This window comes from Saccharothrix deserti (genome assembly GCF_009769385.1).
Lineage (GTDB): Bacteria > Actinomycetota > Actinomycetes > Mycobacteriales > Pseudonocardiaceae > Actinosynnema > Actinosynnema deserti.
The window spans coordinates 1-56,786 of record NZ_VKAB01000044.1 but is presented as its reverse complement, the minus strand read 5'-3'; the positions used below and the strand labels follow the sequence as shown (position 1 = coordinate 56,786).

The 56,786-nt window shown below is 70.9% G+C and carries 53 protein-coding genes and 2 pseudogenes; 23 read left to right on the top strand and 32 right to left on the bottom strand.

Annotation, left to right across the window (positions count from 1 at the left end; translation table 11 throughout):
• Positions 1-85: 85 nt before the first annotated feature.
• The 3 genes from FM051_RS42050 (at position 86) to FM051_RS42040 (ending at position 2,928) form a co-directional block, all read left to right on the top strand.
• Positions 86-679, top strand: coding sequence for a hypothetical protein (locus FM051_RS42050; RefSeq protein WP_238413035.1), 594 nt, complete (start codon positions 86-88; stop codon positions 677-679).
• Between the two features lie 211 nt (positions 680-890).
• On the top strand, positions 891-1,874 hold the full coding sequence (locus FM051_RS42045) for a DUF6492 family protein (protein ID WP_158852689.1): 984 nt from the start codon (positions 891-893) through the stop codon (positions 1,872-1,874).
• A 442-nt stretch (positions 1,875-2,316) separates the two neighbouring features.
• Positions 2,317-2,928 carry a DedA family protein gene (locus FM051_RS42040; protein ID WP_158852688.1) on the top strand — a complete coding sequence of 204 codons (612 nt, stop codon included), beginning with the start codon at positions 2,317-2,319 and terminating at the stop codon, positions 2,926-2,928.
• A 133-nt stretch (positions 2,929-3,061) separates the two neighbouring features.
• On the opposite strand, the gene FM051_RS52470 is transcribed toward FM051_RS42040, so the two are convergent.
• The 3 genes from FM051_RS52470 to FM051_RS42030 form a co-directional block, all read right to left on the bottom strand.
• Positions 3,062-3,277, bottom strand: coding sequence for a hypothetical protein (locus FM051_RS52470; protein ID WP_274383871.1), 216 nt, complete (start codon positions 3,275-3,277; stop codon positions 3,062-3,064).
• The gene (locus tag FM051_RS42035; protein WP_238413033.1) at positions 3,223-4,506 is read right to left on the bottom strand and encodes a Calx-beta domain-containing protein; all 1,284 of its coding nucleotides are present in this window, start codon (positions 4,504-4,506) and stop codon (positions 3,223-3,225) included. The genes FM051_RS52470 and FM051_RS42035 overlap by 55 nt, the downstream gene beginning before the upstream one ends.
• A gap of 143 nt (positions 4,507-4,649) precedes the next feature.
• Positions 4,650-5,348, bottom strand: a complete 699-nt coding sequence (locus FM051_RS42030) for an alpha/beta fold hydrolase (RefSeq protein ID WP_158852713.1) — start codon at positions 5,346-5,348, stop codon at positions 4,650-4,652.
• Between the two features lie 409 nt (positions 5,349-5,757).
• On the opposite strand from FM051_RS42030, the gene FM051_RS42025 reads away from it, so the two are divergent.
• The 9 genes from FM051_RS42025 to FM051_RS41985 all read left to right on the top strand — a co-directional run bounded on the left by FM051_RS42025 (position 5,758) and on the right by FM051_RS41985 (position 16,590).
• Positions 5,758-6,582 carry a PaaX family transcriptional regulator gene (locus FM051_RS42025; protein WP_158852687.1) on the top strand — a complete coding sequence of 275 codons (825 nt, stop codon included), beginning with the start codon at positions 5,758-5,760 and terminating at the stop codon, positions 6,580-6,582.
• Positions 6,583-6,695: 113 nt separating this feature from the next.
• Positions 6,696-8,051, top strand: a complete 1,356-nt coding sequence (locus FM051_RS42020; protein ID WP_158852686.1) for an MFS transporter — start codon at positions 6,696-6,698, stop codon at positions 8,049-8,051.
• A complete protein-coding gene (locus FM051_RS42015; RefSeq protein ID WP_158852685.1) occupies positions 8,048-9,133 on the top strand; it encodes a cupin domain-containing protein in 1,086 nt (361 codons plus the stop codon). The genes FM051_RS42020 and FM051_RS42015 overlap by 4 nt, the downstream gene beginning before the upstream one ends.
• Positions 9,130-9,951, top strand: coding sequence for a fumarylacetoacetate hydrolase family protein (locus FM051_RS42010; RefSeq protein WP_158852684.1), 822 nt, complete (start codon positions 9,130-9,132; stop codon positions 9,949-9,951). Before FM051_RS42015 ends, FM051_RS42010 begins: the two co-directional genes overlap by 4 nt.
• Before the next feature lie 3 nt (positions 9,952-9,954).
• Complete coding sequence (locus FM051_RS42005; protein ID WP_158852683.1) at positions 9,955-11,556, top strand: FAD-dependent monooxygenase; 1,602 nt, start codon at positions 9,955-9,957, stop codon at positions 11,554-11,556.
• The gene (locus FM051_RS42000; protein WP_238413032.1) at positions 11,553-13,820 is read left to right on the top strand and encodes an acetate--CoA ligase family protein; all 2,268 of its coding nucleotides are present in this window, start codon (positions 11,553-11,555) and stop codon (positions 13,818-13,820) included. The genes FM051_RS42005 and FM051_RS42000 overlap by 4 nt, the downstream gene beginning before the upstream one ends.
• Positions 13,709-15,337 (top strand): (2,3-dihydroxybenzoyl)adenylate synthase, encoded by a 1,629-nt coding sequence (locus FM051_RS41995; protein ID WP_238413031.1) that lies wholly within the window; start codon positions 13,709-13,711, stop codon positions 15,335-15,337. The genes FM051_RS42000 and FM051_RS41995 overlap by 112 nt, the downstream gene beginning before the upstream one ends.
• Positions 15,334-16,050 (top strand): maleylpyruvate isomerase family mycothiol-dependent enzyme, encoded by a 717-nt coding sequence (locus FM051_RS41990; RefSeq protein WP_158852681.1) that lies wholly within the window; start codon positions 15,334-15,336, stop codon positions 16,048-16,050. Before FM051_RS41995 ends, FM051_RS41990 begins: the two co-directional genes overlap by 4 nt.
• Positions 16,051-16,311: 261 nt before the next feature.
• The gene (locus FM051_RS41985) at positions 16,312-16,590 is read left to right on the top strand and encodes a hypothetical protein (RefSeq protein ID WP_158852680.1); all 279 of its coding nucleotides are present in this window, start codon (positions 16,312-16,314) and stop codon (positions 16,588-16,590) included.
• 82 nt (positions 16,591-16,672) lie between these two features.
• Here FM051_RS41985 and FM051_RS41980 read toward each other — a convergent pair whose 3' ends face one another.
• Positions 16,673-17,782, bottom strand: a complete 1,110-nt coding sequence (locus tag FM051_RS41980; RefSeq protein WP_158852679.1) for an aldo/keto reductase — start codon at positions 17,780-17,782, stop codon at positions 16,673-16,675.
• 255 nt (positions 17,783-18,037) lie between these two features.
• On the opposite strand from FM051_RS41980, the gene FM051_RS41975 reads away from it, so the two are divergent.
• Together FM051_RS41975 and FM051_RS41970 are read left to right on the top strand one after the other, a co-directional pair.
• A complete protein-coding gene (locus FM051_RS41975; protein ID WP_158852678.1) occupies positions 18,038-20,764 on the top strand; it encodes an ATP-binding protein in 2,727 nt (908 codons plus the stop codon).
• 125 nt (positions 20,765-20,889) lie between these two features.
• Positions 20,890-21,933, top strand: coding sequence for an alpha/beta fold hydrolase (locus FM051_RS41970; protein ID WP_158852677.1), 1,044 nt, complete (start codon positions 20,890-20,892; stop codon positions 21,931-21,933).
• Between the two features lie 58 nt (positions 21,934-21,991).
• Here FM051_RS41970 and FM051_RS41965 read toward each other — a convergent pair whose 3' ends face one another.
• The 6 genes and pseudogenes from FM051_RS41965 to FM051_RS41945 form a co-directional block, all read right to left on the bottom strand.
• The gene (locus tag FM051_RS41965; RefSeq protein ID WP_158852676.1) at positions 21,992-22,423 is read right to left on the bottom strand and encodes an organic hydroperoxide resistance protein; all 432 of its coding nucleotides are present in this window, start codon (positions 22,421-22,423) and stop codon (positions 21,992-21,994) included.
• 98 nt (positions 22,424-22,521) lie between these two features.
• Positions 22,522-23,253: an ATP-binding cassette domain-containing protein gene (locus tag FM051_RS53780; protein WP_338019525.1), complete on the bottom strand. Its 732-nt coding sequence runs from the start codon at positions 23,251-23,253 to the stop codon at positions 22,522-22,524.
• 187 nt (positions 23,254-23,440) lie between these two features.
• Positions 23,441-23,770: pseudogene (locus FM051_RS53775) on the bottom strand (ATP-binding cassette domain-containing protein); the annotation flags it as partial.
• Between the two features lie 13 nt (positions 23,771-23,783).
• Positions 23,784-25,415, bottom strand: coding sequence for a ribosomal protection-like ABC-F family protein (gene abc-f, locus FM051_RS41955; RefSeq protein WP_158852675.1), 1,632 nt, complete (start codon positions 25,413-25,415; stop codon positions 23,784-23,786).
• A 205-nt stretch (positions 25,416-25,620) separates the two neighbouring features.
• On the bottom strand, positions 25,621-26,283 hold the full coding sequence (locus tag FM051_RS41950; protein ID WP_158852674.1) for a hypothetical protein: 663 nt from the start codon (positions 26,281-26,283) through the stop codon (positions 25,621-25,623).
• A 55-nt stretch (positions 26,284-26,338) separates the two neighbouring features.
• Complete coding sequence (locus tag FM051_RS41945) at positions 26,339-27,847, bottom strand: FAD-dependent monooxygenase (protein ID WP_158852673.1); 1,509 nt, start codon at positions 27,845-27,847, stop codon at positions 26,339-26,341.
• Between the two features lie 215 nt (positions 27,848-28,062).
• Here FM051_RS41945 and FM051_RS41940 point away from each other — a divergent pair, with 215 nt between their 5' ends.
• Positions 28,063-28,587: a LysR family transcriptional regulator gene (locus tag FM051_RS41940; RefSeq protein ID WP_158852672.1), complete on the top strand. Its 525-nt coding sequence runs from the start codon at positions 28,063-28,065 to the stop codon at positions 28,585-28,587.
• A gap of 27 nt (positions 28,588-28,614) precedes the next feature.
• On the opposite strand, the gene FM051_RS41935 is transcribed toward FM051_RS41940, so the two are convergent.
• Complete coding sequence (locus tag FM051_RS41935; protein ID WP_202919315.1) at positions 28,615-29,793, bottom strand: DUF3500 domain-containing protein; 1,179 nt, start codon at positions 29,791-29,793, stop codon at positions 28,615-28,617.
• A gap of 1 nt (position 29,794) precedes the next feature.
• A complete protein-coding gene (locus FM051_RS41930; RefSeq protein WP_158852671.1) occupies positions 29,795-30,910 on the bottom strand; it encodes a zinc-dependent alcohol dehydrogenase in 1,116 nt (371 codons plus the stop codon).
• Between the two features lie 216 nt (positions 30,911-31,126).
• Between FM051_RS41930 and FM051_RS41925 the strand changes: the two genes are divergently transcribed.
• Complete coding sequence (locus tag FM051_RS41925) at positions 31,127-32,056, top strand: SDR family NAD(P)-dependent oxidoreductase (protein WP_158852670.1); 930 nt, start codon at positions 31,127-31,129, stop codon at positions 32,054-32,056.
• Here the strand turns inward: FM051_RS41925 and FM051_RS41920 are convergent.
• Positions 32,019-32,738: a TetR/AcrR family transcriptional regulator gene (locus FM051_RS41920; protein ID WP_202919314.1), complete on the bottom strand. Its 720-nt coding sequence runs from the start codon at positions 32,736-32,738 to the stop codon at positions 32,019-32,021. The genes FM051_RS41925 and FM051_RS41920 overlap by 38 nt on opposite strands.
• A 69-nt stretch (positions 32,739-32,807) precedes the next feature.
• Between FM051_RS41920 and FM051_RS41915 the strand changes: the two genes are divergently transcribed.
• Positions 32,808-34,130 (top strand): amidohydrolase family protein, encoded by a 1,323-nt coding sequence (locus tag FM051_RS41915; RefSeq protein WP_158852668.1) that lies wholly within the window; start codon positions 32,808-32,810, stop codon positions 34,128-34,130.
• A 58-nt stretch (positions 34,131-34,188) separates the two neighbouring features.
• Here FM051_RS41915 and FM051_RS41910 read toward each other — a convergent pair whose 3' ends face one another.
• Positions 34,189-36,177 carry an acyl-CoA synthetase gene (locus tag FM051_RS41910; RefSeq protein WP_238413030.1) on the bottom strand — a complete coding sequence of 663 codons (1,989 nt, stop codon included), beginning with the start codon at positions 36,175-36,177 and terminating at the stop codon, positions 34,189-34,191.
• On the bottom strand, positions 36,174-37,046 hold the full coding sequence (locus FM051_RS41905; RefSeq protein WP_238413029.1) for a fumarylacetoacetate hydrolase family protein: 873 nt from the start codon (positions 37,044-37,046) through the stop codon (positions 36,174-36,176). Before FM051_RS41905 ends, FM051_RS41910 begins: the two co-directional genes overlap by 4 nt.
• Before the next feature lie 177 nt (positions 37,047-37,223).
• Here FM051_RS41905 and FM051_RS41900 point away from each other — a divergent pair, with 177 nt between their 5' ends.
• Positions 37,224-37,886, top strand: coding sequence for a TetR/AcrR family transcriptional regulator (locus FM051_RS41900; protein WP_158852667.1), 663 nt, complete (start codon positions 37,224-37,226; stop codon positions 37,884-37,886).
• A 229-nt stretch (positions 37,887-38,115) separates the two neighbouring features.
• On the opposite strand, the gene FM051_RS41895 is transcribed toward FM051_RS41900, so the two are convergent.
• From FM051_RS41895 to FM051_RS51005, 7 genes are all read right to left on the bottom strand, one after another.
• On the bottom strand, positions 38,116-38,556 hold the full coding sequence (locus FM051_RS41895) for a discoidin domain-containing protein (protein ID WP_158852710.1): 441 nt from the start codon (positions 38,554-38,556) through the stop codon (positions 38,116-38,118).
• A gap of 117 nt (positions 38,557-38,673) precedes the next feature.
• Positions 38,674-38,871, bottom strand: coding sequence for an AMP-binding enzyme (locus FM051_RS51010; protein ID WP_238413028.1), 198 nt, complete (start codon positions 38,869-38,871; stop codon positions 38,674-38,676).
• Positions 38,872-38,906: 35 nt separating this feature from the next.
• A complete protein-coding gene (locus FM051_RS41885; RefSeq protein ID WP_158852666.1) occupies positions 38,907-39,743 on the bottom strand; it encodes a zinc-binding alcohol dehydrogenase family protein in 837 nt (278 codons plus the stop codon).
• 288 nt (positions 39,744-40,031) lie between these two features.
• Positions 40,032-40,907, bottom strand: a complete 876-nt coding sequence (locus FM051_RS41880; RefSeq protein ID WP_158852665.1) for a carbohydrate ABC transporter permease — start codon at positions 40,905-40,907, stop codon at positions 40,032-40,034.
• Entirely contained in the window at positions 40,904-41,938 is a 1,035-nt protein-coding gene (locus FM051_RS41875; RefSeq protein ID WP_238413027.1) for a carbohydrate ABC transporter permease, read from the bottom strand. Before FM051_RS41875 ends, FM051_RS41880 begins: the two co-directional genes overlap by 4 nt.
• Positions 41,939-42,215: 277 nt before the next feature.
• A complete protein-coding gene (locus FM051_RS41870; protein WP_158852663.1) occupies positions 42,216-43,442 on the bottom strand; it encodes a sugar ABC transporter substrate-binding protein in 1,227 nt (408 codons plus the stop codon).
• Between the two features lie 143 nt (positions 43,443-43,585).
• Entirely contained in the window at positions 43,586-44,089 is a 504-nt protein-coding gene (locus tag FM051_RS51005) for a substrate-binding domain-containing protein (RefSeq protein WP_202919313.1), read from the bottom strand.
• Between FM051_RS51005 and FM051_RS51000 the strand changes: the two genes are divergently transcribed.
• Positions 44,063-45,955, top strand: coding sequence for a glycogen debranching N-terminal domain-containing protein (locus FM051_RS51000; protein ID WP_202919312.1), 1,893 nt, complete (start codon positions 44,063-44,065; stop codon positions 45,953-45,955). The two genes, FM051_RS51005 and FM051_RS51000, sit on opposite strands and share 27 nt — an antisense overlap.
• A gap of 80 nt (positions 45,956-46,035) precedes the next feature.
• Complete coding sequence (locus FM051_RS41860) at positions 46,036-46,695, top strand: helix-turn-helix transcriptional regulator (RefSeq protein ID WP_158852662.1); 660 nt, start codon at positions 46,036-46,038, stop codon at positions 46,693-46,695.
• A gap of 370 nt (positions 46,696-47,065) precedes the next feature.
• On the opposite strand, the gene FM051_RS41855 is transcribed toward FM051_RS41860, so the two are convergent.
• The 6 genes and pseudogenes from FM051_RS41855 to FM051_RS41835 form a co-directional block, all read right to left on the bottom strand.
• Positions 47,066-47,800, bottom strand: coding sequence for an NADPH-dependent F420 reductase (locus FM051_RS41855; RefSeq protein WP_158852661.1), 735 nt, complete (start codon positions 47,798-47,800; stop codon positions 47,066-47,068).
• A 106-nt stretch (positions 47,801-47,906) separates the two neighbouring features.
• Positions 47,907-48,833, bottom strand: coding sequence for an NAD(P)H-binding protein (locus tag FM051_RS41850; RefSeq protein ID WP_202919311.1), 927 nt, complete (start codon positions 48,831-48,833; stop codon positions 47,907-47,909).
• Positions 48,834-48,892: 59 nt separating this feature from the next.
• Positions 48,893-50,128 (bottom strand): CocE/NonD family hydrolase, encoded by a 1,236-nt coding sequence (locus FM051_RS41845; RefSeq protein WP_274383870.1) that lies wholly within the window; start codon positions 50,126-50,128, stop codon positions 48,893-48,895.
• Positions 50,095-50,205, bottom strand: a pseudogene (locus FM051_RS53415) (hypothetical protein); the annotation flags it as partial. The gene FM051_RS41845 and the pseudogene FM051_RS53415, both read right to left, overlap by 34 nt.
• 110 nt (positions 50,206-50,315) lie before the next feature.
• Positions 50,316-51,131, bottom strand: a complete 816-nt coding sequence (locus FM051_RS41840; RefSeq protein WP_202919310.1) for an oxidoreductase — start codon at positions 51,129-51,131, stop codon at positions 50,316-50,318.
• 244 nt (positions 51,132-51,375) lie between these two features.
• On the bottom strand, positions 51,376-51,945 hold the full coding sequence (locus tag FM051_RS41835; RefSeq protein ID WP_158852659.1) for a TetR/AcrR family transcriptional regulator: 570 nt from the start codon (positions 51,943-51,945) through the stop codon (positions 51,376-51,378).
• Positions 51,946-52,317: 372 nt separating this feature from the next.
• Between FM051_RS41835 and FM051_RS41830 the strand changes: the two genes are divergently transcribed.
• From FM051_RS41830 to FM051_RS41820, 3 genes are all read left to right on the top strand, one after another.
• Positions 52,318-52,830: a hypothetical protein gene (locus FM051_RS41830; protein WP_158852658.1), complete on the top strand. Its 513-nt coding sequence runs from the start codon at positions 52,318-52,320 to the stop codon at positions 52,828-52,830.
• Positions 52,827-53,735, top strand: a complete 909-nt coding sequence (locus tag FM051_RS41825) for a hypothetical protein (RefSeq protein WP_158852657.1) — start codon at positions 52,827-52,829, stop codon at positions 53,733-53,735. The genes FM051_RS41830 and FM051_RS41825 overlap by 4 nt, the downstream gene beginning before the upstream one ends.
• Before the next feature lie 316 nt (positions 53,736-54,051).
• Entirely contained in the window at positions 54,052-54,237 is a 186-nt protein-coding gene (locus FM051_RS41820) for a hypothetical protein (RefSeq protein WP_158852656.1), read from the top strand.
• Between the two features lie 69 nt (positions 54,238-54,306).
• On the opposite strand, the gene FM051_RS41815 is transcribed toward FM051_RS41820, so the two are convergent.
• The 4 genes from FM051_RS41815 to FM051_RS41800 all read right to left on the bottom strand — a co-directional run.
• Positions 54,307-54,687 (bottom strand): hypothetical protein, encoded by a 381-nt coding sequence (locus FM051_RS41815; RefSeq protein WP_158852655.1) that lies wholly within the window; start codon positions 54,685-54,687, stop codon positions 54,307-54,309.
• Positions 54,688-54,724: 37 nt separating this feature from the next.
• Positions 54,725-55,039: an amidase domain-containing protein gene (locus FM051_RS41810; protein WP_158852654.1), complete on the bottom strand. Its 315-nt coding sequence runs from the start codon at positions 55,037-55,039 to the stop codon at positions 54,725-54,727.
• Between the two features lie 139 nt (positions 55,040-55,178).
• Positions 55,179-56,207 (bottom strand): pectate lyase family protein, encoded by a 1,029-nt coding sequence (locus FM051_RS41805; RefSeq protein WP_158852653.1) that lies wholly within the window; start codon positions 56,205-56,207, stop codon positions 55,179-55,181.
• 115 nt (positions 56,208-56,322) lie between these two features.
• Positions 56,323-56,786 (bottom strand): non-reducing end alpha-L-arabinofuranosidase family hydrolase (locus FM051_RS41800; RefSeq protein ID WP_274383869.1); only part of this gene is annotated, 464 nt, incomplete at its 5' end.

Below are 56,786 nucleotides of genomic sequence, written 5' to 3'. Positions count from 1 at the left end.
CGTGGTGGATCCGGTAGGGGAATCCTCGCCGGCGTGGCGGCGGCCGACGCCTGGCGAGCACCGGTGGCCGGCCGCCGTGACGGTCGTGGCGACCGTGGCACTGCAGGCGAGCCTTCCCGCTCACCTGGTCGGCCCTGCGCGGTGGCCGCTGGTCGGGCTGGCGCTGGTGCTCTTCGCCGTGCTGGTGATCGCCGATCCGGGGCGGATCAGTCGGGAATCGGCGCTGCTGCGGGTGGTCGGCCTCGGTCTGATCGCCGTCATCAGCGCCGCCAACGCCTGGTCGGTCGCCTTGCTGGTCGACTGGTTGATCGGCGGTCACGCGCCGGACGCGACCGAGCTGTTGCGCTCGGGAGCGGCGGTCTGGCTGACCAACGTGCTCGTGTTCGCGCTGTGGTACTGGGAACTCGACCGCGGGGGACCGGCCGCGCGGGCCGCCGGACGCCGGGACCTGCCCGACTTCGAGTTCGCGCAGATGACCGAGACGTCGCTGGCGCCGGCCGACTGGGAACCCCACCTGGTGGACTACCTGTACCTGTCGTTCACCAACGCGACCGCGTTCAGCCCGACCGACGTGTTGCCGCTGTCCCGGTGGGCGAAGCTGATCATGATGCTGCAATCCGCCGTGTCGCTGGTCACCGTCGCCCTGGTCATCGCCCGCGCCGTCAACGTCCTCGACTGAGACGCCGATGACGACAATCCCGGCTTCATGGCCGCGGCTCGCCGGCTGCTCGAACGCCAGGGGATCGTCGAAGTCGACGTGGCCTCCACCGGTGCGGGTTCGCGGGCGTGGTGCAGCAGGGACGGCGCATGACGTGGAGGACCGGCCGGCACATGACGCGGTTCCGCTGATCGGCGGTGCGCGCGCCCCGTGGCCACACGAGGATGACCTCGTGCCGTCAGCCGTCGATGTGAGCCTGCCGGAATTGGACGTGGTCATCCCGATCGCGCCGAAGGACGCGGGTGGGGTGGGGCTGTGCCTGGATTCCGTGCTGCGCCACTGCCGCAACCCCGTTCGCGCGGTGCACGTCGTGTCGCGGTTCCCGGTGACGGCGGCCGATGAGCGCGTGCGGTGGTTGGACGAGACATCGATCGAGCCCGGCATCGGGGACATCGAGGACGCGTTGCGGGCCGCCGGGTCGCGTCACCCCAACGCGTCGTGGTACTTCCAACAGCTGCTCAAACTGCGCTGCTTCGACCTGCTCGACGCCGACGCGCCGGATCACGTGCTGGTCGTCGACGCCGACATCGCCTTCGTCGCCGATGTGTCGTTCGTGGATCACGACGGGCGGGCACGGCTGCCCATGGGATATCCGCTGCGCTGGGTGAACGGCACGCGAGCCGCGGCACCGTCGCGGCACTCGGCGCTGAGCGCCGCAGCCCGCTTGGTGCCGGGGTGGCGTCCGGTGGACCACTTCAGCGGGATGCAGCACCACATGGTGTTCGAACGGGTGGTGTCGGCGGAGTTGACCCGTCGGGTGGAACAGGCGCACGGCGTGCCGTTCTGGCAGGCGTTCCTGGCCACCAGCGAGTCGTCGAAGTGGACCGGCGCGTCGGAGTACGTGCTGTACCGGCACTTCGCGTGTCTGCTGTTCCCCGAGCGGGTCGCCATGCGTCATCTGTCGGCCGTCGACGTCATCCAGTCCACCGCCGCCGCGGGCTTCACCCTGGCCGACGTGCTCGACGCCCCGCGCCCGGTCGAGGTGCGGGCCGTGGGGTGCCACCGGTTCCTCGACTACGCCGAGCGCATCGCCACCATGGACTACATCTCCGACGACCTGCGCCGGGAGCTGCCACCGGATGCCCCGCTGAAGTTGTCCCTGCTGCGTGGCGAGCTGAGCGTCGCGCCGGCCCTCGCGCCGCTGGTCCTACCGTGAGTCCGTTGTGCCGGTGTTCAAAGCCCGATGGCCGGCACTCCTACGGCCGTCGGAGCCGAACTGCTGGAGCATTTGTCTACGCTGCCCGACTCCACGGGGGGCCTGGTCGGGTGGACCGCGTCGGCCGATCGGGGGGTAGGCGGCTGAGCGGACAGTCGACGTGAAGGTGGCTCATGATCTCACCCGGATTCACGGACGCCACGACGATGACGCCCGTGCGGTGGCGGTCGGCGTGGCGTGGTCGGCGTCACCACGGCGGTGCGCCGCGAACCGACCTCCCGCACAATGAGCGCGTTGCGCGCGATGTGATCCACGCCGATCGGTTGCCGAGCGGAGGCCGACCCCGGGGTATCGGCGCCCTCGCCGTGGATTCGCCGAGCCGAAGGCGTGCGGCGGCTGCCAACCAGCCTGTCACGGGTGGTTCGAGGAAGGGGCGTGTGCTTTGCTCGAGTTCCTCCAGCGGATCGGTGGGCAGGTCGGTGCCTGGTTCTACCTCATCGCCGGTGGCCTGGCCTTCGCCGAGGCGGCGGTCATGGTCGGCCTCGTGCTGCCCGGCGAGATCGCATTGCTCGTGGCCGGATTCGCCGCCCACCAGGGCTGGATCGGACTGTGGCCGATGGTCGCGATCGCGGTCGGCTCGGCCATCCTCGGCGACAGCGTGGGCTACGAGGTCGGCCGCCGACTCGGTCCCGGTCTGCGCGCCTCCCGCGTGGGCCGGTGGGTCGGCGAGGACCGCTGGCGGCGAGCCGACGGGTTCCTGCACCGGCACGGCGGCAAGGCGGTGTTGTTCGGTCGGTTCACCGCCGTCTTGCGGGCACTCACCCCGGGCATGGCCGGGGTGGTCCGCATGCCCTACCTGCGCACTTTTCTGCCCTGGAACATCACCGGCGCGGTGATCTGGGGTGCGGGCTGCGTGCTGCTCGGCTACGGTTTCTCCGCCTCGCTGACCGCGGTCGGGCGCTACCTCGCCTACGGGCCGCTCGTGCTGATCGCACTCGTCCTGGCCGGGTACGTGCTGCTTCGACGGTGGCGAGCCCGGCGCTTCACCACGTGACCCGGCGCTTCACCACGTGACCAGGTGATGACCGGGCGCGGAGCCACCTCGATTCGCATTGGATGTGCGAGGTCGGGCCGCAGTGCACGATGGCGGCCCGACCTCGTCCGGTGTGATGCAGGCTGACCGGGTGTCAGCTGGTGCAGGGGTTGCCGTTCGGGTGGACGTCGGTGCCGTGGATGTCGGCGTGCGCCTCACCGATGACCACGTCGGCGAGCAGGGTGTCCAGCACCACGGCCCGCTGGGTCACCGAGGTCGCCGTGGTCTCGGTGCTGTTGAGCCGCAGCGAGCCGATCAGCAGCGGGATGGTGACCGGAGCGGATCCGACCGTCGTCGGCACGCCGTTGATCTTGAGTGAGGCGATCGTCGAGCTGCCCGAGAACTCCGGTGCCAGTCCGCTGCCGGCACGCAGCGGGCCGTGGCCTCGGACTTGATCACACCCAGCTCGATGGTCAGCCCGAGGGTGCTGATCGTGGTCGTGTCGACCTTGGCGGTCGCGGTGGCGTTGTCGCCCGCGACCGGCGGGGTCGAGGTCAGGTCGTCCGGCGTCTGGTCGGTTGTCGCGGACAGCACCTTGGCGTTGACCGACAGCGCCGCGGCGCTCAGGTCGACCCGCGCCACCGTCTCGGCGTCGTCCACGCACGGCACGTTGGCCGGGTTGGCCACTGCCGGCTCGATGCCGACCAGGTTCAGGGCGCTCGCCCGGCAGGAGAACTCCCCGTCGTGATCGTCGTCGACGATCGTGCCGACACCGACCGCGTCGGTGATCGCGGCACCGCCGGCCGCGGACAGCGTCACGGTGAACGTCTCGTTCAGCTCGTCCACCGTGTCGCCGTTGACGGGCACGGTCACCAGCTTGGTGATCTCCCCCGGTGCGAAGGTCACCGTGCCCGCGGTCGGCGCGTAGTCCGCCGGTGCCACCGCGGTCCCGTCGGCGGTGGTGAAGTCGACCGTCACCGGCCTCGGGCTCGGCCGGTCCAGGCTCACGGTGAAGGTGGCCGGCGTGAAGCCGACGGTCAGCTGCGGGTCGCACGCGGTGGTCGTGGGTGTGACGGTGACCTGGACGGACTCGATGCCGTCCAGGATGGCCTGCGCCACCTGGTCGGGCGGCACGTTGTTCAGCAGCACGCCGCCGGTCGCGTTCACGATCGCGGTGGCCTGCCCACCGGCGTCGAGTCCGCCGCCGGCCGGGCCCACGTTGACCGCGATGACCCGGATGTCGGCGGCTTGCAGCGCGGCGATGGCGTCGGCCAGCGCGTGTCCCTGGCTGGGGTCGTGCGAGGGCGCGTCGCCGAACCACGCCACGATCCGGGTGCCGTCGGGCCGGAACGCGATGGCGCCGGTGCCGATCTCGAACAGCGCGTTGATGGCGGCTTCGGGGATGTCGCCGCCGCCTCCCGCGACCCGGGCGTCGATCCCGTTCTGCACGGCCGCTGTGTCGCCGGTGAGGTTCTGGTTGACCCGGAAGACGAACGCGTCCCCGGCGTCGCGGTACTCCGACACCGCGAACTGGGCCGTGGGCCGGGAGTCCAGCACCGCATCGGTCACGGAACCGGCGTTGTTCCGCAATCGTGTCACGACACAGACGGTGCGGGTAGTGGTCTTCCCGGGTGACGGCGTCCGATTTTTACGGTCACATCCGGTCCACGCCTTGCTCATGGCGGGTCGGTCCGGCCGGCGCGGGTGCTGCCCGCGCGGCATCACCACCGGCGTATCGCGCGCTATGCGGTCAGTTTGGATGCGAAGGCGAGGATCGCGCCGGCCATGGCCTTCGGGTCGGTGACGTAGGCGTCGTGCGCCTGGCCGGGCATTTCGACGACGTCGCCGTTCGGCATGACTTGCCGGAGGCGGCGGGAGATGTCGGTCAGCCAGGGCGGGCTGAGCTCTCCGACGACCAGGAGGGTCGGGACCGTGAGGGCGGCGAACCGTTCGAGGTCGTGGCCGAAGCTGTCGATGGCACGGATTTCCCGGGCCCAGGTCGGGGTCATCGACGCACGCACGGGCCACACGGCTTCGCGGCGGAACGCCTCGATCACCGCCTCCGGCAGCCTCACGAAGTTCCGGAGGCCGAGGGTCAGGGCGTGGCCGAGGTCGCCGTCGTGCACGGCCTGTTCGAAAGCCGGGAGGGCGTCGCCGCCGACGGGCCCGTCGATCGGCAGCGGGGGCTCGTAGAGGATGAAACCGACCGGGGGCCGGGTGAGTGCGACGCCCAGGGTCACGAGCGCGCCGTAGGAGTGGCCCAGCAGGATCGCGTCGGGACCCGCGAGGTCGAGCACGGCGGCGATGTCCTCCTGTTCCCGTTCGATGCTGAACGCCGGGCTGTCGCCACTGCCGCCGTGGCCACGGCGGTCGACCGCGTAGGTGGTCAGGTGTGGTGCGAGGACGTCTGCCAGGAGCTGCCAGTCCTGCGCGACGCACAGGGCCCCGGGGACACCACCAAGGGCCGTCCCCGGCCGGTGACGGTCACGGCGATCTCGGTGCCGTCGACGGAGGTGACGTGCGTCAGTCGGGACCTGGCGTCAGACATGTTCTGTGCCCTCCTGGAGGGGTGTGCTGCCCGTGACGGCACGGTGTTCGGCTCCGGTGACCGACTCCGCCCGTAGGAAGAAGTGCAACGTGTGGCAGACGATCGTCGAGCCATTTCGACTGCGTGCCATCATGAAGTCAGGTCGTTCATGTGTCAATCATGTGTCGACCGGTGTGGTTCTGTTACACAAGTGAGGGTTGTTCAGTGCTGTCCACGTGGCGAACGAGGAGCCGAGGGGTGATCGACGCGATGGAACACTGCGCGCGGCGCGCGGGGCGCACGCGGATGGGGGGAGGTCTCGGGTGAAGGCACGTTCGCTGGTGTTCGACCTGTTCGGGGACTACCTGCGCTACCGGGGCGGGCAGGTCCGCCTGCGCGGGCTCGTGGCGCTGATGGGGTGCTTCGACGTTCCGGAGGCCACGGTCCGCGTGGTGGTCCCGCGCCTGCGCAAGGAGGGGTGGCTCTCCAGTCACCGGGACGGTCGGGAAACGGTGTACGCCCTGACCGACGCCGCCTGGGAGTTGCTCGACGAGGGGCGTGACCGCATCTTCAACCGCGCCCGCGGACCGTGGGACGGGCACTGGAACATGGTCATCTACTCGGTTCCCGAGACCGAGCGCGCCCTGCGTGAGCAGTTGCGCAAGAAGCTGGCCTGGTTCGGCTTCGGGCCGCTGTCCTCTGCCGTGTGGCTGAGCCCGCACGACCGCGGGGGGCAGGTGCTCGCCGCCTTCGCCGACGAGCCCGCCGTGAGGCTGGACATCTTCCGGTCGCGGTCGGCCGGTCTCGATGCCGATCGGGACATCGCCTCCCGGGCCTGGGGCCTGGCCGAACTCGATCGCGCCTACGTCGACCTGCTCCAGGTGTACCGCCCGCGCCTGCCCGTGTACCGCGCGGGCGAACTGCAGGGGGCCGCTGCCCTCGTGGAACGCATGAAGCTGGTCCACGACTACCGGCTTTTCCCCTTCCGGGACCCGGACCTGCCGCCGGAGTTGCTGCCCGAGGGGTGGCACGGACGACTGGCCCACGAGGTCTTCCTGGAGGCTCACGGTCTGCTGCGCGGAGCCGCGGAGGACTGCGTCGACGCGCTCCTCGGCGCGGCCTCGACGCCCGAGCAGGAGGCGGGTTAGGCCCGGCGCGACAGAAAGTACGTCACTATCTAGACGGTCGTCGTTTCTTCGTTGTACCTTGAGCGGGCTCCGCCATGGCGGCGTGAGTGCTTGGGCAACGAGGAGTGGCGCTCATGTCAGAGAAGACAAGCGCAAGCCCCCAATCCGGACTCGTCGTGGTCGCGCTGTGCTTCCTGACGATCGTCTTCGACGGCTACGACCTGATCGTCTACGGCTCGGTCGTGCCGAGCCTGCTGGCCGAGCCCGGCTGGGGGATGGGCCCGGCCGCGGTCGGCGCGATCGGGAGCTACGCGCTGGCGGGCATGCTGGTCGGGGCGCTGGGTGCCGGGGTGGTCACCGACATCGTCGGCCGCCGCCGGATCATGCTGATCGGCATCACCTGGTTCTCGGTGATGATGCTGGCCTGTTCCCTGGCCCCCGGGCCGGGTGCGTTGGGGCTGTTGCGCTTCCTGGCCGGTCTCGGTCTCGGCGGCGTCATCCCCTCGGCGATCGCGCTGACCGTCGAATACGCGCCCCGTGGGCGCAGGCAGTTCCACAACGCGCTCATGTTCGCCGGCTACTCCGTCGGCGGTGTCGGCGCCGCGGTGCTCGCGCTGCTCCTGCTCGCCGACCACGGCTGGCGACCGTTGCTCGCCATCGGTGCGGCTCCGCTGCTCGTCGTGCTGCCGCTGGCGTGGCGCTTCCTGCCCGAGTCGGTGGGCTACCTGCTCACCAAGGGACGTGACGACGAAGCCCGAGCACTCGCCGAGCGCTACGGCGTGGACCTGCCCGCCTTGCGGGAGGAGCGGACCGCGGTCGCGGACGGGGCGGGCCCCCGAGCCCTCTTCCGCCGCGACTCCGTCGCCGCCACGCTGCTGTTCGGCGCGGCCGGCTTCTGCGGACTGCTGCTGGTGTACGGCCTGAACACCTGGCTCCCGCAGATCATGCGGCAGGCCGGCTACCCGCTCGGGTCGGCTCTGACGTTCCTGCTGGTGCTCAACGTCGGTGCGATCGTCGGCGCGCTCGCCGCGTCCCTGCTGGCGGATCGATTCGGCCCCAAACCGGTCACCGTGACGGCCTTCCTGCTCGCCACCGCCTGCCTGATCGTGCTCAGCCAGCGCGTCGGCACGGGACTGCTGTTCGTCGCCGTCGCCGTCGCGGGTCTGGGCAGCGTCGGAACGCAGATCCTCGTCAACGGCTACGTCGCCGCGCACTACCCGGCGCCGATCCGCGCCACCGCACTCGGGTGGGTTCTCGGTGTGGGCCGCGCGGGCGCCATCGTCGGTCCGCTGTTCGGTGGCTGGGTGCTCGCCTCCGGCATCGGTTTCCAGTGGAACTTCTACGGCTTCGCCGTTCCCGCCCTGGCGGGTGCGCTGCTGATCGGACTCGTCCCGGTCGCGAGGAGGTCCGCCGCGATCCCCGTGGGCACGGCGGCAGACCCCACGGACGGGACACACGCAACCACCACGAAGGAGGAGACCACCGCATGACCTCCACCCAGCTCCCGGAGATCACCCGGGAAGAGCAAGTCCGGCTCGACGAGATGTACGAGGCGTTCGACGCCGCGGACATGATCCCGCTCTGGACCCAGATCGGTGACCTCATGCCGACCAGCCCCCGTTCGGACTCTGTGCCGACCCTGTGGCGCTGGTCGACCCTGCTGCCGCTGGCGGAGCAGGCCGGCGAGCTGGTGCCGGTCGGCCGCGGCGGGGAACGACGGGCGATCGCCCTGGCCAACCCCGGCCTCGGCGGCGCGCCCTACGCGACCCCCACGCTGTGGGCCGCCATCCAGTACCTCGGTCCACGCGAGGAGGCCCCGGCCCACCGCCACACGCAGACCGCGTTCCGGTTCGTCGTCGAGGGCGAGGGTGTGTGGACCAACGTGGAGGGCGACCCGGTCGCGATGCGCCGCGGGGACCTGCTGCTCACCCCGGGCATGCACTTCCACGAGCACCACAACACGACCGATCGCCCGATGGCGTGGATCGACGGCCTGGACATCCCGCTGGTGCGGCAGATCGACGGCGGGTTCTTCGAGTTCGGACCCGACGAGCTCGCGACCAGGGAGACGCCCGCGACCTCCCGCAACGAGCGGCTGTGGGGCCACCCCGGGCTCACACCGGTCGGGGCTCCCGCAGCCAAGGCGTCCCCGTTGATGGCCTACCGCTGGGTGCACACCGACGCCGCCCTGACCGCGCAACTCGAGCTGGAGGCGGAGGGCTACCCCGGCGTCGTCGAGCCCGGGCACGCCGTCGTCCGGTTCACCAACCCGGCCACCGCCGGGGACTGCCTGTCGACCATGCGTTGCGAGATGCACCGGCTGCGCGCGGGCACCAGCACCGCGCTGACCCGCACCGCGGGATCGTCGGTGTGGCAGGTCTTCGAGGGCACCGGCGTGGTGACGGTCGGCGACGCCCGCTACGAGGTCGGCAAGGGCGATCTCTTCTGCGTTCCGTCCTGGGCGGGTCTGGCGTTCGACACCGAGTCCGGCCTCGACGCGTTCCGCTTCTCCGACGACCCCGTTTTCGAGGCGCTGGGTCTCGCCCGCACCGCACGAGAGGACCGCGCGTGAAGCTCGCGACCATCCGCACCGGCAGTGGTACCGCTGCCGTTCGCGTCGACGACGACGGCGCGGTCGAACTGGGCGCGGTCGACCTCGGTGCGTTCCTCGCCCGCCCGGACTGGCGCGAAGCCGCGCGACAGGCGCGCGGGCCGCGTCACGGCCTGGACGGACTGGACTACGCGCCGCTGGTGCCGAACCCGGAGAAGGTGTTCTGCGTCGGCCTCAACTACCGCAGCCACATCCTCGAAATGGGCCGTGAACTGCCGCAGTACCCCGCTCTGTTCGCCAAGTTCGCGCGAGCCCTGGTCGGCGCCCACGACCCGGTGGAACTGCCCGCCGGATCGGACCAGGTCGACTGGGAGGCCGAACTCGGTGTCGTGATCGGAGCCGAGGTCCGGCACGCCACCGCCGAGCAGGCCGCCGCCGCGATCGCCGGCTACACCGTCGTCAACGACGTCACCGCCCGCGATTTCCAATACCGTTCCGTGCAGTGGTTGCAGGGCAAGACCTTCGAGCGCAGCACACCGGTCGGTCCGTGGCTGGTGACCACTGAGGACGGCGCGGTACCCGGCGCGATCACGTGCGAGGTCGACGGCGACACCGTCCAGAAGGCGGACACCTCCGACCTGGTGTTCGGGCCGGTCGAACTCGTCGCCTACATCTCGCGGATCATCACGCTGGTGCCCGGTGACATCATCGCCACCGGCACCCCGGGCGGGGTGGGGCACGCCCGCAAGCCCGCCCGGTACCTGACCGAGGGCGCCGAGCTGGTGACCCGGGTCGACGGCGTCGGCGAGCTCCGCAACACCGTGGTCAAGGGAGCCTGAACCATGCGCATCGCTGTCGTGGGAGGCGGTCCCGGGGGGCTGTTCTTCGCCACCCTGATCCGCCGGGCCGACCCGTCGATCGAGGTCACCGTGTTCGAGCGCAACCGGCCGGACGACACCTTCGGCTTCGGCGTCGTCTTCTCCGACCGGACACTGGCCGGTATCCACGAAGCCGACCCGGTGCTGCGCGAGGCGCTGACCGGGCACGGCAGGCACTGGGACGACATCGAGGTGCGGCTCAAGGGCGAACGGATCAGGTGCGGCGGCAACGGGATGGCGGCCGTCGCGCGGCGCACGCTGCTGGCGCTGATGCAAACCCGTGCCCGTGACGTCGGAGCACGGCTGCGGTTCGCCACCGAGGTCGCCCTCGACGACTTGGCGGGCTACGACCTCGTCGTGGCGGCCGACGGCACCGGCTCGAAGATCCGCGACCGGGTGGAGCGCGAAGCCGATCTCGGGGCGGAGGTCGAGACCGCCACGGCCAAGTTCATCTGGTTCGGCACCGACTACCTGTTCGACGGGCTGACGTTCGTGCACGAGCGCGGCCCGGACGGGGTGTTCGCCGTGCACGGCTACCCCATCTCCGACGAGGTGTCGACGTTCATCGTGGAGACCGACGAGGCGTCGTGGCGCCGAGCCGGACTCGACGAGTTCGACGTCGCCCAGCCGCCGGGAGCGAGCGACATCGTCTCCAAGGACTACCTGGAGAAGCTGTTCGCCGACCAGATCGACGGGAAGCGGCTGCTGGTCAACAACTCCCGCTGGGGCAACTTCCGCACCCGCCGCACCCGCCGCTGGCACACCCTGCGGGGAGGCGCCGCACCCGTGGTGTTCCTCGGCGACGCCGTGCACACCGCGCACTTCTCGGTCGGCTCCGGCACGAAGATGGCCATGGAGGACGCGGTGGAGCTGGCCCGTGCGGTCGTCGGATCGCCGTCGGACCTCCCGGCGGCCCTGTCCGCCTACGAGGCGGCGGCGCAGCCCTCGGTGCGGAAGATCCAGGACTCCGCGAGGCCGAGCCTGGCGTGGTGGGAGAACTTCGGGCGGTACCACGACGAGTTGGAGCCGTGGCAGTTCGCCTACCACTTCATGTCCCGCTCGATCACCGACGCCCGGCTGGCCAAGCGGGACCCGGAGTTCGTGGCCGCCGGCCACCGCGCCTGGGTGGACGCCCACGGCGCGGAACCGCTGGAGACACCCTTCGAACGTGCCGGGTGGTCCACCACCGGGAGGTCGGTGTCGTTGTCCACCGACGCGAACGGGGTGCCCGCGGCCGTCCTCGGCGGCGCGGACGATTCGGAACCGCTGCCGCTCGCCGACCAGCCGCGGCGCGGCCCGTGGGGCGCGCTCGTCGTCGCCCCCGATCACGAGGCCGACCTGCCGGAGGTCTTCGCGCGGCTGACCCGCCTCGCCGGACTCGGTGACACCGCACCAGCCCTGGTGGCGGTGCACGGCGGCACGCCGCTGTGCCGCGTGTTGGTCTGCGAGCAGGCCCGTTTGCACGACCGGTTGCCCGCACTGCTCGTGGAACCCGGATCCGACCGCGACCGCGCGTTGACCACCGTGCTGTCCGGTCGCGCCGACCTCGTGGCGGGTGCCGCGTGACCGCCACCGCACCCCGGACCGGCCTCGACGCCGACACCGTTGTGGACGCCGGACGGAACCTCGACGCGTTGTTCGCCCCGAAGGGGATCGCCGTCGTCGGCGCCTCCCGGGACCCGCGCAAGCTGGGTGCGGCCCTGGCCCGGTCGTTGAGCGGCTTCGCCGCGCGCGGCGGGAACCTGGCGCTGGTCAACGGGCGGGACGACACGATGCACGCCTCCGTGCAGGCTGCGGCTCAACACGGCCCCGTGGACCTCGCGATGATCTGCGTCCCGGCGGCCGTCTGCCCGGGGGTGCTCACCGAGGCCGCCCGCGCAGGAGCCCGTGCCGCCGTGATCTGCGGCGGCGGGTTCGCCGAGACCGGCGGACCCGGCATCGCCCTGCAAGAAGAGCTGGCGGCCGTCGTGGCCGAGACCGGGATACGGCTGCTCGGTCCCAACACCAGCGGGTTCCTCGCGCCGCACGCGGGCGTCACCGCCAGCTTCGTGCCGGGCGTGGCCGCCGTCCGGCCCGGCAAGGTCGCGGTCGTCGCGGCCAGCGGTGGCGTCAACCACGCGCTGGCGTTCCTGCTCACCGAAGCCGGACACGGCATCAGCCTCGCGGTGGGTCTCGGCAACGCCGTCGACGTGACCGCTCCCGACGTGCTCGACCACCTCGCCGACGACGCCGGGACAGGAGCTGTCGCGCTGCACGTCGAGTCCGTCGCGAACGGCCCCCGGCTCGTCGCCGCGGTGAGGCGCCTCACCGCACGCCGCCCCGTCGTCGCGCTGGTCGTCGGCCGGCACGACATCGGAGCCTTCGCCGCCTCCCACACGGGTGCGCTGGCCACCTCGTGGCGCACCACCCGCGCCGCGCTGGCCCAGGCCGGGGCTGTGCTGGTCGATGACGAACGCGAACTCGTCGACGCGGTGGGGGCGCTGGCCGTGACCCGTGTCCCGCCCCACCGCGACGCCGGGGTCGGCGTGGTGACCGCCCAAGCGGGCCCGGGCCTGCTCCTGCTGGACGACCTGCGCGGACGCCGCGTCCGCGTCCCCGAACTGACCCCGGCCACACAGGACCGGCTCGGCACCCTGCTCCCGCCGATGACCTACCAGCGCAACCCGGTCGACACCGGCCGTCCGGGGCCCGAGCTCGCCCGGGTGTTCCGCACCGTCGCCGACGACCCCGAGGTCGACGTGATCGCCGCGTACGCGCTGCACGAACCCGACGCCGTCGACGTGGTCGGGGCGGCTCGTGAGGCTCACGACCCCGACGTGCCCATGGTTCTCGGGCTCGGCGGCAGCGGCGAGGACGTCGCGCGTGACCGCCGTGCCCTGCTCGACGCCGGCATCGCCGTCGCGACCGAGCCCAGGGGAGTGGCCGCCGCCATCGGCGCGCTCATCGCGGACGCCCGGTCCCGGAGTCGGGAGGCCGCGACCCACGTCAGTCGGCCCGTTCCCGCCGTGTTCGGCGGTTCCTACGACGAAGACCAGGCCAAACGACTGCTCGACGACCTGGGTGTCCGCACCACCGAGCGCCGTGCCTGCGACAGCAGGGCCGACGCCCACGCCGCGCTCACCGACCTCGGAGGCCCGGTCGCGGTGAAGGTCCTGGACGCCTCGATCCTGCACAAGACCGAGGTGGGCGGCGTCCACCTGGGCGTCGGCACGGTCGAAGACCTCGACGCCGCCCTGGACCGCCTGGACGCCATCGGGGCCGACCGCTACCTGGTGGAGAGGATGGCCGACCCCGGTGTCGACCTCGTGCTCGGAGCCCGCCGTGATCCGGTCTTCGGCCCGATCCTGCTGCTCGGCCTCGGTGGGACCACGGCCGAGGCGCTCGCCGACGTCGCGATCCGCCTCGCACCGCTCAGCCCGGGAGAGGCGGCGGAGATGCCCGCGGAACTCGGCGGGCGCATCCTGCTGGACGGGTGGCGCGGCGGCCCGGTCCTCGACACCACCGAACTCGGACGGGTGGTCGCGGCGCTCGGCGACCTGCTCGTCGCCAATCCCGCCCTCGACGAGATCGAGGTGAACCCGTTGCGGCTCACCTCACGCGGCCTGGTCGCGCTGGACGCCGTCGTCCTCACCCCGCCACGTTCCCAGGGAGGCCACCGATGCCCACCCCCATCAGTGACAACACCGTGCCCTGGCCCGATGCCGAGGTACGGACGTACGTGGCCAAGGGCTATTGGGCCGGGGTGCCGCTCGGCACCCTGCTCCGCGACGTCGCCGACCGCCACCCCGACGTCCCCGCCCTGGTCGACCCGGTCGCCGGGGTTCGGCTGACGCACGCCGAACTGGCCGACCGCGCCGACTCCGCGGCCACCCGCCTGCTCGACCTCGGCCTGCGTCCCGGTGACCGGATCGTGGTCCAACTCGGCAACGGGTGGGAGTTCGTCGTGCTCACCCACGCGTGCCTGCGCGCCGGGGTCGTCCCGGTGATGGCACTTCCGGCGCACCGGCGCGTCGAACTCGCCTACCTGGCACGGCACTCCGAGGCCACGGCGATCGCCGTCCCGGACCGGATGCGCGACTTCGACCACCAGCACCTGGCCCACGAACTCGCCGACGACGTCCGGGCCGTGACCGGCGGCCCCTGGCACGTCCTCGTCGCGGGCTCCGAGATCGCACCCGGCAGCACCGACCTGCGGGCGCTCTGCGGACCGGGCGACGACCCGGCCGCCGACCACGCCCGGCTCGACGCCACCGCTGTCGGCAGCCGGGACGTCGCGGTCTTCCTGCTCTCCGGCGGCACGACCGGCTTGCCCAAGTTGATCGCCCGCACCCACGACGACTACGCGTACAACGCCCGCCGCAGCGCCGAAGTCGCCGGCGTCGGTCCTGACGCGGCCTACCTGGTCAGCCTGCCCGCCGGGCACAACTTCCCGCTCGCCTGCCCGGGCATCCTGGGCACGCTGCTCGCCGGTGGACGGGTCGTCATGCTGCCCTCGCCCGAGCCGGTACGGGCGTTCGCGACCATCGCCGCCGAGGGCGTCACGCACACCGCCGTGGTCCCCGCCGTGGCCGGGCGGTGGCTCGACCACGCGGTCGAGCACGGCGCGGGTGACCTGGAGACCCTGCGCGTGCTGCAGGTCGGCGGGGCGCGGCTCGCCGACGAACTCGCCCGCCGGATCAAGCCGGTCCTCGGCGCCGACCTCCAGCAGGTCTTCGGGATGGCCGAGGGGCTGCTGAACTTCACCCGCCTCGACGACCCCGAAGAAGTCGTGTGCACCACCCAGGGCAGGCCGATGTGCCCCGACGACGAGGTCCGACTCGTCGACGAGTCGGACCACGACGTGCCCGACGGGGAACTCGGCTCCCTGCTCACCCGCGGCCCCTACACGCCCCGCGGGTACTACAAGGCAGCCGAGCAGAACGCCCGGGCGTTCACCGCCGACGGCTGGTACCGCTCCGGCGACATCTGCCGCCGGACCGCGGACGGCAACCTGATCGTCGAGGGCCGGGACAAGGACATGATCAACCGCGGCGGAGAGAAGATCTCGGCCGAAGAGGTCGAGAACCTGGTCTACCAACTCCCCGGCGTCGCCCAGGTGGCCGCCGTCGCGATGCCCGACCCGGACCTGGGAGAGCGAGTCTGCCTCTACGTCGTGCCCCGGCCCGGGGCCACCGTCACGCTCGACGAGATCCGCGGTTCGATGGAGCGGATCGGCATCGCCCGGTTCAAACTCCCCGAGCGCCTGGTCCTGGTCGACGAACTCGCCGCCACCAAGGTCGGCAAGATCGACAAGAAGGCCCTGCGCGCCGACATCGCCGAACGCCTCGACGCCGGGGCACCCGCATGACGGGCCGACACGACTTCGAGGCCACCCTGCCCTGGATGCGCGAAGGCACCGGCACACTGCTGGCCGTCGTCGACGAGCTCACCGACGACGACCTGCGCGCACCCAGCCGGTTGCCCGGCTGGACCCGCGCGCACGTCGTCGGGCACCTCGCCCGCAACGCCGAGGCGTTGACCAGGCTCGCCACGTGGGCCCGTACCGGTGTGGAGTCGCCCATGTACGCCGGTCGCGACCAGCGTGCCCTCGAAATCGAACAGTCCGCCGGGCTGCCCGCGGACGTTCTGCGCTCGGAGGTGGCCGGCACTGCCGTGACGCTCGACAAGGCGCTCGGCGAACTGACCGGCGAACAGTGGAACGCCGAAGTCCGCAGCGCGCTGGGCCGCGCTATCCCCGCCGCCGAGGTGCCCTGGATGCGCATCCGGGAGGTGTGGCTCCACGCGGTCGACCTCGATGCCGGCGTGACCGCCGACGACCTGCCCGCCGGCGTCGTGGACCTGCTCATCGACGACGTGGCCGCCGCGCTCACGGCCAAGGAGGGCTGCCCATCGGTCGACTTGGCGCCTACGGACCGCGCCCGAAGGTGGCACCTGGGTCCCGCGGGTGCCGGGACGACCGGCGCGGCAACGGCTGCCGATATCGCCGGCTGGCTCACCGGCAGGCTCGCCGGCGGTGTCGCCGAATCGGGGGGACGTCCCCCACTGCCGCGCTGGCTGTGAGCCGGGGGAGCGGGCCGTCCGCGTTCCCACCTTCTTCCGAGGTCCCGGCCGGTTCGTGGCCGACCACCGGCGACACCCGCGAGAAGTTGCGGCCGGCGCTGGACAGAGGCCGAGACCGGCCAGGGCCGGGCACCCCGCCGGTGGTCGGCCACGAACCGTGCGCAGACGACATCGAGGACGCTTTGGGAACCTCCCACGTCCACGCCGGGGGAGCCCTGGGGAGGTAGCCTCGGGGTCGGCACGGCGAACGGAGTTGGGGCGATGAACGCGGACCGGGAACCAGTGATCGACGCCGAGATCGTCGAGGACGGGGCGGCCCAGCCCGTCGTGCCGCCCGGTGACTACAGCGAGGACGGCGTACCCACCTTCGAGCACGTCCGTGACCGCATCGAGAGCCGGGTCGCCACCAGCATCGGTGCCGAGGAACTCGCCGACGCCACCCCGGAGGCCAAGGCGGTCGAGGACCAGTTCGAGGCGCGCCGGCAGGCAGGGCTCGACAAGCTCGAAGAAATCCGCCGCTCGATGCGCGGCGACGCCTGAGTGTCGTTGCTCCGGCGGTGTGCTTGCCGAAATGGCGTCCGTGCAAGTCAGGCGGCGTGATCCTGGGCGCGGCGAGGACGCGTTATCCGTTGTTCTCCGACACCCAGTTCCGCACGGCCGGGTTGTACCCGGTCGGCTTGTCGCCGACTTTGACGCCGGCGTTCACCAGCCAGTTCTGGTAGTCCGGTGTGAACATCCTGTACACGGACTCGGGCGGCACCGCGCTCGCTTGGTCGAGTGCGGTCCGCAACTCCTCCGGCAGTTCGAAGTCGAGCGCGGCCATGCCGGCCTCCAGTTGGGCGGCGCTGCTCGCCCCGACGATCGCGGAGGCGATGCCGGGCTGGGTGGCGACCCAGTTGAGCGCGACCTGGGCCATCGTCACGCCGAGCTTGTCGGCGACCTCGTCGATGGTTTTCAGCAGTTGCCATTCCCGTGCGGTCCAAGAGCGGCCGGAGGCTCCAGGGGTGCTGAGCCGCCCCTCACCGGTCGTCCCGTGGTCGGTGTGGCGGTACTTGCCGGTGAGGAAGCCGCCGGCGAGCGGACTCCAGGCGGTGATGCCGAGGCCCAGTTCACGTCCCATCGGAACGTGCTCGACCTCGATCGCTCGCTCGACCAGGGAGTAGGGCAACTGGAGGTTGACGACCGGTGCGAGCGAGTGCGCCTCGGCGAGGGTCTGGGCGCGCGCGGCGTACCAGCTGGGCACGTCGGAAAGGCCGGCGTAGCGGATCTTGCCCGCCCTGGTGAGGTCGTCGAAGGTCCGCATGACCTCCTCGACCGGGGTGAGCCGGTCCCAGGTGTGCAGCAGGAAGAGGTCGACGTAGTCGGTGCGCGGCCGGCGGAGCGACGCTTCGAGGGCCCTGATCATGTGCTTGCGCCCGTTGCCGCCGGCGTTCGGATCGCCGGGGTCGACGCTGTTGGTGAACTTGGTGGTGAGCACCACCCGGTCGCGCACCTTCGCCTCGGCGACGAGCTTGCCGATGATGGTTTCGCTTTCGCCGGCGGTGTAGAAGTCCGCCGTGTCGATGAAGTTGCCGCCGGCATCGAGGTAGCTGCCGAAGATCGGGCGGACTTCGTCCTCGGTCTTGCCGTACGCGGCGTGGAAACCGCCGGTGCCGAAGTTCATCGTGCCCAGGGCCAGTCGACTGACGCGCAGCCCGGAACGTCCCAGCAGGTAATAGTGGTCGAGCGACATGAGGCCACGCTAAGTGCCCGGTGGGAGCCTTCGCGCCTGTCGGATGACGTCATCCGGGTAAGTCGTCACCTGTCGGCGGTGCTGCGGCTGCCGGGGCGGAGTCCGGTTCGAGTCCGATGTGGACGTACCCGGCACCTTCGGCACGGCAACCGTCCTGAGCTGGTGGAACGTCCGACCCCGACAGGGTTTGGGTATCGTCGCGGTGAAGACCCGTGCACGGTCCGTGGGATGGCCGCAGGGTAGGAGTGCCGCACGATGCCGCTGTACGGACGGGAAGCCGAGCTGAAGGACCTGGGCGTGCTCCTGGACGGACCGGGGAACGGCAGCGGCGTCCTCATCCGGGGCGAGCCCGGCATCGGGAAGTCCGCGCTGGTGGCGGAAGCGGTCGCGGCGGCGTCGGTCGCGGGGCTGCACGTGCTGAGGACGACCGGCGTCGAGGCCGAGCAGAACCTGGCCCACTCCGGGCTGCACCAGCTGTTGTTCCCGGTCCGGGCGGGTGTGGACTCCTTGCCGCGCCCCCAACGTGCGGCCCTGCGGACCGCGCTGGGGCTGGAGGACGCGGCGGAACCCAGCGCCTACCTGGTCGGGCTCGCCGCGTTGTCGCTGCTGGCCGAGCGGTCCGAGGGCAGGCCGTTGCTGATCGTCGCGGAAGACGTGCAGTGGCTGGACCGGGCGAGCGCGGACGTCCTCGCCTTCGTGGCCAGGCGGATCGAGTCCGAACCGATCGTCCTGATCGCGACCCTCGCGGACGGCGCGCGGTCGCCGTTGCGCGACGCCGGCCTGTCCTCGATGAACCTCGAACGCCTGTCCGACGAGGTCGCGGCGGAACTGCTCGACTCGGTCGCCCCCGGCCTCACCCCGACGGTCAGGGCACGGGTGCTCGCGGAGGCGGCGGGAAACCCGCTGGCGCTGACCGAGCTGCCATCGGCCGTGACGGGCCTCGACGCGCTCGACCCGGTCCTGCCGCTGACCGAACGCCTCGAACGCACGTTCACCGCCCGGGTCGCGGTCCTGCCCGCGCGGACCCGTGCCGCGCTGCTGGTCGCGGCGCTCAACGAGGGCGGCTCGGTCGCCGAGGCGCTCGCGGCCACGGGCTCGGTGCTGGGAGTCCCGGCCGAACCGGAGGTCCTGACGCCGGCCGTCGACGCCGGGCTGATCGAGCCCGATCCCGGCACGGTGACGTTCCGGCACCCGCTGGTGCGGTCGGCCATCCCGGCGGCGTCGACGCTCGCCGAGCGACGCCGGGCCCACCTGGCACTCGCCGCGACGCTGCGCGAGCAGCCGGACCGGCGGGCCTGGCACCGAGCCGCCGCGACGGCGGGCACCGACGAGCAGGTGGCGGCGGAACTGGAACGCGCCGCGGACCGGGCGCGGCACCGGGGCGGCGTCGCCGCCGCCATCGCGGCGCTGGAACAAGCCGCTCGGCTGAGCGGTGCGACGGGACGGCGGGCGGACCGGTTGCTGCGGGCCGCCGAGTTGGCGGTCGAATCCGGTCGCCGCGAGACGGCCGAACGCCTGGTGCGGCAAGCACAGGCCGGTGAGCTCTCGCCCCGCCGTCGCGCCACCGCGAGCTGGTTGCTCAGCGGGTTCGAAGACGGGGTGCGCGAGGACACCGCACGCACGTCGGAGCTGGCCGGGCTGGCCGAGTCGGTCGCCGCCGACGGGCAGGTCGAACCGGCGATGCGGATCCTGTGGGGTGCGGCGATGCGCTGCTTCTGGTCGGAACCCGGCCCCGAGACCCGCCGTTCGCTGCTGGGTGTGGCGGACCGGCTTCCCGTCCCGGACGACGACCCCCGCATGATCGCGGTCGCCGCGTACGTCGCGCCGTTCGAGCGGGGTGGCGTCGTGCTCGACCGGCTGCGCGAACTCGCCGGCACGACCGGAGCCGACCCGGAAGTCGACCGCTACCTGGGCAGCGCGGCGTTGCAGGTCGGGGCGTTCGACCTGGCCGCCCACTTCGCCGCGGCAGCGGCGCCCGGCCTTCGTGTCCAGGGCAGGCTCGGGTTGCTGACCCGTGCGCTGACCGTCCAGGCGTGGAGCCGGGTCCGCCTCGGTGACGTGGCCGCGGCGGCGCCGGTCGCGGCGGAAGCAGCCGAGTTCGCACAGGAGACCGCGCAGCCGTTCATGTACGGGCTGGCCACGGCGGTCCGGGCCGAGATCGCCGCCTTGCGGGGCGACCACAAGCAGGCCAGGGCACTGGCCGACGAGGCAGAGCGGGTCGGGCTCGCCGCGGGCGCCCGTCCCGTCCTGGCCACCGTCCAGCTCGCGCGCGGGCTCGCCGCGTTGAGCGAGGGCCGCTTCGACGATGCGTTCGCCGACCTGAGCCGGTTGCTCGACCCGACCGACCCCGCCTACCAACTGGCCCTGCGCGCGTACTTCGTCGCGGAACTCACCGATGCGGCCGTGCGTGCAGGGCAGACCGGCGCGATGCGGGACATCCTGCGCGACCTGGAAAGGGCGGCCGCATCGACGCCGTCGCCCGCGCTGCACATCGGATTGCGCTACGCGCGCGCCGTGCTCGCCCCGCACGAGGACGCGGAGGAGCTGTTCACGAACGCGCTGCGGGCCGACCTGACCGCGTGGCCCGCGGAACGCGGGCGCGTCCACCTGGCGTTCGGCGAATGGCTGAGGCGACAGCGCCGGGTGGTGGAATCCCGGAGCCACCTGCGCACGGCGAGGGAGGCGTTCGACGCGCTCGGCATGACCGCGTGGGCCGAGCGGGCCCGGCGGGAACTGCGCACCGCGGGGGAGTCGAGCCCGAACCGGGGACCGGACGCGCGGGACCGACTGACCCCGCACGAGCTCGGCATCGCGCAGCTGGCCGCCGAGGGCCTGACGAACCGGGAGATCGGGCAGCGGCTCTACCTCTCCCACCGCACCGTCGGCACCCACCTGCACCGGATCTTCCCCAAACTGGGCGTGAGCTCCCGTGCCGAGCTCGCGGCGATGCTCAAGGCGCTCGGCGACAAGCCCGCCCGATAGCGGTCAGCCGACGGAGACCTGCACCGCCGATGACCTACACCGGCAGCGTCATCCGACAGGCGCGGAAGCCTCCAGCGGCTGCCTAACGTCGGCATCGTTGCCGAGACTTCCGCACAGGAGTTCAGATGATCAGCAGGAGACGATTCACGCGGGCGTTGGCGGCGGGCGTGGCGGCGACATCGCTGACCGCCTGCTCGTCGAACGCCCCCGCCGGGAACGCTCCGGTCGCCGTGCCGACCGAAGAGGCGGATCTCCGGGCCGGGTCGGGCGAGAACACTTCACTCGGCCCCGTCAAACAGATCGACGCCGGCGTGCTGAACACGGCGTACGCCGAATTCGGTCCCAGCAACGGCCGGCCGGTGCTGCTGCTGCACGGCTGGCCCTACGACCCGAACAGCTACGCCGACGTCGGGCCTCTGCTGGCCGCCGACGGGTACCGGGTGATCGTCCCGTTCCTGCGCGGGTACGGCCCGACCACGTTCCTGTCCGCGCAGACGGTCCGCAACGGACAGCAGTCGGCGGTAGCGCAGGACATCATCGCGCTCATGGACGCGCTCGGGATCGACGAGGCGGTCCTCGGCGGGTTCGACTGGGGCGCGCGGACCGTCGCGGTCATCGCCGCGCTCTGGCCGGAACGCTGCAAGGCGATTGTCCCGGTGAGCGGGTACCTGGTCACGAACATCGAGGCGAACCGGCAGCCGTTGGCCCCGGCGGCCGAGCTGGGCTGGTGGTACCAGTACTACTTCGCGACCGAACGCGGGGTTCTCGGCTACCACCGGAACCGGCACGACTTCAACAGGTTGATCTGGCGGACCGCGTCGCCGCGGTGGAACTTCGACGACGCCACGTACGCGCGGACCGCGGCGTCCTTCGACAACCCCGATCACGTCGACATCGTCATCCACAACTACCGTTGGCGCCTGGGCTTGGCGCCGGGGGAGACGCAGTACGAGAAATACGAACAGGTACTCGCCACCGCACCGGCCATCTCCGTGCCGGCGATCACGATCGGCAGCGACTTCGACGGCGAAGCGGCGAGCGGGACGTCCTATCGCGCCAAGTTCACCGGGAAGTACGACCACCGGGTGTTCGCGGGCATCGGCCACAACGTCCCGCAGGAAGCACCGCGGCCCTTCGCCCAGGCGATCGTGGACGCCGACCGACTCTGAAGTGGACGAGCCTGAGCCCGCCGCTCGCGTGCGGCGGGCTCAGACCATCCGGAGGGTGTCAGGCGACGGTGGCGTCCAAGGTGACCTCGATGTTGCCTCGGGTCGCCTTCGAGTACGGGCACACCTGGTGCGCGCCGTCGACCAGTTCGTCGGCGGTCGCCTGGTCGATACCGGACGCCTCCAAGTGCAGCACGGCGCTGAGCTTGAACTCGCCGGCGTCGGTGTCGTGGTGCAGGGTGATCTCCGCGACCACGGCGAGGTCGTTCAAGGGCACCTTCTTCGCGCTCGCGACGCGGCGCACCGCGCCGACGAAGCAGGACGCCCAGCCCGCGGCGAACAGCTGCTCCGGGTTCGTGCCGTCACCGTTGCCACCGAATGCCTTCGGGACGGCGAGGGCGAGGTCGAGCACGCCGTCGTCAGAGGTCGCCCGCCCCCCGTTGCGGCCCTCCGCCGTGGAGGTGGCTACCGCGGTGTAAGTGGTTTCAGGCATGGATTTCCTTCTCGATCTCGGGATGTCGTGGGATTCGGCACCACGTTAAGAACCCCGGGAAAGCCGCGGCGACCGTCGGACGACGTCATGGGTGTACGTCACCGGATCGCCGACATCGGATCGACGCGGACCTCGGTGCCCCGCCACCGCGAGCGCAGCCGGCGGTCATGACTGGCGAGCACGATCGCGCCCGGCCCGGGGCCCAGTGCGTCCTCCAGTTCGTCGCACAGCGCGGGGGACAGGTGGTTGGTCGGCTCGTCCAGCAGCAACAGCTCAGGAGGATCCGCCACGACCAACGCCAGCGCGAGCCGTCGCCGCTGACCCACCGACAGGTCCCCGACGGGCTTGTCCACATCCCACTCGTGCAGCAGCCCCAGTGAAAGCAGCGGAACGGACTCCGCTCGCTCCGCGCCCAGCACCGATTCGTACGTCTCCCACGCGGTGCGTCCGGGCCGGTCGAATCGGGTGTCCTGGCTCAGCAGGCCGACTCGGAGCCCGGAGCGCCGTCGTACGCCGCCCGGTTCGAGCCGGCCCGCCAGCACGAGCAGCAGGGTGGACTTGCCCGCGCCGTTGGGCCCGGTGACGAGCAACCGTCCCGTGGCGGGCACGTCGAGGCGATCGACCGCGAGCCGCCCGGGCACGTGGACGTCGCGCAGGGACACCAGGATCTCGTCGGGCGCCTGGTCCGCGAGGGCGTCCGGGAGGAAGCGCAGTGGCCTCGGGGGCGCGGGGACCTGCCGGCGTTCCAGCTCCTCGATCCGGCGCGTGGTGTGGCGCACACGGCGCGCGATCTGGTTCTGCACCCTGCCGGCCCGGTGCCCGTAGCCCATCTTCTCGTTGTCGCGCTGGGGACGGTTCGGTGCGACCTGGTGTGTCGTCACGCCGAGCGATTCGCGCAGGGCGGCCGAGTCCGGTGAGGACGGCCTCCGCCCGCCGGTCGGCGTCCCAGGCCTCGTGGTGCTGCGCGCGTTCGAGGCGCTCGGCGTACTCGGTGAGGAGTTCCGCGTCATCCGGGAAGTCGGCGAGCAGGCCGGCGAGCCGGTCCAGTTCGGCCAGGTCATCGCGTGCGCCGGCCAGCGCGTCGTCGAGCACGTCGGCGACGGTGGCCAGCGGGTCGAACGACATCTCCTGGTGCAGGTAGCCGAGGTCCGGTGGCCGCTCGACGCTGCCGCGGTCGGGTTGGTCCACGCCCGCGAGCAACCGCAGCAGTGTGGACTTCCCGGCGCCGTTCTCGCCGATCAGGCCGATCCGACGGCCCGGAGACGCGGTGAGCGAGACCCCGTCGAGGACGCGCCGACCACCCAGGACGCGCACGAGGTCGTGTGCGAGCAGAGCTGCTTCAGCCATGTCGGTCCCCCGCTCAGCCGGCTGCGGCCGTCTCCAGCAGTCGGCCGTCTTCGAGCCGGAGCCGGCGGTCGATCCCGATCTCGGTGAGGAACCGTTCGTCGTGGCTGACGACGACGAACGCGCCCTGGTAAGCGTTGAGCGCGCGTTCCAGTTGCCCTGCGCTGACCAGGTCGAGGTTGTTCGTGGGTTCGTCCAGCAGCAGCAGTTGTGGTGCCGGTTCGGCGAACAGGACGCAGGCCAGCGTGGCGCGCAGCCGTTCCCCACCGGACAGGACGCCGACCGGGAGGTGCGCCCGGGATCCGCGGAACAGGAAGCGTGCGAGCAGGTTCATCCGCTGCGCCGGCGGCATCGCCGGTGCGAATGCCGCCAGGTTCTCGGCGACCGTGAGGGCGCCGTCCAGCAGGTCCAGGCGCTGCGACAGGTAGGCGATCCGGCCGTCGGCCCGCTTGACGTCGCCGCCGCGGGGTTCCAGGTCGCCGTGGACGATCCGCAGCAGGGTGGACTTGCCGACGCCGTTGGAGCCGGTGAGCGCGATCCGCTCGGGGCCGCGGATCACCAGGTCCGCGCCCTCGTCCGCGAACAGTTCCCGCTCGCCGTAGCCCGCCAGCAGGCGTTCGCCCAGGAAGAGCGTCCGTCCGGCGGGGACCGCGGTCTGCGGCAGCTCCAGGTTGATCCTCTGCTCGTCCCGCAGCGCCCGCTCGGCCTCGTCCAGCTTGGCCTTCGCCGCGCTGACCCGCGCCGCGTGCGTCCCGCTCGCCTTGCCGGCCGACTCCTGCGCGTTGCGCTTCATGGTCCCGGCGAAAATCCTGGGCAGCCCCGCGTTGCCGAGGTTGCGCGCGGCGTTGCTCGCCCTGCGCGCGGCCCGTTCGCGAGCCTGCTGCATCTCCCGTTTCTCGCGCTTGAGCTCCTGCTCGACGTTGCGGACGTTCTTCTCGGCGACCTCCCGCGCGGCCTCGACCGCCTGCTCGTACTCGGTGAAGTTCCCGCCGTGGTAGCGGACTTCGCCGCTCTCGATCTCGGCGATGCGGTCCACGCGGTCGAGCAGGGCGCGGTCGTGGCTGACCACGAGCAGGCAGCCGTGCCAGTCGTCGAGCACGTCGTAGAGCCTGTGGCGTGCGTCGAGATCCAGGTTGTTGGTCGGCTCGTCCAGCAACAGCACGTCCGGCCGTTTGAGCAGCTGGGCCGCCAAGCCCAGGGAGACGACCTGGCCACCGCTGAGCGTGTGCAGGGGACGGTCGAGGCCGATGTCGCCGAGACCCAGCCGGTCCAGTTGGGCGCGCGTGCGTTCTTCGATGTCCCAGTCGTTCCCGATCGTGGTGAAGTGCTCTTCGTCGACATCGCCGGACTCGACGGCCGCCAAGGCACGCAGGATTGCGGCGATCCCGAGGACTTCGGCGACGGTCGGCTCACCGGTCAGCGGCAGGTCCTGCGGGAGGTAGCCGAGCACACCGTCGACCGTGACGCTTCCCGCCGACGGCCGCAGCTCGCCGGCGATCAGCTTGAGCAGGGTCGTCTTCCCGGCCCCGTTGGGCGCGACGAGACCGGTGCGGCCGGTCGGGACGGTGAAGGACAGCCCGTCGAACACCGGGGTGTCATCGGGCCAGGAAAAGGACAGGCCGGAAACGACGACGCAGCTTTCAGACATGAGTGAGACCTCAGGCGTGATGCGGGCAGAACTGTGCCCAGCAGGGAAAAATTGTTGGACGACTAAGACGGCCACAGCGGCAACGCCGATGGCCTGTCACATCCGGGACTCACCCGGAGATGTCGTCTTCACCCGCCACGTCGAGTCTCCCTCAAACGGCTCTCCGCTTACACGGTAGCAGGCACCACCAACCGCCGCCGAGCCGTCACCGCCCGCACCTCGACCATCGAGCACCAGGACCCGGACCCTGTCCTGGGCCGTCGAGCAGCAGCGCGTCGACACCGCGCGCCACGAGTGCCTCGCCGAGACTGTGGAAGTCCATGGCCCAGCCCTCGATGCCGCCGATGACGACGGCCGAGGCGACCGCGTTGCCGCCGGCGGGGGCGAGCCACCCCGCCAGAGGACCGTGGTCGGTGTCGATCGTGACGCGCTCGCGGTCACCGCGCAGTTCGGCGGCCTGCGCGTACAGCTCGGCGGCCTTGGCGAAGATCTCCCGCCGTTCGGTGGTGTCGGACAGCATCATCATCTGGCTCATGCGCAGCAGTGCGGACGCACGGCGCAGGTAGGCGATCCGTGTGGCCGCCCCGGCGGTCTCCGGGGCGGCCTCGACGCGGCGCAGGCACGCGTCCGCCAGCTCGGTGGCGGCCGAGCGCCAATCCTGCCCGCCGAGCACGCGGGCACGCAGCTCGACGGCGTCCGCGTAGTCGACGCCGTAACCGGTGGTGCCCTCAAGCGAGAACTGGCGCAGCGCGGCCTGCGATTCGACCGGGAGCGTCGACGTGACGTCCTCCGTTTCGGCGCGGCGGCCGACGAATTCGCGGACCACGACCGAAGTCAAGCCTTCGACGACGCCCTGCTGTGATGGCATTCCTGTTACTCCTCTTCGAGGGTTTCCGGTCGGGGTGCGGCGGTAGGCCCGGCGGCTAGCCGGCGAACCGCGGCAGCATGAGTCGCGAGTGCTCGTGCAGGGATTCCGCCCAGTTGTCCTGGGCGACGTGGGCGACATAGCCGTCGGGCCGCACCAGGATCTGCGCGGACCCTTGGATTCCGTAGGCGCGCTTGAGCCCGGGAGCGGCGCCGGCCGGGATCGCCACGGTCTCCAGGCGCGCGCCCCGATCCGGCCAGTTGACCAGGTCGAGGGCGTCGATCGCGGGCTGCCTGACGGCGAGCAGCGTGAAGTGCGGTCTGCGGAACACGTCGAAGAGCCGGCCGGACCGACCGCGGGTGTCGGTGTACCGGGCGTCGGGCGCGCGGTCGCCGGCGCGGACGCCCTTCTGCTGAGGGTCGCTGTCGGGGGCGAGTGGGCCGCCGCGGTAGGTGAGCGCGAGCTGCCGTTCCTCGTCACCGCGCTTGACCGCCGTCAGGTGTCGGTTGCTCACACCGGCGTACAACTCGCTGGAGAGGCCGAGCACCCGGGCGGCGATCGGCTGCCGCTCGGCCTCGTAGCTGTCGAGCAGGGCGTCCGGTGCCCCGGCCAGGACCTGGGCCAGCTTCCAGCCGAGGTTGTACGCGTCCTGCACGCCGGTGTTCAGGCCCTGCGCGCCGGCGGGCGGGTGGACGTGGGCGGCGTCGCCGGCGAGGAACACGTTCCCGGACCGGTAGCGCTCGGCCAAGCGGGTGTTCGGGTTCCAGACCGAGGCCCAGTGGATCTCGTGCACCTGGAGCCCGGGCCGGCCCACGACCTCCTGGACGAGGCGGTCGACCGCCTCCTGGCCCAGGTCGGCCTCCTCGTCGGGGCGCAGCTTGAGCATGAGCTGGAACTTGTCGCCGTCGGGGAGGGGGCACAGCGCCATGAAACGGCCCGCTTTGCGGGGCCAGACGTGCCACCGGTTGCGGGACAGGCCGCTGAGGTCGACGTCGGCGACGATCGCCCGGTCGTTCTCGTCGGTCGAGCCGACGAAGTCGATCCCGGCGGCGCGACGCACGGCGCTGGAGCCGCCGTCGGTGCCCACGAGGAAGCGGGTGCGGACCAGCTCGGTGCCGCCCGGCTCTTCGAGCGTCGCGATGATCCCGTCGGAATCCTCCTCGAAGGAGACCAGCCGGGTCCCGTCCTCCACCGTTGCGCCGAGTTCCGCGAGGCGTCGTCGGAGGGAGGCGTCGGTCTCGTACTGGGGGACGAGCATGGTGTCGGGGTGGGGCACGTTCTCGGTCGGCTTGTGGTGCTTGTACATCACCCAGGGCAGGGTGAACGGGCCGATGTGGAGGCCGAGTAACGGGTACCTCGACCCGCGGGGCCGGAGTTCGGGAAGGACGCCGAGGTCGTCGAGCACTTCGAGGGTTCTCGGCTGGACACCCTTGGCCCGGGAGCCCTCGAAGCCGTGGTCCGCGGCGTTGACGACGCGGAAGCTGATCCCGCGGCGGCGCAGGTCGCAGGCCAGTGTCAGCCCGGTCGGCCCGGCGCCTACCACGAGCACGTCGATGTGCTTGTCCATTGTTTGTCACCTCAGGAGTGGGACGCCTCAGGAGTGGGACGCCTCAGGAGTGGAACGTCGAGGGGGGAGCAGTGCCGCCTCCCGGACCGGTGTTGAAACCGTAATTATGGCTACAGTGTATCCGGAATGACGTGATCGGCACAACGGAACCGGAAGGCGGTCGCCGGCCGGCCGGGCACGGGCACCGTTATTGATCGAGGAAAGGTCAGGCGAGCATGCGTCTCCGTCAGCTCGAGTACTTCGTCGCGATCTGCGAGTACGGCTCCTTCAGCGCGGCGGCGGATCAGCTGCTGGTGGCGCAGCCCTCGTTGTCGCAGCAGATCAGGGCGCTGGAGCGGGAACTGGGCACCGAACTCCTCGAACGCGGACGCCTCGGTGTCGCGCTCACCGCCGCCGGTCGGGTCTTCCTGCCCAGGGCGCAGGCGGTGATCGCGGCGGCCGACGAAGCGCGCAGATCGGTGGCCGACCTGGTGAGCGGGCGCGAGGGGGAGTTGCACGTCCTGACCATCCGGTCGGTGGCTTCGGGTGCCCTGCCCGCGGGCATCGTGCGCTGGCACGATCAGTACCCCGGCACGGTGTTGCGGCTGCACGACTACTCCCACCGCCGGGACCTGGAGGCGGCGATGCGTGCGGGGCGCGGCGACCTGGCGATCGGACCTCGACCGGGGGACTGGGACGGGGAGGTCGTGTCGCTCGGCTTCGGCTGGCCGGTCGTGACGACCTGCCGGCCGACGCCCTGATCCGCTAGATCCCGGCACGGTTCCGCGTCAGTGGGGGATCGACGTGTGGTGCGAGGCGAGCGGGTCGATCCCGAAGTCCCCGCTCGGGTCCCGCCACACCGAGTGCGCGTGGTTGGCACCGCGTTGGGTGTTGTCGTACTCGATGAGCAGGCGCGGTGCGGTGAGCCGGTAGTAGTGGGGCTCGCCCGGTGCGACGTCGCCGGCCCAGCCGAAGTGCACGACGTCGAGGTTGCTTTCGTCGAGGTAGTGCCGGCGGTGGGCGTCGGCGACCGGGGTGGGGGAGCGGTCGGTGTATGCCGCCAGCAGTTCGCGGAGCAGCCCGCGCTGTTCCGCCGTCATCTCGCCGGCGGCGACCCCCTGGGGTTCGTGCGCGAGGGCCATCACCGCGTGGTCCTCTTCGGTGTAGCCGGAGCCGGTCTCGGCGATGTCGTCGATCCGGTCGACCAGCGCGGCGAGTCGCGGCGTGGGCAGAGGTCCGCGGAACAGGTCCGGCATGTGCATCATCCGGTCACCCGGGCCGATGCGGGCGCGGTTGCCCGAGACGATGTCGGAGATCGCGCGGGGGTGCAGGAGGGCCTGTGCCCGAGCTGGTCCCGGGAGTGAACTCATCAACGTGCGCGCGAGGTCTTCGGTCCCGCCGAGCGGGCGCAGCGTCCCGGCGAGCAATGGCGATGACGCCGGGTCTGCGCCCAGGAACGACGGCGTCGCCGCCGCGATCCGCCCGTCGCGGATCAGCAGGTTCACCGACAGGTGGTGGCCGCCGAACCGCCACCCCCGGCTCGGTTCACCGGGTCGCCCGAAGATGCGCACCCAGTACAGCCCCGGGTCGCGCCCGCGTTCGCGGCCCCAGTCGGCCTGCCACCCGTCGACCTCGTCGAGGACGTTCTCCAGGCCCATCACGGTGCAGGCGGTGACGTAGGCCTGTCGCGTGAGGCCGCCGGCCAGCAGTTGCATGGCGAGGCTCTGCTGCCGGGGCGAGAGTTCGCGCAGCGGCACCCCGCCGTGGTCGGTGGGGGTGTAGAACCACCGGACCCGCTCGGCCTCGACGGTCGCGTCGTCGAGAGGTGCCCACAGCGCGCGGGCGTGCAACTCCGGTGTGAGCGAGTCGAGGAAGTCGGTCGCGAGGCGGGTCATGTCGCCGACGAGCGCCCGCTCCGTGTCGTGCGGTCCGGCCTGTGCCGCGGGACCGGTGCCTTGCACGTCCACCTCAGCCCTCCCGGTCGAGCGACGGCGATGTGTCCGGATCCGCGATGTCGAGCATGACCTTGATGGCGCCGCCGCGGCGCTCGGCGTAGGTGTCGAACGCCTCGGATATCTCTTCGAGCGGGAAGTGGTGGGTGACCAGGCTGTCGGTGGCGAGCCGGCCCCGGCTCGCCAGCGAGACGGCGCGAACGACCGACCGCGGGCCTTCGCCGCGCACGGCGTGCAGCGTGATGCCGTTCATCACCGCGTGGTTGAGGTCGGCGGTGACGGGCTGCTCGAAGAACCCGACCAGGACGACGGCGCCACCGCGCCTGGTCAGCCTCAACGCGTCGTCGACGGCCGAGGGAGCCCCGGAACACTCCAGTACGACGTCGACCCCGTGCCCGTCGGTGACGGCCCGGACCCGTGCGACGAGGTCGTCCTCGTGTGCGTTCAGGACGAGGTCGGCCCCGAAGGTCCCGCCGAGCTTGAGTCGGGATTCCCGGGTCCCGGTCAGGGCGACGAGTTCCGCGCCGAGTTGTCTGGCGACTTGGACGGCGAGCAGGCCGATCGGTCCCGGGCCGATGACGGCGACCCGTGCGCCGACGAGCAGGTCGCGCAGGACGTCGAACGCGTGGATGACGGTGCCCACGGTCGTCAGGACGACACCGGCGTCGAAGCTGACCTGGTCGGGCAGGCGGTGCAGGGTCGAGACGTGGTTCAGGGCGTACTCCGCGAACCCGCCGTTGACGGTCATGCCCTGGGTTCGCTGTCCCTTGGTCGGGATGCCGTAGTTCAGGCAGTCGGTGTAGGACCCGCGCAGGCAGGTGGCGCACCGCATGCAGCCGCGGTGCGCCTCGGCCACCACCCGATCGCCCACTCGGAGTTCGTCCACTGTGGAACCGACGGCCACTGCGACGCCGGCGTACTCGTGACCTGGCACGAAGGTGCCGACCGGCGGGCCGCCGTTCTTGAAGAACGCCCGGCTGCGGATCTTGAGGTCGGTTCCGCACAGGGAAGCGCGGTGCACTTGCACCAGCACGTCCTCGGGACCAGGCTCCGGCACGGGCAGATCGCGTACGCGGATCCGGCCCGGCCCGGCGAGCACGGCGGCCCGCATCACGTCCGGGATCACGGTCATCACAAGGTCCTCACTGTCGTGGCAGCAGCCTCCTCAGCGTGCGTGCCACGCGGTCGCGGTGTCCAAGACCATTCACGGCTCGCGGCCATAGCCGCTCTCTATACGTGGCCGCATAGAGGCCGCATAGAGAGCGGCTATGGAGGGCGCTGGATATTGGTCTTTGCGCACCGGCGGTCCGAGCGGCTTCAGTGAGGCAAGCCCCGAGGAGGAAGTTCGATGGACCTGGGTATCACTGGACGCGTCGCGCTGGTGCACGGCGCCGGCGGGGGTCTGGGCGGTGCGGCGGCTCAGCGGCTCGCCGCCGAGGGCGCGGTCATCGCCGTCGCCGACGTGCGGGGCGAGGCGGCGGAGGTCACGGCCGATCGGATCCGCGGCGCCGGCGGCCGGGCACTGGCCCTGGAGTGGGATCTCGGCGACTTGTCGGTGATCGATGCGAACGCCACACGGATCGAGGACGTACTCGGACCGGTCGACATCCTGGTGAACAACACCGGTGGCCCACCACCGACCCCGGTGCTCGGCAACGGCCCGGACACCTGGACCGACCACTTCCGGTCCATGGTGCTCTCGGTCATCGCGATCGCCGACCGCGTCGTACCGGGCATGTGCGACCGCGGCTGGGGCCGCGTGGTGACCAGCACCAGCTCCGGCGTCGTGGCCCCGATCGCCGACCTGGGGTTGTCCAACTCGGTGCGCACCGCGCTCGTGGGCTGGTCGAAGACCCTCGCCCGTGAAGTCGGCGGTGCCGGTGTCACCTGCAACATCGTCGTCCCCGGCCGGATCGGCACGGCCCGCGTCCGTGCGCTCGACGAGAGCAAGGCGGCACGGGAGAAGCGGTCTGTGGGCGAGGTGGCCGACGCGAGCATCGCCTCCATCCCGGTCGGTCGCTACGGCGATCCCGCCGAGTACGCCGCGGTCGTCGCCTTCCTCCAGCAGACCGGCGTCGGTCTCGCCGTCCGCAAGTACGTCATGCGGCGACGCGGTCTCCTGGCCCACGACGCCCAGCGCTCACCGGGGGCGCTCCCTCAGCGCGGCCGAGCGCGCCGAGGTCGACCTGCTGCTGGAGCGGCTCGCCCTGCGCGACCCGCGGACGAAGCTCTTCTGACGCTCAGGCCGAGCCGGTACGCACCTGGTCGAGTCCGTTGAGGATCAGCTCCAGACCGAAGGCGAACTCGTCCTCCAACGGCACCGGCATTGAGCTGGCGACCGCGACGGTGGCGGGGAACAGTGCCGGGTCCATGCCCTGAAAGGTGGCGGACAACCGCGTGTCGTCGGACTGCTGCCCCGAGGGGCTTGTGAGCTGGATCGCGAAGCCCAGGACGTAGTGGGCCAGTGTCGCGTAGGCGCGTGCGGCGAGGGGCGGCGGGAAGCCGTTGTCGAGCAGGATCGCGATGGACCGTTCCCGGTGAACTAGCGCGTTCGGGCCGACGGGCACCTGTTCGACCAGCAGCGGGGCCACGTTCGGGTGGCGACCCAGAAGTTCGAACAGGGCGGTGGCAGCCGTCCGGAGTGCTTCGTGCCAGCTCATCGCTGCGAGTTCTTCGGTGTCGAGTTCGACTTCGCCGAACATGCGGTCGACGACTTGGGCGACCAACTGGGACCGGTTGGCGAAGTGCCGGTAGAACGTGGCCGTGCCGGAGCCCAGCCGCTGGGCGAGCGTCCGCACCGACAGGGCGTCGGCGCCTTCCTCGTCGACGATCCGCAGCGCCGTCGCGACGATCCGGTCCAGCGGGACGGGAGGACGGCCGGGTGAGCGTCGAGCTGATTCGGCCTCTCCGGCAGGGCGGCGTGCGGCTGTCACCGGGCCAGTATGGCGGATGTTTGACACCCTCCACCATAACGGACACACTGTAGCCATTATGTGTCGGGGGTGTGTGAAGATCGACGGGGTGGTCGAATGAGCCGCACACTGCTGCGCGGCGCGCGGGTGGTCACCATGGCGCCGAACCGGCCCGACGCGGAACGCATCGACATCCTCGTCGACGACGACCGCATCGCCGACCTGGGCGAGCACCTCGACAGCCCCGACGCCGACACCGTCGACCTCTCCGGGCGCGTCGTCATCCCCGGCCTGGTCAACGCGCACCTGCACACCTGGCAGGCCGGGTTGCGGTGCGTGGGCGCCGACTGGACGTTGCCGGAGTACCTCACCCACGTGCACGGCACCGTCGCCCGGCACTACAACCCCGAGGACATGCGCATCGGCACTCTCGCCGGCGCGTTGAACCAGATCGACTGCGGCACCACCACACTCGGGGACTGGTGCCACAACACCCGCACACCCGAGCACACCGACGCGGCGGTCGACGGGCTCCTGCGATCCGGCATCCGCGCGGTCTTCCTGCACGGCACCGCCTACGTGACGCCGGACAGCCCCCACCCACTCCCCGAGGTCGACCGCCTGCTCGACGGCCCGGTCCGCACCCACGACCTGCTCACCCTCGGGATGGCCATCCGGGGACCGCAGTACTCCACGCCCGAGGTCGCGGTGGCCGACTTCCGTGCCGCCGACGAGCGCGGCGTCGTCGTGTCGGTGCACCAGAGCGGCGGTGAACCCGCGGCCGGGTGGGACGCCGTGCGAGAGGCCGGACTGCTCGGGCCCCACACCAACATCACACACGGCGCCGGCATGACCGACGAGTGGATCAAGACGCTGGTCGGGGCCGGCGTCACGTTCACCGCCACTCCCGAGAACGAGCTCGGTCAGGGCCACGCGGTGCCCGTCACCGGACGACTGCTGCGCCTCGGCGCGGCACCGTCGCTCGGCACCGACGTCGACACCGTCGTGCCCGGCGACATCCTCACCGCCGCACGGATCGCGCTGGCCCATCAGCGCGGCCTCGACCACGAGCACCACCGGCAGTCGACCGGCATGGTGTCGCGGACGCCGTCGATCACCGGCAAGCAGGCGCTGTCGTGGGCCACGGTCGAAGGAGCACGAGCGCTCGGCCTGGCCGACCGGGTCGGGCGCATCGAGCCGGGCATGCAGGCGGACCTGGTCGCCATCGACGCCCGCGCGCTGAACCTGTGGCCGGCACACGACCCGATCGCCGCGGCCCTGCACGCCGGCGTCGGCAACATCGAGGCGGTGATGATCGCCGGACAGTGGCGCAAGCGCGACCACCACCTGGTCGACGTCGACCTCGACGACGTGAAGGATCGCCTGAGGGGATCAGGCGAACGGCTCCTCCGCCACCTGGACACAAGTGCGCGGATCTGACCCGCGCTGACGATCTACCGCTGCTGGTCACGCGGACGAGCCGGGACGGGAACCGCGCTCACCAGGTTGCTCCGATGTGGACGGTCAGGTAGGCGGCGACGAGGAGCCAGGACACCACGGCGGCGATGAACTTCTGCGGCCGGTTGCCCTTGCGGGCGTGCGCGATGACGGCGCCGGTGAGCATGAGCGGCAACCCGACGCCGGCGAGGCTGCCGAGCAGGGCCCGGACCACACCGGCCAACAGTCCGGCCGCTGCCGCGACGTCGATGCCGCGCACTCCGGCGATCCCGGCCAGCGCCTCGGTGAGTTCCCGGCCGGCCGCGTCCGCGCGGAGGGCGAGCTTGTAGGGCTTGCCCACGCTCGTCACGGGCAGTGCGTCGAGGACCGTCACGGTCTTGGGTGCGGCGGCGCGTTCGGGCACCCGCTCGCGCGCCCAGTCGCGCAGCTCCTCTTCCGCCACCGAGGAGCCGGGTGCGAGGGTGACGTAGGCGACGGGGACCTCACCGGAGTGCACGTCCGGACGCCCGACGGCACCGGCCGCGATGACCTCGGGATGGGCCAGCAGGGCGTCCTCGACGAGTGCCGGATCGATGTTGTGCCCGCCGCGGATGATGAGGTCCTTGGCGCGGCCGGCGAGGTGGATGAAGCCGTCGGCGTCGATGCGCGCGAGGTCACCGGTGTCCAGCCAGCCGTTGACCAGCTTGCCGAGCCCGTCCAGCACGGGGCCGTGGTCGTCGCGCCCGGTGACGTAGCCGGGGAAGACGGCCGGGCCGCTGATCGCCAGCACGCCGCGTTCACCCGGGGGTAGGTCCTCCCAGGTGCCGTCCTCGCCGACGCGCACCACTTTCACCTGCTGGTAGGGCATCCGCTGCCCGACCGAGCCCGGCCGCGGCGCGTCGGGGAAGCTGCGGGCGCTGGCGCAGGTCGCCTCGGTCAGGCCGTAGCCCTCGATCAGAGTGATCCCGGTGTGGGCCTGGAAACCGTCGCGGACCGCGGCGGGCAACGGCGACGCGCCCACCAACGCGTACCGCAAGCTGCTGATGTCCGCGTCGACCGGACATTGCGCGAGGACGGCGTACACGGTGGGCACCGCGCTCATCGTCGCGATCCGGTAGTGCTCGACGATCTTCCAGAACTCGCCGTACAACGCCGGGTCGCGGTAGCCGAGCGGACCGGCCCACACCGCGCCCTGCCCCTTGAAAAGCGGCGAGAGCAGGGTGACGACAAGCGCGTTGACGTGGAACAGCGGCAGTGCGGCGAAGAACGCGGACTGTTCGTCGAGCAGGGAGTTGGCGGCCAGCACCCACGCGTCGGCGACCTCGTTCGCGTGGGTGTGGGCGGCCAGTTTCGGCATACCGGTGGTGCCGCCGGTGTGGAAGAACGCGGCCAGATCGGTTGCGCGGGGTGGAACGCCTGCGAAAGTGGACGGGTCCAGATCGGCGGCGAGATCACCGAGGTGGCCGACGTTCGCGCCCTGGACCGTCGGCGGGAGCTCGGACGTCGGCACCGCCCCGGTGGGGCGCAGTACCAGGATCGTGTCCAGCAGGCCGTCGCGGGCCAGAGCTCGGGCGGTGTCCCACATGTCGGGTGCGAGCTCGGGCCCGGCGGTGATCAGGACCCGTGCGCCGGAGCGGCGGAGGAGTTCCGCGAGGTGCTGCCGGGAGAGGCCGCCGTTGAGCGGTGTCGCGATGCCGGCGAGTTGCGCGGCCAGCGTCGCGGGGATCAGCTCGGCGCAGTTGGGCGACATCAGGGCGACCGCGTCCGTGCGCCGCACGCCGAGTTCGTGCAGCAGGTTCGCGTACCGGTGGACATCGGCCAGGAGTTCGGCGAACGTCCGGCGCACCGGCTCGCGCCACCGGGAGGTGTCGGGCAGCACGGTGATCGCCGTGCGGTCGGGCCACGTCGTCGCGGCCCGCGCGAGCAGCGCGTAGGTCGAGTCGGGCAGGCCGCGTTCTTCGAGCGGGACGGTCTCGATCTCGGACAGGTCGGCCGGTGAGGCGTAGTCCGGCCACTGCGTCTTCTCTCTCATCGGGGTGTTCTCGCTCATCGGGCGTCCCTCACGGTCGTGCGCTGGCGGCCGAGGTCGATCGCGCCGTCGTCGGTCGCCACGGCGGCCTCGACGACATCACCGTCGGCGAGGTACTTCGGATTTTTGGCCTGGCCTCGGAAGAAGAGCTTCCACTTGACCTGCTCCGGCAGCAGGGAGGCGATGACCTGGACCGGTTTCGGTGGCGCGCTGATGGCCGTGCCGACGGGTGTTCCGGTCAGCACGAGGTCGCCGGGGTCGAGGTGCTGGAAGCGGGTCAGCCCGCGCAGCGCCGCGAGCGGCGGGTAGATCATGTCGGAGGCCGTCGCGTCCTGCCGGAGTTCGCCGTTGACCCACAGCTTCAGCCGCAGGTCGGTGAACCGCTTGAGCTCGTCGGCGTCCAGCAGCACCAGCGCTGGACCGACCGGCGTGAAGGTCGGGTAGGACTTCCCCTCGTAGTACTGGGTCTTGGGCAGCTGGATGTCCCGCGCCGAGACGTCGTTGGTCACCACGAGGCCGGCGATGTAGTCGGAGAGGTCGTCCTCGGTGACCGTCGAGCCGACCGGCATCGCCTTGCCGATGACGAGCCCGATCTCCACCTCGTAGTCGAGCAGCCGCACGTGCGCCGGTTTGATCACGTCGTCGTGCGGTCCGCTGATCGAGCCCGACGTCTTGCGGAAGAACGCCAACTGCGCGGCGTCGGGTTTGCCGCCGGTGTCGGTGACGTGCGAGGCGAAGTTCGTCATCTGCGCGACGACGCGGCAGGGCGCCGTGACCGGCGAGATCAGCGCGAGGTCCTCGACGGGGACGCCGTCGGTGCCCGCCGCGGCGGTGGCGATCGCCGGCCGGTCGGCCAGCAGCTGCGCGGTGGTCGTGGCGCGTGTGTCCACTTTGGATGCACCAGTGGGGGGAGGACCCACCAGGCGTCGGCGGTGCGGAGGACCGAAGTGTTCATGACGTTATCGTCAATTACGAACGTAACATCAGTCAAGAGCTGATGACGATTTCGTCATAGTTGAAAGTTGCGACTACAGTGGGACGGGCCGACCAGGTTGAGGGGAGCAGGCATGACGGAGCAGTCCGGGGGCAAACCGAACCGGCTGGACCGGCGCAAGGCGCGCACCCGTGCCGCGCTCGTCCGAGCGGCCCAGGCCTTCATCGCGGCCGGGAAGACGAACGTCCCGGTCCTGGAGATCACCCAGGCCGCCGACGTCGGGATGGGCTCGTTCTACAACCACTTCGAGAGCAAGGAGCGGCTCTACGAGGCGGCGGTCGCGGACGCCCTCGACGCCCACGGCGCCCTGCTCGACGAGCTGACCACGGGCCTGGACGACCCGGCACACGTGTTCGCGCAGAGTTTCCGCCTGACCGGACGCCTGCACCGCCGCAACCCCGAGTTCAGCAAGGTCATCCTGAACAGCGGGCTCGCCGTCGCCGGGGCGGACAAGGGCCTCGCCCCCCGCGCCCACCGCGACATCGAAGCCGCCGTCCACGCCGGCAGGTTCACCGTCCGCGACCCCGAACTCGCCCTGGTCACCGTCGCCGGCGCCGCACTCTGCCTCGGCCAATTCCTGCACGACCACCCCGAGCGCGACGACGCCGAAGCCGCCGATCAGGTCACCGAGGACCTGCTCCGCATGCTCGGTCTGCCCGCGGCCGAGGCTCACGAGATCTGCCAACGCCCGCTGCCAGACCTCGACGCCCTCGGCCGCCCGAACTCCGCCGCCTGAGCTCTCGGCCGTGACACGACCACGACGCTGCGGCGCCTTCCCATGGCGCGAGTCCGCCGCAGTTCATTCCTGAGCGTGTGCACACCGCCAGTCGCAGATCAGGAGAAGCCAGTGGCCTACCAGGGCGACTGGATCCGTGCGCTCGGCCCGCGCGAATGGCGTGGCGGGATGTCTGCCCTCGCCGGCGAGGCCGAGAGCCGTTGCCGGCCCTCGGCGTTGCCGGCTTGTCCTATCCGATGCGGATTTCGGCGAGTTGGAGGCGGTAGCGGGTGGTCTCGTCGGCGGCGGGTGCGCCGAGTCTGGTGGCCTGGAGGCGCAGGTAGCGGGCGGTGGTGGTCTTGAAGCCGTAGGTCTGTGGGAGCCCGTTGGGGTTGGGTTGGCCGGTGACGGTGCGGACGGTGGTGTAGGTGGTCGCCCCGTCGGCTCGGGTCTGGAGGGTGAAGTCGACCGGGAAACCGGCCGTGCCACCGCCGGCCGCGGACGTGTCGGTGCGGGGGAACAGGCGTACGGCGTCGAGGTCGGTGTCGGTGCCGAGGTCGATCTCGACCCAGACGGGGGACGCGCTCACGTCGGCGGAGGTGGCGAAGTTGCTGGTGTAGCCCTTGGTTCCGGTCGCGCTGGTGAGGACGCCGTCGGTGAGCCGGTTGCGGCCCCAGTCGCTGTTCTCCAGGCTGTTGTTGCTGGTGACGGTCCGGCCGAATCATCGGCTCGGACGGGAGGCGATGTCAATGGGTCGTTGCCAGGCAAGGTCCACACTGGACCGCCGCGAACCGCTCGACAGGACCGGCTACGTGCGCAGTTCGCGCTTGAGGATCTTGCCGGTGGCGGTCATCGGCAGGGTGTCGCGGAACTCTATGACGCGCGGGTACTTGAAGCCGGCCATGTTCTGCTTGCACCACTCGACCAGCTCGGCTTCGGTCACCTCGGCGTCGGCACGTGCGCCATCGCTCCGCGTCGTGTTGCCCGGCGGCGATGACCTGACCACCGCCGGGCACGCGTGCGTACGGCCGGGGCGGTCGGTCAGTCGGCGATCAGGACGGGGCGGGGGCCCGCGGGAGCCGTCCAGGCCTCGCCGGCCTGGGAGAGCGGGTAGACGTGGGTGTCCACCTGCACCATGCCGTCGGCGATGAGTTGGATGTAGACGGTGGCCTGGGTGATGTAGCGGCGCATGTCGAAGGAGCCGATGCCGCTGCCGCTGAGGTGGAAGGGACGGCTGCGCAGCAGCGAGGCGGGCACGGCGGCCTGTTCACCGGCCGCGGAGCCGATCTCCACGTAGCTGGTGGCGTCCGCGCCGGGGACGTCCGCCAGTGCCTGGAACACGGCCTCGGCCGGGTGGCCCCACAGGAAGTCCAGGACGAGGTCGGGTGCCTGGTCGCCCAGCGCCGCGCCGATGACCTTCGCGTCCGCGTCCTCGTCGCCGACGAGTTCGACGATCTCGTCGCCGAGCCCGGCCACGCGCTTGAGATCGTCCACGCCGCGGCCCACGCCGACCACTCGTCGCACGCCGAGCGCTCGGGCGTTCTGCACGGCGAGGCCGCCGGCCGCTCCGGTCGCCCCGAGGATCACCACGGTGTCCGGCGCGCCGTGCGCTTCCACGTGGGCGGTCAGCGGCATCCAGGACGACATGCCCGGGTTCATGCCCGCCGCCACGGCGACGGGGTCGGTGCCGTCCGGCAGCGGGAGGGCCAGGGCGGCCGGGGCCGCCATCCGTTCGGCGAAGGTGCCCCAGGGCGGCTCGACCTCGCCGGTGTACACCATCCTGCCGTCGGCCGTGCGGGCCACCACGTCCACGCCGGGCACCAGGGGGAACTGCCCGGTGCTGCTGTAGTGCTTGCCGGACGCCTTGGCGCGCACCACGGGGTGGATCGCGGACGCGACCAGGTCGACGATCTGTCGGCCTTGGCCGGCCTCGGGTTCGGGGCTCCCGCACTGCTCCGACCTGTGACCCGGACGCCGGGAACCGGCAACCGGGGATCGGTCGGCATGGCGGACAGGCTTTACGGATACAGTGTATCCATAACCTGGGCATCGGGGTACACGTACCCGCTGTGACTCGGCCTCACGCCCCGCGCCGCCACGCCTGCGGGATCCGGCCCTGGGAGACGTCCGACTGCACGGAGTACCGGATGCCGGCCGTGACCGGCCCTATTCCCCCTTGGTCGCGCCTGATGTGCCGCCGCGGACGAAGTGTCGTTGGAAGGCGAAGAACACCAGTGCCACGGGGATGGTCATGATCAGTGTCGCGGCGAGTTTGATCGGGTACTGGTTGCCGGAGCCGAGCTGACCGGAGACGAGTGAGGCGACCCCGGTGGTCAGGGTGTTCAGTTCCGGGCTCTGCCGGGACACGATGAAGTGCGGCAGTTCGTTCCACGATCCCTGGAACGACAGGATGGTCAGGGTGATGAGCGCGGGCCGGGCCATCGGCAGCACGATGGACCAGAAGGTCCGGAAGGTGCCCGCGCCGTCGATCCGTGCCGCTTCCTCGACGCTGACCGGGATCGACTCGAAGAACTGCTTCATGATGAACACGCCGGCGGCGTCGGCGAGGAGCGGGACGATCATCCCCGAGTAGGAGTCGTACATCCCGAACTGGTTGAGGACGAGGAATTTCGGGATGAGCAGGACGACACTGGGCACGGCCATGACCGCGATGACGGCGGCGAACAGCGCCTTCCTGCCGCGGAAGCGCAGCCGGGCCAGTGCGTAGCCGGCGAGGGAGTCGAAGAACACGCGGCCGGCGGTGACGAGCAGTGCCACGACGACGGAGTTCGTGAACCAGCGCGCGTAGTCCGCTTCGGCGAGCCTGCTGAACGCCGCTGTGGTGAAGGGGTCGGGCCACAGCGACAGCGGGTTGTTGGTCGCGTCCGATTCGGTCTTGAAGCTCGTCGCGAGTTGGACGAGGAAGGGGTAGATGTAGATCAGCGCGATGGCGACCAGTGCGGTGTAGCCGAGTGCGCGTGCGAGGCCGCTGGGGCGACGTAGACCTTTGCCTTCGCGGCTGGTCGGGTGTTGTGTGCTCATCGTGTGCCTCGCACGGTGGGGCCGGATCCGTTTCGTGCCGCCTTCGCCGCCCGCCGCGCGGCGGCCTTGACGTGGGCGTCGTCCTTGTCGCGCAGGATGAACCGTTGGACGAGCGTCATCGCGACGATGATCGTGAAGAGGATGAAGGCGATGGCGCTGCCCTGTCCCCACTCGTTGCTGACGAACGAGGACTGGTAGGACAGGAACGCGGGGGTGAGCGTCGTCTTGCCCGGAGCGCCCTTGCTCATGACGTAGATCTGGTCGAAGACCTGCCAGGTGCCGATGAGCCCGAGGGTCAGGACCAGGAACGTCGTCGGCTTGAGCATCGGCAGCGTGATGTGGCGGAACCGCTGCCGGCGCCCGGATCCGTCGATCTCGGACGCCTCCTCGACCTCGACGGGGATGTCCTGCAGGGCGGCGAGGAACATGAGCATGAACATGCCGGCCGTCGTCCACACGACCAGTGCGATGATCGCGCACATGGCCACGCTGGGGCCGGCGATCCACTCCCACAGCGACAGGCCGCCGAGGGTCGTGTCGGCGAGTGCGGGCGGTGGCGCGGTGATGTCCACGCCGAACGCACCGAGGACGAGGTGGATGACACCGCGTGGATCGGCGAACCACGCGGGGCCTTCGAGGCCGATCTTCTCCAGCAGGGAGTTGACCACACCGCTGGAGGAGAAGATGAACAGGAAGACGACCGAGATCGCGACCGAGCTCGTCACCGTCGGGAAGTAGTACGCGGTGCGGAAGAATCCTTTGCCCCTCAGGCGTTTCCCGTTGACGAGCAGCGCCAGGCCCAGTGCGAGCAGGGTCTGCAACGGGACGACGAAGAGCACGTAGTAGGCGTTGTTGCGCATGCTGGTCATGAAGTCGTTTCGCGCCAGGCCGGGTTCGGCGACGAGCGGCGCGTAGTTCTGTGCGCCGACGAAGTCCACTCCCGGTGCGAGCGGGCTGCCCTGGCCCTGCCAGTCGGACAGGCTCACCCACAGCGCCATGAGGATCGGCAGGACCAGGAAGAGCCCGAGCACGACGATGACGGGTGCGACGAAGAGCCCGCCGGCGAGGCCTTCCCGGCCCCTGATGCCGCCGCGAGGGGCTCGGGTCCGCCGTCCGGGCTTGGCAGTGTCCGAACCGGTGTCCTCGCGCGGTCCGTGTGGCGCGGGTGACGGTGTGGGGGTCTCGGCGGTGTCTGTCGGGCGGGCCGGTGCCGGACCGGTGCCCGGGCCCTGTGCGGGCCCGGGGTTCGGTTGACTCATCGTGCGTTCGCTCTCGTTCCGTTGGTGCCCGGATCTACTGGCCTGCGGATCACTTGCCTACGACGGCCTCCGCGTTCGTCTGGAGTCGCTTGAGGATCTGCGCCGGGTCGGTGTTGGGCAGGCCCTGGAGGCCGGTGTCGAAGTCCTCCAGCACCGGCTCGATCTTCGCGACGTTTACGGGGGCCTGGGCGTAGGTGGCGCCCTCGATGAATGCCTTGTCCTGCGGGAACGCGGCGACGTAGTCGGCCTGGGCGGACTGCCGGGACGGCATCACGCCGAACGCCTTGGCGAAGGTCAGCTGGGAGTCCTTCGCGGTCATGGCCTTGACGAAGTCGAGGGCCGCGGCCTTGTGCGCGCTCTTCGCCGCGATGCCCCAGCACTGGGTGAAGGCGAGCGTGCCCTTGCCCTGCGGGCCGGCCGGCAGCGGAACGGTCGTGTACGCGATGTCCGGGTAGTCGCTCTTCATGGCGCCGGCGATCCAGTTGCCCTCGATCGTCATGGCGGCCTTCTGCTTGCCGAAGGCCTCGCCCGACCAGCGGTACTTCGCCGCGCCGGAGGCGAGCAGCGACCGGACGAATTCGAGGGCCTTGAGGTTCTGCGGGGAGTCCGTGGTGACCTTGGTGGCGTCCTTGTCGGTCACCCAGCCGCCGGCCTGGACCATGAAGGCGCCGATCCGGTCACGTGTGTCGCCGACTGCGAGGCCGGCCTGTTCGGGTGTGGTCAGCTTCGTGGCCACGGCCTGGAGTTGTTCCCAGGTGGTGGGGTAGTCGGCGTCGGTCAGGCCGGCCGCGGACCACGCCTTGGTGTTGATCTGGAGGGCGAGGGTGGAGAAGTCCTTGGGGATGCAGTAGAGCTTGCCGTCGTAGGTGAACACCTGGCGGGCACTGGCGTAGAAGTCGTCCTTCTCCGGGAAGGTGTCGCCGTACGGTTCGAGGCTGCCCGCGCTCGCGTACGTCGCGAAGCGCGTGGCGTCGAGGTAGAAGACGTCCGGCGGGTTGTTCGAGGCGAAGCCCTGTCCCAGTTGTTGGACCATGTCCTGTGCCTGGGTGACGTTCGCCGTGTTGCCGGATCCCGTCGCCCAGGCCTGGGCGACGTCCGTGACGGCCTTCGTCTCGGCGTCGCCGCTGGATGAGATGAGGACGTTGACCGACGCGGGGCCGGCGGGCGCCTGCCCGCCGGCGTCGTCGGTGTCGTCGAACCCGCTGCCGCAGGCCGACAGGCTCAACGACAGCAGCGCGACGGCGCCGACGGCCCAGCGCACACGTGGATTGGTCATGGCAAATCTCCTTGGGCAGGCCGACATGACGAGTCGGGGGTATGGGGAACCGCGCCGTCGCCGCATGAGGGTGCGAGCGGGACGGCGGGGTGTGGGTGAACGGACTTACGTAGCCGTTCGGGGAGAGGGTGTGGTGGGACGCCTCAGCCGCTCGCCCGGACGACGAGCCGGGGCGACAGCAGGACAGGGGCGGGCGGGCCGGCCGGCGGAACGGGGGCCGTCAGCACTTCTTGGAGCATCCGCAGGCAGGCGGCGGCGGCCTCGTCGAACGGCTGCGCCACGCTGCTCAGGCCGACGACCGCCGCGGTCGGGGAGTCGTCGAAGCCGACGACCGCGACATCGACGCCGGGGCGCAGCCCGCGTGCGGTGATCTCGGTCCAGGCCCCGAGCGCCAGCGAGTCGCTCGCGCAGACGATCGCGGTCGGCGGACTCGGCAGGTCGAGTAACGCCGCCGCGGCCTCGCGGCCGGTGCCGAGCCCGTCGGGGACGCCCACGTCGTAGCCGGCGGGGACGTCGAGTCCGGACGCGAGGAGGATGTCGGCCCAGCCGCCGCGCCGGTCGTCGCCGACCTCGAATCCTTCCGGCCAGCCGAGGAGGGCTGGCTGCCGGTCGATGCGGTCATGACCGCGACGGACGGACCCGGCCACAGCCGTTTCGTCGGCCTCGCCCGGGGGCTCGGAGACGCCATCCCCGACCCGACCGTCCGGGTCGACCGGCGGCGCACCATCACCCCCGGCGTGCTCGCCGAGCGGCTGACCGTCCGCTCCACCGCCACGACGCCGGTGCACCTCGACGTCCGGGTCGAGGTCGCCGGGGACCTCGTGAACCTGGAGCACACGAAGGCGGGCCGGGCTCCTCTCCCGCACGCGGAGCCGACGGCCGAACTGTCGTCCGGCGTCGGTGTGCTGCGCTGGGGCGACGGGACGGTCGCCGTCATCGCCGGCGCCCCTGGTGCGACGCCCGACGCCGGGCGTTCCGCGCTGACCTGGACTCTCACCGTCGAGCCCGGCACGAGCGTCGACCTGGACCTGACCGTCCAGGTCTCCGACCACGGCGCTGTCGTCACGGCCGCCGGCCCCCGGCCCACCTGGCAGCGCCCCGAGGTCACCGCCGACGACCGCCGCCTGCCCGCACTCGTCGCGCAGAGCCTGGACGACCTCGAATCATTGCGGATGACCACTGCCGCATCACCCGGCGACACCTTCCTCGCCGCGGGCATCCCCTGGTTCTTCACCCTGTTCGGCCGCGACAGCCTGTGGGCCGCGCGGATGCTCCTGCCGCTGGGCACCGACCTCGCACTGGGCACCCTGCGCACCCTGTCCGCCCGGCAGGGCACAGGCACCGATCCGGTGACGGAGGAAGAGCCCGGCAAGATCCTCCACGAACTGCGGCGCGGGGTCTTCGACGACGGCCAGGGCCTCCGCCTGCCCCCGATCTACTACGGCACCGTCGACGCCACAGCCCTGTGGGTCTGCCTGCTCCACGACGCGTGGCGCTGGGGCCTGCCCGCCCGCGACGTCGAGCCGCTGCTGCCCGCCCTCGTGGCCGCGCTCGACTGGATCGGCACCGCAGCGAAGGCCGGCCACGGGTTCCTCTCCTACGTCGACCACAACGGCACCGGCCTGGCGAACCAGGCCTGGAAGGACGCCGGGGACGCCGTCCGGTTCACCGACGGCCGACTCGCCGACGCGCCCCTGGCGCTCGCCGAGGTCCAGGGCTACGCCTACGAGGCGGCCCTCTCCGGAGCCGCACTCCTCGACGCGTTCGGGCTGCCCGGCGGCGAACGATGGCGAACCTTCGCCGACGGCCTCGCCGACCGGTTCCGCGCCCGATTCTGGGTCACCGACCAGCAAGGCCCCTACCCCGCCATAGCACTCGACCGGTCGGGCCGACCAGTGGACGCCGTCGCCAGCAACATGGGCCACCTCCTGGCCACCGGCATCCTCGACACCGCCGAGACCGCCGCCGTCGCCGCACGACTCGCCGCACCCGACATGTCCGACGCCTTCGGCCTGCGCACCATGTCGTCCCGGTCCGGTGGCTTCGGCCCGCTGCGCTACCACTGCGGCGCCGTCTGGCCACACGACACCGCGATCGCGGTCACCGGCCTCGCCCGCACCGGCCATCCCGAAGCAGCCGCCCGACTCGTCGAAGGCATCCTCGCCGCGGCACCGGCCTTCGACTACCGATTGCCGGAGTTGTGGGGCGGCGACGCACGCACCGACACCCGCGCACCGGTTCCGTACCCGGCCGCCTGCCGACCACAGGCCTGGGCGGCGGCCTCCGCCATCGCCCTCACCACGGCGTTGATCGGACTGGAACCCGACGTACCCGCCGGCCGACTCCTCCTCCGACCGGGAGGCCCATCTCCCGTGGGCGCGCTCGCCGTCGCGGGACTCACCATCGCGGGAGAACGACTGGACGTCACCATCGACTCCGGCGGCCGAATCGAGTCGGTGTCAGCCCCCGTCGGACTGACCGTCGAGGGATACGCGGCGTCGCAGGCGGCCTGAATACCACCCCGATTCGAGCCGCAGGTCGTCCACAGCCGTCGCGGCCTCGGGATCGTCAGGTCCGCCTCACCGCCGTCCCGATGCCGCTGCCGGCCACCGGAGCCACGAGGCCCCGCTCGGCCGGCGACGCTCCAATCGACCAGTTCGTCGTGCTGAGCACGGCTCTGCCGGTCGGGCCGGTCGGCTGGTTCCTCGCCGATCCGCTGTGCCTGCTCGGGCGCGCCGAGGAGGCGCTCGACGCCAACTCCCGGGCCGAGCGGGTCAGCCGCGACCTGCGCAGCCGGAGTTGGGTGGTGCGCTGCCTGATCCAGCGCGGACGCCTGTTGCGCGGACAGGACCCGGCCGCCGCGGCGGCCGAGGCGCGGCAGGCCGCGCGCGAGATCGGCATGACATCGCTCGTCGAGCAGGCCGGGAAGCTGCTGGACGGGATCCGCGCGGACATCGCCGATCCGGTCATCGGCCCGGTCGACCGGACCGACGCCCTGGAACCGGCGGCCGGTCCGGACGACGAGCCGGGCGTCGCGGACGGGAACGCGATACTCCTGGCCGCCGGACTCAGCCCGGAGGACATCGACATCATCCGGCACGCCGCGGACGGGAACACCAACGCGCAGATCGCCAGGATCATGCACCTGAGCGTGCCGACGATCGAGCGGCGACTGACGAACGTGTACCGGCGGCTCGGCGTGCGCAACCGGGCCCAGGCCGTGAGCCTCGTCGCTCAAGGCCAGAACCGGTGACTGAAGTGGACCTGCGGTGATGGGATCGCCGTCGGTGCCGGCCGCGAAGACGCTCACGTGAAGGGGTTCGACCGGGTCGCCGCGAGGAGGTACCAGGAGGTCGCTCCGACGTGCCGACTCGACACATCCCCGAACATACCCAGGCGATCACCACAAAGGTCTGGGACTTTCCCCAGTCCGCTGTCGGCACATTTCCCGGATCATGGATCGGAACGACCGACGGCTGACAGCGACTCCGGCGGTTCGTGGCTGGCGGGTGCGCCCGCCGCGTTGTCAGACCTCAGATGTCCTCACTCACAGCGCCGTGCCGCCGACACCACGGCCCCACGCAGGTGCCGCTCCGTGCACGAGCACGGCTGCAGCGGGGGCGTCAGCGGTGGGCGGAGCGGTTGGTCTCGACGACCTCCTCCAGGGTGGGCGTGGACGTGAGGACGGCGAAGTGCTCCATCAGGCGGTCACGCGTGCGCGGGGCCTCGGCCCGGTCGGCCGCGGCCAGGGCCGGTCCCAGGTCCTCGAGGCTCAGCTCGGTGCAGTAGGCGGGCGTGCCCGGCTGCTGCCGCCAGGAGTCGGCGAGTACGCCGGCGTGGAAGGGGTCGAAGCCGGTCTCGTCCACGAGGCGCATGGCCACACGCCGTGCCTCATCGGAGTCGGCGGCAACCGGGATGGCGATGCGGCCAGGGGTTCCCGGAACAACGCCCTTGGTCTGCTGGGTGCCGGCCAGGGCGGCGTTCCACGCCTTGACCACGGGTCGTCCCAGCTGCTCGGCGATCCACAGGCTTTCCACCTGTCCGTTGTCCACCGCGTCGATGTACCCGTTGAGGTGGGGGTAGTAGTTGGAGGTGTCGACGACCACCGTCTCGCCGGGTACGGAGGCGAGCAGGTCGGCCAGTTCCGGGACCCGCCCGAACGGGATGGACAGGATGACCACGTCCTTGTCCCGGACCGCGGCGGCAGGGGTCGCCGCGCGGACTCCGGACGCCAACACGTCGGCCGGAATGGTCTCGGGGCCCCGGGCGGCCGCCACCTCAACGTCGTGACCGGCCGCGCTGAGCTTGCGGGCCAGGTTCCCCCCGATCGCCCCCGCACCGATAACGGCGATCTCCATGATTTGTCCTTCCGAGGTTGCCACCCTGAGGGCGGCTGGATGTGACGGCCGCGCGGTGGGCCGGGCCGCGCCACGCTCGAACCCGGCCTGCGCCGCGCCGGCGTCCTCAGGCGGACGCCGGCTTCCGGATGCCCGGATGGTTCTCCAGCGCCCACCGCACGGTCTTCGGCGGGCGGCCGAGCAGGGTTCCCAGCTGGTCGGTGATGCTGCCGTACCCTCCGCCGCCCATCAGCCGGGTCAGCGTCTTCAGGTGTTCCGCGATGTGCGGGTACGCGGCCAAGGCGGTGTCCACATAGGTCTCGTTCCAGGTTTCGACGTCTTCGGGAACGTAGACGACCGGGCGTCCCAGCACGGCCGCGTAGTCCTCCGCGAACCCGTGCATGTCCTTCAGTTCCGGACCGGTGAGCTCGTAGGACTTCGAGATGTGCGGCGTCGGGTCGAGCAGGATCTTCACGCACAGCTCCGCCACATCGTAACCCGCGATGGGCGCGAGCCGGTGGTGGCCGAAGGGCAGGCGCAGTTCACCGTTGCCCAGCGGGGCCAGCGCCAGCCAGGTCAGGATGGGGTTCTCGACGAACATGCCTGCCCGCACGTTGACGGTCGGGAGGCCGGACCAGTCCAGCACCTGCTCGGCGACCCAGTGGGCCCGTTGCTGCGGCGACCACTGCGTGACCAGTCCGCCGAGCCGTGAACGCCGTTCTTCCTCCGGCGCTGTCATCTTCTCGAACGTCATGAACGACTGTTCGTACTCGGAGATGTTGACGAAGACCTCGATATCGCCCTGGGCCCGTGCCGCCGCGGCCATCAGGCTGACGGCGTCGGTGTAGTACGGCGACAGGCTCATGCTGAAGTAGATGCGGCGGCAGCCCTTCAGCGCGGCGGTCACGTCGGCGATGTCGAGCAGGTCACCGACGAAGACCTCGGCCCCTGCCTGGCGGAGCGAGTGGGCGCGTTCGTCGTCCTGTCGCACGAACGCGCGCACAGGGTGCCCTTGTTCGAGCAGCATGTCGACCATCGGCCGCGTCGAGGTCACCGGTGCGGGCCTGTCCACGAAATGGGCTGCGGCCTGGGTGCGGATCTCCCCGTTCCCGGTCAGGCCGGGACCACGGGCAGGACGATGTGGGACGGCCGGGCGGGGTCGTGGAAGACCTGCTGCCGGGCCACTCGGGCCGTGGTCGCGCTCTCCTCGGGCTCGCCCGTGTTGAGGTTGCGGTCCCAGCGCGGGACGTTGCTGGAGGTGACCTGGACCCGGATCCGGTGACCCGCCCGGAAGACGATGCTGGTCGACCACAGGTCCACGACGTGCTCGGCCGCCTCGCCCGGTGTCGCCGCGCGCACCCGCACGATGCCGTCGGCCACATTGCGGGAGACACCGTTCTCGTCGACGTCGCACAGGCGTGCCACCCAGTCGGTCGAGGGTCCGTCCGTGGCGGCGAAGAGCACCGCCCGGACGCGGCCGGTCACCTCGACGTCCTCGGGGAGCGGTTCGGTGGTGAAGACCAGGACGTCCTCGCGCGCCTCCACGACCGTCTGGTCGAGCGGCCCGGGACGGAACTCGTCGGACATGAAGAGCGCGCCGCCGGTGGTGGGCACCGGATCCATCGGGTCGTAGGTGAACTCCTCGGCCTGCTCGGCGGTGGACGGCGGCTCCCGCGTCAGGCGTCCGTCAGCGCGCAGGTGGAAGTCCGTGTCCACCGCCCGCGACAGGGGCCATTCCGTTTCCTCGCGCCACTGGTTGATCCCCATGACGAACAGCAGCACCTTGCCCTCGTCCGGCTCCGGCGCCGCACCGTCGCCGAGCGTGCGCTGGAACCAGTCGAGCTGCATGTCGTGCACGCGTCCCCGCATGCCCATGAAGTCGGAGTTCGCGCCGAACCCGAAGTTGACGTCACCGACCACGTGCCGCCAGTTGGTGTGGGTCCACGGGCCCATGATCAACGTGGCGGACCGGCCGGCTCGGCGCATGGCGGTGAAGTTGTCGAGCGTGCCCTGGGAGAAGATGTCGTACCAGCCGCCGAGTTGGAAGGTGGGCAGGTCGACCTCGTCGTGCCGGCCCGCCACGCGGCAGGACTGCGCCCAGTCGGGCTCCCGCCGGGAACGCTCGTAGCCCAGCTCGGGGAGATCGTGCCGGGCGAACGCGGGAACCGCCCGGCGGGCAGCTCCCCGTAACCGCCGCTCGCCAGGCCGTCCAGATCCCGCACGAGCCCGGTGACGCTGCTCACGAGTCCGGCGAGGTCGGTGCGGTGACGGCGCATCAGGGTGTCGGCACCCTGGAGGAGGGACCAGGGCGCGGTCATGCCGAGCTCGATCGCACCGCCGCGCGTCCACAGCCCGTCGTCCGGATCGGACCACGTGATCAACGGCGCGATCGCCTTCAGCTCCGGTGGCTTCGACAGCGCCGCCATCCACTGGGTGTTGCCGTCACGCATCTCCGCCGGAACGTCGAACTCGATCTCCGCCCCGTACCGCTCCCTGTGCGTCTTCTTCTCGGGGGTGTGCTCGGGTGCGGCGGGCGTCAGCCGGCCAGCTTGTTGAGCTTGCGGATCTGCTTGTCGAAGACCCCGGCAGGAGCGAGGCGGCGCAGCATGCTCGCGCGTCCGGCCATGGGGCCGGCGGTGTAGCGCAGCTTCGGCTTCGGGGCGGTCGCTGCCTCGACGATCACCTTGGCGACGATGGCGGGGTCGTCGCCGTCCTTGATCGCTGTCTCCATCATGCGGTCGAAGGCGCGCCGCTGGTCCGCGTAGACCTCCAGGGGCGTGTCGGGCCGCGGGCTGTTGGCCTCGAATCCGGTGCTGGTGTAGGCGGGTTCGACGAGAAGTGCCCGGACGCCGTACTCGCGGACCTCGTGGTCCAGGGACTCGGAGTACCCCTCGATCGCGTGCTTGGAGGCGGCGTAGGCGGCCATGTAAGGCGAGGGGAGGAAGCCGACCACGGAGGAGAGGTTGATGATGCGTCCGCGTCCTTGAGCGCGCATGTGCGGCAGGACCTCCTTCACCATGCGCATCACACCGAAGACGTTGATGTTGAAGACGTCCTGGGCCTGCGCGATGGAGGTTTCCTCGGCCGCGCCCATCGAGCCGACGCCGGCGTTGTTGACCAGGACGTCGATCCGCCCGAACCGGTCGACCACCTGCTGGACCGCGGCGGTGACCGAGGCGTCACCGGCCACGTCGAGGTCGAGGAACGCCACACCGTCGAGCGGGGTGACGCGCGAGGTGTCGCGGCTCGTGCCGACCACGTCGAAACCCGCTGCGACCAGCGCGAGCGCGGTTGCCTTCCCGATGCCGGAGGACGCACCCGTCACGAGTGCCACCGGACGATTCGTGGTCATCATGAACTCCTGTACCCAGTGAGAAACCGATCGGTTTCCACCACTGTAAACCGATCGGTTTCCGCACGCAAGTGCGAGCAACACCACGAATCCGGGCCACGTCACGGGTTGCGTTCGGCAGATTCCCCCCAGGGCTTCAGTCCTGGGAGGAATCGCGTCCTCGTCTTCGCGGCACGCAGCGCCGCGGCACCACTCGCGCAGGCGGCCGCGCAGCGGTCACCGAGCCTGCCCGAAAGGCGATGTGTCAGCGCACGCCTGCCGTGTCGAGCAGGATGGCCACGGTGGGCGCGACGAGCCCGGCCAGGGTGTCGGCATGGATCCCCGCGCGGGCGCTGGCGCCGTCGAAGACCAGGCTGAGCTGCCGGGCCAGCAGGTCGGGATCGCCCGCGCCCCCCCGTTCGGCCTCGGACCGGAAGAAGGCCGTCAGGTTCGCCTTGACCTGGCGGGCCACCCGGCTCGCGGGGTGGTCCTGATCCTTGAGCTCGATCTGCACGGCCAGGTACCGACAGCCCCGGAACTCGGGCGCGACCGACTGCGACTCCACCTGCCCGAAGACGTGCATGATCCGCTCGCGGGGTGAACGGCCGTCGTCCGCCGCGGGCAGGAGCCCGGCCACGTAGGCGGAGGAGCGCTCCTCCAGGCTCGCCGCCAGCAGCTCGTCCTTGCTCTCGAACAGCTGGTACAGGGAGCGCTTCGACACCCCCGCCGCCTTGCACAGCGCCTCGACGCCGATGCCGATGCCGTCCCGGTAGGTCAGCCTGGCTGCCGCATCCAGCAGCCGCTCCCGTGAACTCGGCCTCACTTCGGTGGTCATACCGCGAGGTTAACCCGGTTCCGACGAAATGAAAACCGATCGGTTTCAGGGTGTCGGGCGAGGTCCGGCACAGTTCGCGCAGCCACGCCGCGTCGATCACCGCCGGCGGGCTCGCGACGTCACCCGCCGCACGCCGGGCGAGCACGGCCTGCACCGACGGATGTGCAGCCAGCTTCCCCGGAATCCTGAGATCCGCCGACTCCACCTCGACACCTGCACGTGACCGAGCCCCGTCACCGGTCGTACCGGGCCAGGCCCGGCCTTTGCGACGAGGCCCAGCGACATCGCACAGCACTTCGCCGACGTCGTGGGGCCAGGAGGTATTCGCCCGTTCGGTCCAGCCTCCTCTCCAGTAGTGGCAGGAGGTGCGCCATGACCGACCTCAGCACTCGGATGATCACAATCTTCACCGCACTCGTCCTCGTCTTGGCAGCGACCGCGGCGTGCCAGGACCCCGACACACCGACGAGGGTCACGACCGGACAGGACGTGCCGTCGGTGACCCTGATGGTTCCGGGACGGCCGTCGGACCGCGTGACGGACACGGCCGCCATCGAGCTCGCCGAAGAGCAGGTCAAAGGGATCGAGTCCCGCTGCCGGGAGGGTGCCGGTGTGCCGGGCTCCAAGGAAGTCTGCCTCGGTCCGCTCGTCGAGGCGAAGCGTGCCGGGCGGACAGCGCCGTGCCCCGAGGGACCCGCAGTCTGCATCTTCTTCGGCTACGTGTCCGGCGATCCCACCGCCGCTGTGCTCAAGGTGGTCGACAGCCGGCCCGGTAGCCCCGCATGCAGCGACGGCACGGTCACGGTCTGCCGGGGCGTCGTGGTGGGTGCCGACATCATCGCTCCGCTCATGGGACCGCCGACCACCACACCGTCACGGACATGAACGCCACCAAGGGCGCGAGGGCGGAGAGCCCGTTCTGGCGCGTGACGTTGGACCTGCTCGCACTGGCCGGGCCGGCGGGCCTGGTGACCGGCGTTTTGTACTACTTCGGCTACATCAGCGCGAAGGCCTTCTATTCGTACTTCGGGGTCAGCCTGAGCGCTCTCGACTTCGCCCCCACCAGTTACCTGATGCGTACCGCGGACACGTTCTTCCGTCCGGCGGCGACGCTGCTGACCGTCGCCGCACTGGTCCTCGTCATCCACCGGGTGCTCGGTCTGGTGTTGGACCATGCCGGGGCCGCCTGGGTCCGCCAGGTCGTCGCGGGTCTGGGCGGTGTCGGCGTCGTCCTCGGTGCGGTCGGTCTGGCCGGCTTGTACGGCGAGCCACGCGGACTCGTGTCCCCGATCTCGTTGGCTGCTTCGGCGCTGCTGGTGGAATACACGCTGTGGACGGTCGACCACCACGAGACCTGTTTCCCCGCAGGCGTCACGGCGCCGGCCCGTGCGGGCGTGGGCATGCGGCGGGGGGTGCTCGTGGCGTTGGTGTTGATCGCGGTCTTCTGGGCGGTCACGAACCTGGCCGAAGCGCGCGGCACTTCGAATGCCCGGCTGACCGAGTTGGCCCTGCCGCTGCAACCGCAGGCGGTGGTCTACAGCCAGGAGGACCTGCACCTACCCGGTCCCGGCGTGGGAGTCGCCCGCCTCGAGGGCGAGGACGGCGCCTACCGCTTCCGGTACAACGGGTTGCGGCCGCTGCTCTACGCGAACGACCGGTGGTTCCTGCTCCCCGTCGGCTGGAAGCACGACAACGGCTCCACGGTGATCGTGCTCCAGGACGATCCCGGCAGCATCCGCGTCGACCTGGCACCGTCACATGCCGAGGGGCACAACTCACGCCGTCCCTAAAACGAAGACCCTTGGGACACGAGGGCCTTGCCGGACCGGCGGCTCGTCCTCCAACAGGCCACGTACCCCTTGCAGACCAGGTTGATCGGTGTGACCAGGTCACTCGGATGGGGTGCCGTCGAGCGGCTTGTTGGTCAGGAAGAACAGTGCGGAACCGGCCGGCGCCGTGAGCCTCGAGTGGCTCTACGAGCGGATCTCCATGCACCTGGGCGACGTCGAAGACATCGGGATCCATAACAGCGCCACTATCCCTGAGGCCTGTAGCCGGCAGTAACCATGCTTCCGTCATCAGGTGAGGCGTGGGCCAAGCATGTGGGTGGCTTGGCTGGTGTTGGTGGCGGTTGGGTGCCCCCACTCCATCGCGACGAACAGCTTCCGCGACAGCCGCCGCTTTGTCGGACTTGCTGCCAGGACACTGTTCCGCCACGAGCCACCGGAGACCCGGGACGCGAAGCTGGCCGCGATCGCGACGGCGTTCGGCAAGGTCGGGATCGGTGCGTAGGTCTTGCGGGTACTCCTCTGCGGTCTGCGGGGAATTGTATCGTTGTCGAATCGTCTCATTTTTTTACGATTAAGTGAATGAATGGGACGATTTCTCCACGAGTGAAAGCTGTCCTGCGCGCCCTGGCTGCGGCGAGCCCGCAATCCCGCGGACGGTCAGGTCGGGGTTCTCGGTCCGCCCGACCATTCCGGGGCCGCCGACCGAGACGCCCCAGATTCCGTACCCCTCGCCGTTCTGGTGCACGTGCAAGCCGTGGGTCTGGTCCGAATCGGTGACCAGGAACGTCGTGCCGCCGTCCTTGCCCGCGTCGTTGTGGCGGCCGATCAGCATGGTGCCGCCCGGTGCGGCGTTCGCCGTTCCGGGAGCGGCGATGGTGGCGGCGACACCCGCCGCCAGACCGGCCGTGGCCGTGGTGAGCAACCGGCGCCGGGTGGGTTCGTCCGTCGACATGGGTTCGAATCCTCTCGTCGGCGTTGGGCTGGCCAGCTCATCCGATGACGTGGGCGAGGTAGACCTTTATGCCCCGGTTAGGCCACACGGAGTGGAGGGGGACGTCGTAGCGGTTCTCCGTGTGCTGCGCGTAATAGATTTGACCTCCACTCACGCGGTTGACGACTGCGGCGTGCTCCATCGAGCTGTTGCCGGCGTAGTCGAAGTAGAGGATGTCGCCGGGAACAGCCTGCCCGCGCCTGGTGACGGTCGGGCCGAACTGGCGGACCTGCGGGACCGTGGTGACCATGTGCGCCACCACGCGGTCGCCGAGGCAGACGTGGCGGTGCGGGATGTCGCCGGGGAAGCGCACGAAGTCACCGGCGGCCAGGTCGACGCAGGCACGGCTCTACCGCGCGAGCGTCGCATACGGCCTCGCGTTCTGCGTTACTTGCCCCGGCCGAGGCCCGGGAGATCGAGGGAGATCGGCGCTGCGGCTGAGGTGTCAGCCGCTACAGCCTGCCCGCGCCGGCGCCCGCCATCACCGTCGCCGGCACGTCCTTGCACGGTTGGAGGTGGTACCTGTAGGGGATCGTCGCGACGGTGCCGCGGGTCTTCGGTGTGCCGGAGTCGACGAAGCAGTTCTTCCGGGACACCAGGTTGCCGGGCTGGGTGCCCACCACGTCGAGCTGGAAGGGTTCGGCGACGCCCTGGAAGTAGTTGCCCTCGGTGAGGACGCCCGCGTCCGAGCTGGACCGGATGCCGTATTTGCTGCTGTTGACGTAGTAGTTGTTGTAGACGTGTGCCGGGTTGCCGAAGCGCACCCAGGGGTTGCGCTCGACGGTGCGGTCGAAGAAGTTGTGGTGATAGGTGACCTTCAGCCGGCCGATGTCCTGCGCGCCGTTGTCCGGGCTGTGGCCCACGAGCATGTTCTTGCCGTGGGTGCTGTGGTTCCACGAGACGGTGACGTACGACGAGCCGCGCTTGACGTCGGCCGCGCCGTCGAAGCCGCGGACGAACGTGTTGTGGTCGATCCAGACGTGGTGGGAGAACATCTGGACGTTGATCGCGTCGTCGGCCCAGTCGTCGAAGGTCAGGTTCTGGACGATGACGTTGTGGACCGCGTCGGCCGGCGGCTCGGTGATGGCGTTGTTCGCGGGCAGGCCGATGTTCAGGCCGCCGCCGGTGAGGCCGGAGTCCGCGCCGAACCCGACGATGGTCTTGTCCGAGGTGACGTTGTGCATCGGGCCGGGCAGCGCGATCATCCCGTCCACCTTGATGATCAGCGGTCCTTCTCGGGAGATCGCGTTGAGGAACTCGTCGGCCGTGTCCACGGTCACGGTCGGGCCGCCGGCGCCGCCGGTGGTGCCGTTCTGACCCCAAGCCGCCACGGCGGCGAAACCGTCCGGCACGCCGACAGCGCCCGTCGAGTACTCGGTCGCCGCGCCTGCCGTCGTCGGGACGAGGGCCGCGATGGTCCCGACCACCGCCACGCCGACCAGCGCTGCACGCTGTTGCCGGGTCGTCCTGGTGTGTCGCATGGTGTGACCTCCCTGAAAGCTCGTGTTCCAGCCGCACGCCGGGACTCGGCGTGCTCGTCGGCGACTTCACGCGACCGGACCTCACGTCGATCCCATCGGTGATCGCGGCGGCGGGTCAGCAGGTGGAGTTCGTCTGCGTCAGCAGACCCAGGCGCCACGGCAGGAAGTTGTAGGAGTCGTTCGCGTTGGAGTCCTTGCCCTGGTACACGTAGCGAAGGTTGCAGGGGCTGATGGTCATCGTCTGGTCGATGCCGTTGCGGATCATCTCGCCGTGGCTGATGTCCCTGGTCCACGCGGTGCCGTCGAAGGCGACGTTGTTCGACCGGGCGAAGGGGTTGGCCTCGGTGTCGGCGAGCGCGGTCCACGACCCCGTGATCGTGGGCGAGGTCCAGGACCGGAAGTAGCGCTTGCCGTCCGAGCCGATCGCCTCGTTGACCAGTAGGTAGCTGTTGTTGACCCGGTAGACGTTGGGTGCCTCGAACAGCTTGAACTTCGTGTCCTGCAAGGCGATCACGGTGTTGGTCATCCCGTTCGGGAAGTTGGCGACCGTGGTCTCCGAGCGGTACAGGTGGCCGTTGT

Coding starts and splice junctions, on each gene's coding strand:
- FM051_RS42020 (WP_158852686.1), top strand. CDS start 6,696: ATGTCAGAGAAGACAAGCGCAAGCCCCCAATCCGGACTCGTCGTGGTC.
- FM051_RS42015 (WP_158852685.1), top strand. CDS start 8,048: ATGACCTCCACCCAGCTCCCGGAGATCACCCGGGAAGAGCAAGTCCGG.
- FM051_RS42005 (WP_158852683.1), top strand. CDS start 9,955: ATGCGCATCGCTGTCGTGGGAGGCGGTCCCGGGGGGCTGTTCTTCGCC.
- FM051_RS41990 (WP_158852681.1), top strand. CDS start 15,334: ATGACGGGCCGACACGACTTCGAGGCCACCCTGCCCTGGATGCGCGAA.
- FM051_RS41985 (WP_158852680.1), top strand. CDS start 16,312: ATGAACGCGGACCGGGAACCAGTGATCGACGCCGAGATCGTCGAGGAC.
- FM051_RS41980 (WP_158852679.1), bottom strand. CDS start 17,782: ATGTCGCTCGACCACTATTACCTGCTGGGACGTTCCGGGCTGCGCGTC.
- FM051_RS41975 (WP_158852678.1), top strand. CDS start 18,038: ATGCCGCTGTACGGACGGGAAGCCGAGCTGAAGGACCTGGGCGTGCTC.
- FM051_RS41970 (WP_158852677.1), top strand. CDS start 20,890: ATGATCAGCAGGAGACGATTCACGCGGGCGTTGGCGGCGGGCGTGGCG.
- FM051_RS41965 (WP_158852676.1), bottom strand. CDS start 22,423: ATGCCTGAAACCACTTACACCGCGGTAGCCACCTCCACGGCGGAGGGC.
- FM051_RS53780 (WP_338019525.1), bottom strand. CDS start 23,253: ATGGGCTACGGGCACCGGGCCGGCAGGGTGCAGAACCAGATCGCGCGC.
- abc-f (WP_158852675.1), bottom strand. CDS start 25,415: ATGTCTGAAAGCTGCGTCGTCGTTTCCGGCCTGTCCTTTTCCTGGCCC.
- FM051_RS41950 (WP_158852674.1), bottom strand. CDS start 26,283: ATGCCATCACAGCAGGGCGTCGTCGAAGGCTTGACTTCGGTCGTGGTC.
- FM051_RS41945 (WP_158852673.1), bottom strand. CDS start 27,847: ATGGACAAGCACATCGACGTGCTCGTGGTAGGCGCCGGGCCGACCGGG.
- FM051_RS41940 (WP_158852672.1), top strand. CDS start 28,063: ATGCGTCTCCGTCAGCTCGAGTACTTCGTCGCGATCTGCGAGTACGGC.
- FM051_RS41930 (WP_158852671.1), bottom strand. CDS start 30,910: ATGACCGTGATCCCGGACGTGATGCGGGCCGCCGTGCTCGCCGGGCCG.
- FM051_RS41925 (WP_158852670.1), top strand. CDS start 31,127: ATGGACCTGGGTATCACTGGACGCGTCGCGCTGGTGCACGGCGCCGGC.
- FM051_RS41915 (WP_158852668.1), top strand. CDS start 32,808: ATGAGCCGCACACTGCTGCGCGGCGCGCGGGTGGTCACCATGGCGCCG.
- FM051_RS41910 (WP_238413030.1), bottom strand. CDS start 36,177: ATGAGCGAGAACACCCCGATGAGAGAGAAGACGCAGTGGCCGGACTAC.
- FM051_RS41900 (WP_158852667.1), top strand. CDS start 37,224: ATGACGGAGCAGTCCGGGGGCAAACCGAACCGGCTGGACCGGCGCAAG.
- FM051_RS41880 (WP_158852665.1), bottom strand. CDS start 40,907: ATGAGCACACAACACCCGACCAGCCGCGAAGGCAAAGGTCTACGTCGC.
- FM051_RS41870 (WP_158852663.1), bottom strand. CDS start 43,442: ATGACCAATCCACGTGTGCGCTGGGCCGTCGGCGCCGTCGCGCTGCTG.
- FM051_RS51000 (WP_202919312.1), top strand. CDS start 44,063: ATGACCGCGACGGACGGACCCGGCCACAGCCGTTTCGTCGGCCTCGCC.
- FM051_RS41860 (WP_158852662.1), top strand. CDS start 46,036: ATGCCGCTGCCGGCCACCGGAGCCACGAGGCCCCGCTCGGCCGGCGAC.
- FM051_RS41855 (WP_158852661.1), bottom strand. CDS start 47,800: ATGGAGATCGCCGTTATCGGTGCGGGGGCGATCGGGGGGAACCTGGCC.
- FM051_RS41840 (WP_202919310.1), bottom strand. CDS start 51,131: ATGACCACGAATCGTCCGGTGGCACTCGTGACGGGTGCGTCCTCCGGC.
- FM051_RS41835 (WP_158852659.1), bottom strand. CDS start 51,945: ATGACCACCGAAGTGAGGCCGAGTTCACGGGAGCGGCTGCTGGATGCG.
- FM051_RS41830 (WP_158852658.1), top strand. CDS start 52,318: ATGACCGACCTCAGCACTCGGATGATCACAATCTTCACCGCACTCGTC.
- FM051_RS41825 (WP_158852657.1), top strand. CDS start 52,827: ATGAACGCCACCAAGGGCGCGAGGGCGGAGAGCCCGTTCTGGCGCGTG.
- FM051_RS41815 (WP_158852655.1), bottom strand. CDS start 54,687: ATGTCGACGGACGAACCCACCCGGCGCCGGTTGCTCACCACGGCCACG.
- FM051_RS41805 (WP_158852653.1), bottom strand. CDS start 56,207: ATGCGACACACCAGGACGACCCGGCAACAGCGTGCAGCGCTGGTCGGC.